At 65.0% G+C, this 56,241-nt stretch carries 51 protein-coding genes and 1 riboswitch (1 of these 52 cut by a window edge); of the genes, 16 read left to right on the top strand and 35 right to left on the bottom strand.

All coding sequences use genetic code 11. From position 1 onward, the window contains the following. The first annotated feature begins 380 nt into the window (after positions 1-380). Positions 381-1,712 carry an MFS transporter gene (locus ACIPZB_RS15790; RefSeq protein ID WP_400641375.1) on the top strand — a complete coding sequence of 444 codons (1,332 nt, stop codon included), beginning with the start codon at positions 381-383 and terminating at the stop codon, positions 1,710-1,712. A 117-nt stretch (positions 1,713-1,829) separates the two neighbouring features. Here the strand turns inward: ACIPZB_RS15790 and ACIPZB_RS15795 are convergent, their stop codons facing one another. From ACIPZB_RS15795 to ACIPZB_RS15805, 3 genes are read right to left on the bottom strand one after another with little or no spacing between them, the layout of a single operon-like run. Beyond that, complete coding sequence (locus tag ACIPZB_RS15795) at positions 1,830-4,967, bottom strand: CusA/CzcA family heavy metal efflux RND transporter (protein ID WP_400641376.1); 3,138 nt, start codon at positions 4,965-4,967, stop codon at positions 1,830-1,832. Between the two features lie 16 nt (positions 4,968-4,983). After that, a complete protein-coding gene (locus ACIPZB_RS15800) occupies positions 4,984-6,186 on the bottom strand; it encodes an efflux RND transporter periplasmic adaptor subunit (RefSeq protein WP_400641378.1) in 1,203 nt (400 codons plus the stop codon). Continuing rightward, the gene (locus ACIPZB_RS15805) at positions 6,179-7,432 is read right to left on the bottom strand and encodes a TolC family protein (protein ID WP_400641380.1); all 1,254 of its coding nucleotides are present in this window, start codon (positions 7,430-7,432) and stop codon (positions 6,179-6,181) included. Before ACIPZB_RS15805 ends, ACIPZB_RS15800 begins: the two co-directional genes overlap by 8 nt. A gap of 201 nt (positions 7,433-7,633) precedes the next feature. On the opposite strand from ACIPZB_RS15805, the gene aroQ reads away from it, so the two are divergent. Both aroQ and ACIPZB_RS15815 read left to right on the top strand, forming a co-directional pair. Then, positions 7,634-8,083: a type II 3-dehydroquinate dehydratase gene (gene aroQ / locus ACIPZB_RS15810; protein WP_400641382.1), complete on the top strand. Its 450-nt coding sequence runs from the start codon at positions 7,634-7,636 to the stop codon at positions 8,081-8,083. After that, positions 8,080-8,928: a shikimate dehydrogenase gene (locus tag ACIPZB_RS15815; protein WP_400641383.1), complete on the top strand. Its 849-nt coding sequence runs from the start codon at positions 8,080-8,082 to the stop codon at positions 8,926-8,928. Before aroQ ends, ACIPZB_RS15815 begins: the two co-directional genes overlap by 4 nt. Before the next feature lie 115 nt (positions 8,929-9,043). Here ACIPZB_RS15815 and ACIPZB_RS15820 read toward each other — a convergent pair whose 3' ends face one another. Both ACIPZB_RS15820 and ACIPZB_RS15825 read right to left on the bottom strand, forming a co-directional pair. Further along, on the bottom strand, positions 9,044-9,577 hold the full coding sequence (locus ACIPZB_RS15820; protein ID WP_400641385.1) for a thioredoxin family protein: 534 nt from the start codon (positions 9,575-9,577) through the stop codon (positions 9,044-9,046). Next, a complete protein-coding gene (locus ACIPZB_RS15825) occupies positions 9,567-9,842 on the bottom strand; it encodes a DUF2790 domain-containing protein (protein ID WP_008092731.1) in 276 nt (91 codons plus the stop codon). The genes ACIPZB_RS15820 and ACIPZB_RS15825 overlap by 11 nt, the downstream gene beginning before the upstream one ends. A 218-nt stretch (positions 9,843-10,060) precedes the next feature. Here ACIPZB_RS15825 and ACIPZB_RS15830 point away from each other — a divergent pair, with 218 nt between their 5' ends. From ACIPZB_RS15830 to ACIPZB_RS15840, 3 genes are all read left to right on the top strand, one after another. Continuing rightward, a complete protein-coding gene (locus ACIPZB_RS15830) occupies positions 10,061-10,801 on the top strand; it encodes a response regulator (RefSeq protein ID WP_008092733.1) in 741 nt (246 codons plus the stop codon). After that, positions 10,798-12,081, top strand: a complete 1,284-nt coding sequence (locus ACIPZB_RS15835) for a sensor histidine kinase (RefSeq protein ID WP_400641388.1) — start codon at positions 10,798-10,800, stop codon at positions 12,079-12,081. The genes ACIPZB_RS15830 and ACIPZB_RS15835 overlap by 4 nt, the downstream gene beginning before the upstream one ends. A 207-nt stretch (positions 12,082-12,288) precedes the next feature. Further along, positions 12,289-12,780, top strand: coding sequence for a DoxX family protein (locus ACIPZB_RS15840; RefSeq protein ID WP_400641390.1), 492 nt, complete (start codon positions 12,289-12,291; stop codon positions 12,778-12,780). A 13-nt stretch (positions 12,781-12,793) separates the two neighbouring features. On the opposite strand, the gene ACIPZB_RS15845 is transcribed toward ACIPZB_RS15840, so the two are convergent. From ACIPZB_RS15845 to cobO, 17 genes are all read right to left on the bottom strand, one after another. Further along, positions 12,794-13,348, bottom strand: a complete 555-nt coding sequence (locus ACIPZB_RS15845) for a DUF4174 domain-containing protein (RefSeq protein WP_400641392.1) — start codon at positions 13,346-13,348, stop codon at positions 12,794-12,796. Between the two features lie 186 nt (positions 13,349-13,534). Next, positions 13,535-17,977, bottom strand: a complete 4,443-nt coding sequence (locus ACIPZB_RS15850; protein ID WP_400641394.1) for an NEL-type E3 ubiquitin ligase domain-containing protein — start codon at positions 17,975-17,977, stop codon at positions 13,535-13,537. A 77-nt stretch (positions 17,978-18,054) separates the two neighbouring features. Beyond that, the gene (locus tag ACIPZB_RS15855; RefSeq protein ID WP_400641396.1) at positions 18,055-20,415 is read right to left on the bottom strand and encodes a DNA polymerase II; all 2,361 of its coding nucleotides are present in this window, start codon (positions 20,413-20,415) and stop codon (positions 18,055-18,057) included. Between the two features lie 847 nt (positions 20,416-21,262). Next, on the bottom strand, positions 21,263-21,814 hold the full coding sequence (locus tag ACIPZB_RS15860) for a glutathione peroxidase (RefSeq protein ID WP_400641398.1): 552 nt from the start codon (positions 21,812-21,814) through the stop codon (positions 21,263-21,265). Between the two features lie 46 nt (positions 21,815-21,860). Beyond that, the gene (locus tag ACIPZB_RS15865) at positions 21,861-21,983 is read right to left on the bottom strand and encodes a hypothetical protein (RefSeq protein WP_400641400.1); all 123 of its coding nucleotides are present in this window, start codon (positions 21,981-21,983) and stop codon (positions 21,861-21,863) included. Next, positions 21,980-23,182, bottom strand: a complete 1,203-nt coding sequence (locus ACIPZB_RS15870) for an MFS transporter (RefSeq protein WP_400641402.1) — start codon at positions 23,180-23,182, stop codon at positions 21,980-21,982. Before ACIPZB_RS15870 ends, ACIPZB_RS15865 begins: the two co-directional genes overlap by 4 nt. Positions 23,183-23,245: 63 nt before the next feature. After that, entirely contained in the window at positions 23,246-23,650 is a 405-nt protein-coding gene (locus ACIPZB_RS15875; protein ID WP_400641404.1) for a MarR family winged helix-turn-helix transcriptional regulator, read from the bottom strand. Between the two features lie 74 nt (positions 23,651-23,724). Continuing rightward, positions 23,725-24,459, bottom strand: a complete 735-nt coding sequence (locus tag ACIPZB_RS15880) for an adenosylcobinamide-GDP ribazoletransferase (RefSeq protein ID WP_400641406.1) — start codon at positions 24,457-24,459, stop codon at positions 23,725-23,727. Between the two features lies 1 nt (position 24,460). Next, the gene (locus tag ACIPZB_RS15885) at positions 24,461-25,024 is read right to left on the bottom strand and encodes a histidine phosphatase family protein (RefSeq protein WP_400641408.1); all 564 of its coding nucleotides are present in this window, start codon (positions 25,022-25,024) and stop codon (positions 24,461-24,463) included. Further along, positions 25,021-26,076, bottom strand: a complete 1,056-nt coding sequence (gene cobT, locus ACIPZB_RS15890) for a nicotinate-nucleotide--dimethylbenzimidazole phosphoribosyltransferase (protein WP_400641410.1) — start codon at positions 26,074-26,076, stop codon at positions 25,021-25,023. The genes ACIPZB_RS15885 and cobT overlap by 4 nt, the downstream gene beginning before the upstream one ends. After that, positions 26,073-26,594 (bottom strand): bifunctional adenosylcobinamide kinase/adenosylcobinamide-phosphate guanylyltransferase, encoded by a 522-nt coding sequence (gene cobU, locus ACIPZB_RS15895; protein WP_400641412.1) that lies wholly within the window; start codon positions 26,592-26,594, stop codon positions 26,073-26,075. The genes cobT and cobU overlap by 4 nt, the downstream gene beginning before the upstream one ends. A 1-nt stretch (position 26,595) precedes the next feature. After that, complete coding sequence (locus ACIPZB_RS15900) at positions 26,596-28,050, bottom strand: cobyric acid synthase (RefSeq protein ID WP_400641414.1); 1,455 nt, start codon at positions 28,048-28,050, stop codon at positions 26,596-26,598. Continuing rightward, positions 28,047-29,039, bottom strand: coding sequence for a threonine-phosphate decarboxylase CobD (gene cobD, locus ACIPZB_RS15905; RefSeq protein ID WP_400641416.1), 993 nt, complete (start codon positions 29,037-29,039; stop codon positions 28,047-28,049). Before cobD ends, ACIPZB_RS15900 begins: the two co-directional genes overlap by 4 nt. Beyond that, on the bottom strand, positions 29,032-29,940 hold the full coding sequence (gene cbiB, locus ACIPZB_RS15910) for an adenosylcobinamide-phosphate synthase CbiB (RefSeq protein WP_400641419.1): 909 nt from the start codon (positions 29,938-29,940) through the stop codon (positions 29,032-29,034). The genes cobD and cbiB overlap by 8 nt, the downstream gene beginning before the upstream one ends. After that, complete coding sequence (gene bluB, locus ACIPZB_RS15915; protein ID WP_400641421.1) at positions 29,937-30,587, bottom strand: 5,6-dimethylbenzimidazole synthase; 651 nt, start codon at positions 30,585-30,587, stop codon at positions 29,937-29,939. Before bluB ends, cbiB begins: the two co-directional genes overlap by 4 nt. Continuing rightward, positions 30,584-31,879 (bottom strand): cobyrinate a,c-diamide synthase, encoded by a 1,296-nt coding sequence (locus tag ACIPZB_RS15920; protein ID WP_400641423.1) that lies wholly within the window; start codon positions 31,877-31,879, stop codon positions 30,584-30,586. Before ACIPZB_RS15920 ends, bluB begins: the two co-directional genes overlap by 4 nt. Beyond that, the gene (gene cobO / locus ACIPZB_RS15925; RefSeq protein WP_008092160.1) at positions 31,876-32,487 is read right to left on the bottom strand and encodes a cob(I)yrinic acid a,c-diamide adenosyltransferase; all 612 of its coding nucleotides are present in this window, start codon (positions 32,485-32,487) and stop codon (positions 31,876-31,878) included. Before cobO ends, ACIPZB_RS15920 begins: the two co-directional genes overlap by 4 nt. Before the next feature lie 118 nt (positions 32,488-32,605). Beyond that, a riboswitch (cobalamin riboswitch) is annotated at positions 32,606-32,827 on the bottom strand. Between the two features lie 133 nt (positions 32,828-32,960). Here cobO and ACIPZB_RS15930 point away from each other — a divergent pair. Further along, complete coding sequence (locus ACIPZB_RS15930; RefSeq protein WP_400641425.1) at positions 32,961-34,277, top strand: PQQ-dependent sugar dehydrogenase; 1,317 nt, start codon at positions 32,961-32,963, stop codon at positions 34,275-34,277. A 13-nt stretch (positions 34,278-34,290) separates the two neighbouring features. Here the strand turns inward: ACIPZB_RS15930 and ACIPZB_RS15935 are convergent, their stop codons facing one another. The 5 genes from ACIPZB_RS15935 to ACIPZB_RS15955 form a co-directional block, all read right to left on the bottom strand. Next, complete coding sequence (locus tag ACIPZB_RS15935) at positions 34,291-34,824, bottom strand: C40 family peptidase (protein WP_400641427.1); 534 nt, start codon at positions 34,822-34,824, stop codon at positions 34,291-34,293. Between the two features lie 135 nt (positions 34,825-34,959). After that, on the bottom strand, positions 34,960-35,595 hold the full coding sequence (locus ACIPZB_RS15940) for a C40 family peptidase (protein ID WP_400641429.1): 636 nt from the start codon (positions 35,593-35,595) through the stop codon (positions 34,960-34,962). Between the two features lie 126 nt (positions 35,596-35,721). Further along, positions 35,722-36,429 (bottom strand): DnaA regulatory inactivator Hda, encoded by a 708-nt coding sequence (hda, locus tag ACIPZB_RS15945; protein WP_008092169.1) that lies wholly within the window; start codon positions 36,427-36,429, stop codon positions 35,722-35,724. Between the two features lie 237 nt (positions 36,430-36,666). Beyond that, a complete protein-coding gene (locus ACIPZB_RS15950; protein ID WP_400641431.1) occupies positions 36,667-37,740 on the bottom strand; it encodes an AI-2E family transporter in 1,074 nt (357 codons plus the stop codon). A gap of 12 nt (positions 37,741-37,752) precedes the next feature. Further along, a complete protein-coding gene (locus ACIPZB_RS15955; protein WP_400641433.1) occupies positions 37,753-38,820 on the bottom strand; it encodes a DUF2066 domain-containing protein in 1,068 nt (355 codons plus the stop codon). Between the two features lie 442 nt (positions 38,821-39,262). Here ACIPZB_RS15955 and purM point away from each other — a divergent pair, with 442 nt between their 5' ends. From purM to ACIPZB_RS15975, 4 genes are all read left to right on the top strand, one after another. Further along, a complete protein-coding gene (gene purM, locus ACIPZB_RS15960) occupies positions 39,263-40,321 on the top strand; it encodes a phosphoribosylformylglycinamidine cyclo-ligase (protein WP_400641435.1) in 1,059 nt (352 codons plus the stop codon). Next, positions 40,321-40,974, top strand: a complete 654-nt coding sequence (gene purN / locus ACIPZB_RS15965; RefSeq protein ID WP_400641437.1) for a phosphoribosylglycinamide formyltransferase — start codon at positions 40,321-40,323, stop codon at positions 40,972-40,974. The genes purM and purN overlap by 1 nt, the downstream gene beginning before the upstream one ends. 8 nt (positions 40,975-40,982) lie before the next feature. Beyond that, positions 40,983-41,693, top strand: coding sequence for a DUF3108 domain-containing protein (locus tag ACIPZB_RS15970; protein WP_400641439.1), 711 nt, complete (start codon positions 40,983-40,985; stop codon positions 41,691-41,693). Between the two features lie 194 nt (positions 41,694-41,887). Further along, positions 41,888-42,070 carry a hypothetical protein gene (locus ACIPZB_RS15975; protein WP_400641441.1) on the top strand — a complete coding sequence of 61 codons (183 nt, stop codon included), beginning with the start codon at positions 41,888-41,890 and terminating at the stop codon, positions 42,068-42,070. A gap of 46 nt (positions 42,071-42,116) precedes the next feature. Here the strand turns inward: ACIPZB_RS15975 and ACIPZB_RS15980 are convergent, their stop codons facing one another. From ACIPZB_RS15980 to ACIPZB_RS16010, 7 genes are all read right to left on the bottom strand, one after another. Next, the gene (locus tag ACIPZB_RS15980) at positions 42,117-42,656 is read right to left on the bottom strand and encodes a DUF2058 domain-containing protein (protein WP_008092178.1); all 540 of its coding nucleotides are present in this window, start codon (positions 42,654-42,656) and stop codon (positions 42,117-42,119) included. Between the two features lie 26 nt (positions 42,657-42,682). Then, positions 42,683-43,516 carry a nucleoside triphosphate pyrophosphohydrolase gene (mazG, locus tag ACIPZB_RS15985; RefSeq protein ID WP_400641444.1) on the bottom strand — a complete coding sequence of 278 codons (834 nt, stop codon included), beginning with the start codon at positions 43,514-43,516 and terminating at the stop codon, positions 42,683-42,685. 145 nt (positions 43,517-43,661) lie between these two features. After that, positions 43,662-45,902, bottom strand: a complete 2,241-nt coding sequence (gene relA, locus ACIPZB_RS15990) for a GTP diphosphokinase (protein WP_008092181.1) — start codon at positions 45,900-45,902, stop codon at positions 43,662-43,664. A gap of 96 nt (positions 45,903-45,998) precedes the next feature. Continuing rightward, on the bottom strand, positions 45,999-47,357 hold the full coding sequence (rlmD, locus tag ACIPZB_RS15995) for a 23S rRNA (uracil(1939)-C(5))-methyltransferase RlmD (RefSeq protein WP_400641446.1): 1,359 nt from the start codon (positions 47,355-47,357) through the stop codon (positions 45,999-46,001). Next, on the bottom strand, positions 47,358-48,257 hold the full coding sequence (gene cysM / locus ACIPZB_RS16000) for a cysteine synthase CysM (protein WP_400641448.1): 900 nt from the start codon (positions 48,255-48,257) through the stop codon (positions 47,358-47,360). A gap of 153 nt (positions 48,258-48,410) precedes the next feature. Further along, positions 48,411-49,805 carry a histidine kinase sensor domain-containing protein gene (locus ACIPZB_RS16005; protein WP_400641450.1) on the bottom strand — a complete coding sequence of 465 codons (1,395 nt, stop codon included), beginning with the start codon at positions 49,803-49,805 and terminating at the stop codon, positions 48,411-48,413. A 3-nt stretch (positions 49,806-49,808) separates the two neighbouring features. Further along, positions 49,809-50,525: a response regulator transcription factor gene (locus ACIPZB_RS16010; RefSeq protein WP_400641452.1), complete on the bottom strand. Its 717-nt coding sequence runs from the start codon at positions 50,523-50,525 to the stop codon at positions 49,809-49,811. Between the two features lie 195 nt (positions 50,526-50,720). On the opposite strand from ACIPZB_RS16010, the gene ACIPZB_RS16015 reads away from it, so the two are divergent. The 4 genes from ACIPZB_RS16015 (at position 50,721) to ACIPZB_RS16030 (ending at position 55,500) form a co-directional block, all read left to right on the top strand. Then, a complete protein-coding gene (locus ACIPZB_RS16015; protein ID WP_400641454.1) occupies positions 50,721-53,480 on the top strand; it encodes a response regulator in 2,760 nt (919 codons plus the stop codon). A gap of 160 nt (positions 53,481-53,640) precedes the next feature. Beyond that, positions 53,641-54,630: a 2-hydroxyacid dehydrogenase gene (locus ACIPZB_RS16020; RefSeq protein WP_400641456.1), complete on the top strand. Its 990-nt coding sequence runs from the start codon at positions 53,641-53,643 to the stop codon at positions 54,628-54,630. Between the two features lie 31 nt (positions 54,631-54,661). Then, positions 54,662-55,099, top strand: coding sequence for a hypothetical protein (locus tag ACIPZB_RS16025; protein WP_008100690.1), 438 nt, complete (start codon positions 54,662-54,664; stop codon positions 55,097-55,099). Then, on the top strand, positions 55,096-55,500 hold the full coding sequence (locus ACIPZB_RS16030) for an META domain-containing protein (RefSeq protein ID WP_400641459.1): 405 nt from the start codon (positions 55,096-55,098) through the stop codon (positions 55,498-55,500). The genes ACIPZB_RS16025 and ACIPZB_RS16030 overlap by 4 nt, the downstream gene beginning before the upstream one ends. 126 nt (positions 55,501-55,626) lie before the next feature. On the opposite strand, the gene ACIPZB_RS16035 is transcribed toward ACIPZB_RS16030, so the two are convergent. Further along, positions 55,627-56,091 carry a TlpA disulfide reductase family protein gene (locus ACIPZB_RS16035; RefSeq protein ID WP_400641461.1) on the bottom strand — a complete coding sequence of 155 codons (465 nt, stop codon included), beginning with the start codon at positions 56,089-56,091 and terminating at the stop codon, positions 55,627-55,629. Positions 56,092-56,176: 85 nt separating this feature from the next. Between ACIPZB_RS16035 and arsC the strand changes: the two genes are divergently transcribed. Beyond that, positions 56,177-56,241, top strand: the 5' portion of a protein-coding gene (gene arsC, locus ACIPZB_RS16040) for an arsenate reductase (glutaredoxin) (protein ID WP_400641463.1). Its footprint extends 289 nt past the window's final position; only the first 65 of its 354 coding nucleotides appear in the window; it begins with the start codon at positions 56,177-56,179; the stop codon falls past the right edge of the window.

Consider the following 56,241-nt stretch of genomic DNA (forward strand, 5'->3'; position numbering starts at 1 on the left):
GGCCCTATCGCTGGCAAGCCAGCTCCCACAGGTGCAACACAGGCTTTGAGAGCTGGGGTGTATCTGTTCTGGCCCTATCGCTGGCAAGCCAGCTCCCACAGGTGCAACACAGGCTTTGAGAGCTGGGGTGTATCTGTTCTGGCCCTATCGCTGGCAAGCCAGCTCCTACAGGTACATCACAGGCTTTGAGAGCTGTGGTGTACCTGTGGGAGCCGGCTTGCCGGCGATAGGGCCAGCACGGTCAAAACAGATATCCTGATGTCGCCCACAAAGAAGCGCAACCCCGCACACCCCGGTCTACTGCCTGAAACAACAACGATGACGCGGCCGTGACCACGTCACGTCCCTTCAGGCTGCCTATGGAACCGGAGCACCTGCACATGTCCGCATCTCATGAGGTATCCCCCACCACGCTACGCCGCGTCATCGCCGCCTCGGCCATCGGCAACTTCGTCGAATGGTTCGACTTCGCCGTGTACGGCTTTCTCGCCACACTCATCGCCAGCCAGTTCTTCCCCAGCGGCGATGCCAACGTGGCGCTGCTCAAGACCTTCGCCGTGTTCGCCGTGGCCTTCGCCCTGCGGCCACTGGGCGGCATCGTGTTCGGTGCCCTGGGCGACCGGCTCGGGCGCAAGCGCATCCTGTCCCTCACCATCCTGCTGATGGCAGGCTCCACCACACTGATCGGCCTGCTGCCCACCTACGCCAGCATCGGCCTCGCCGCCCCGGCGCTGCTGACCCTGGCGCGCTGCCTGCAGGGCTTTTCCGCCGGCGGCGAGTATGCCGGGGCCTGCGCCTACCTGATGGAACATGCGCCGCGCAACCGACGCGCGTTCTATGGCAGCTTCGTGCCGGTCTCGACCTTCTCGGCCTTCGCCTGCGCAGCCGTGATCGCCTATGGCCTGGAAGCCAGCCTGTCGGCCGAAGCGATGAGCGCCTGGGGCTGGCGCATTCCGTTCCTGGTGGCCGCACCGCTGGGGCTGGTGGGCCTGTACCTGCGCTGGCGGATGGAAGAAACCCCGGCCTTCCGCCAAGCCCTGGCCGAAGGCAAGGCCCATGAACACTCGCCACTCAAGGAAACCCTGCGCAGCCATGGCCGCACCATCCGCAACCTGGGGGCGTTCATTTCGTTGACGGCGTTGTCGTTCTACATGTTCACCACCTACTTCGCCACCTACCTGCAACTGGTCGGCAACCTGACCCGCGCCCAGTCGCTGCTGGTGACCACCGTGGCGCTGCTGTTCGCCGCGGTCGGCTGCCCGCTGGCCGGGGCGTTCTCGGACCGCGTCGGGCGGCGCAAGACCATTGGCTTTACCTGCCTGTGGGTGATGGTCTGTGTGTTCCCCGCGTATTGGCTGGCCAGCTCCGGCTCGATGTCGGGGGCGCTGCTGGGGGTGATCCTGCTGGCGGTGGGTGCGCTGTGCAGTGGGGTGGTCACGGCGGCGCTGCTGTCGGAGAGTTTCCCGACCCGCACTCGGTATACCGCTTCGGCCATTACTTACAACGTGGCCTACACGCTGTTTGGCGGTACTGCGCCGCTGGTGGCGACCTGGTTGATCGGGTTGACCGGCAGCAGCCTGGCGCCGGCGTTCTACCTGGTGGTGATTGCTTTGGTGGCGCTGGTGGGGGGGTTGGCGTTGCCGGAGACGGCGCGGATTTCGTTGCATGACGAGCCGGGGGGCGATGGGCACCGGCAGGCTGCTCGGGTTTGAAATGGGGGCTGCTTTGCAGCCCAATCGCCGGCAAGCCGGCTCCCACAGGGACCGCAGCGCTGCAAAATCCTGTGGGAGACGGCTTGCCGGCGATTGGGCCGCAAAGCGGCCCCTGCTTCACACCTCCTCGCGCCGGTACGCCCACTGATACAGCGCCGGCAACACCAGCAAGGTCAGCGCCGTCGACGACAGGATCCCACCAATCACCACCGTCGCCAGCGGCCGCTGGACCTCGGCACCGGTGCCGGTGGCCAGGGCCATCGGGATGAACCCCAGTGACGCCACCAAGGCGGTCATCAGCACCGGCCGCAAGCGCGTCAGCGCCCCCTCCTCGACCGCCACCCTCACGCTGCGGCCCTCCTCACGCAGGCTACGGATGAAGGCAATCATCACCAGGCCATTGAGCACCGCCACCCCGGACAAGGCGATAAAACCCACCCCTGCGGAAATCGACAGTGGAATGTCACGCAGCCACAGCGCCAGCACCCCGCCGGTCAAGGCGAAGGGAATGCCCGTGAACACCAGCAGACCATCCTTGAGGTTGTTGAACATCATCAGCAGCAGCGCCATGACCAGCAGCAACGCCACCGGCACTACCACCTGCAGGCGCTCGGCCGCCGACTGCAACTGCTCGAACTGGCCGCCCCAGCGGGTCCAGTAGCCGGGCGGTATCGCCACTTGCTCGCGCAACGCCAGCTCGGCCTGCTCGACGAACGAGCCCAAGTCACGCCCGCGCACGTTGGCACTGACCACCACCACCCGCTTGCCATCCTCGCGGCTGACCTGGTTCGGCCCCAGTTGCAGGTTCAGCGTGGCGACTTGCGCCAACGGAATGAAACCGATTTGCGCAGCCCCGGCCGAGGCGCTTGCGGGGACGGGAATCAGCAGGCTGGACAAGCCATCGACATCGGTGCGCAACGCCTCGGGCAGGCGCACGACCATGTCGAAGCGGCGATCGCCCTGGTACAGCGTGCCCGCCGTGCGACCGCCAACGGCAATGGCGATGGCGTCCTGCACGTCACCCACATTGAGGCCATGGCGGGCAGCCTTGTCGCGGTCGATATCGATGGTCAGCACCGGCAGACCGGTGGTCTGCTCGACCTTCACTTCCGAAGCGCCCGGCACTTGCTGCAGGCTGCTGGTGATTTGCGCGGCGGTGCGGTTGAGCACGTCCATGTCGTCACCGAACAGCTTGACGGCCACGTCACTGCGCACGCCGGAAATCAGCTCGTTGAAGCGCAGTTGGATTGGTTGCGACAACTCATGGTTGCTGCCCGGCACACTGGCGGCCGCGCGCTGCACTTCGGCGATCAGCGCTTCACGCGACTTGCCAGGGTCCGACCACTGCTCTTGCGGGCGCAACATCACGTAGGCGTCGGAGATGTTCGGCGGCATCGGGTCGGAGGCGATCTCGGCCGTGCCGGTGCGGGCAAACACCCGCTGCACTTCCGGCACCTGGGTGATGATCGCCTGCTCCAGGCGCTGCTGCATGTCCACCGACTGCGACAGGCTGGTGCCCGGCACCCGCAGGGACTGCAGGGCAAAGTCACCCTCGCTGAGGCTGGGGATGAACTCACTGCCCATGCGGCTGGCCATGACCCCGGACATCACTACCAACACGGCCGCCGCGCTGAAGGCCAGCTTGCGCCGGCCCAGCACCCAGGCCAGTACCGGGGCATAGCGCTGGCGCGCGGTGCGCATCACCAGGCCTTCCTCTTCCTTGACCTTGCCGGTGACGAACAGCGCGATGGCCGCGGGCACGAAGGTCACCGACAGGATCATGGCACCCAGCAGCGCAATCACTACGGTGAAGGCCATGGGGTGGAACATCTTGCCCTCGACGCCCGTCAGGGCAAAGATCGGCAGGTAAACCACCATGATGATCAACTGGCCGTAGATCAGCGGTCGGCGAGCCTCGCGGGCCGCAGCGAACACCTCGTGGAAGCGCTCGCTGCGGGTCAGCATGCGGCCATGGCGCTGCTGGGCATGGGCCAGGCGGCGGATGGCGTTCTCGACGATCACCACCGCGCCGTCGACGATGATGCCGAAATCGAGCGCGCCAAGGCTCATCAGGTTGGCGCTGACCTTGTTGCTGAACATGCCGGTGAAGGTGAACAGCATCGACAGCGGAATGACCATGGCGGTAATCAGCGCCGCGCGGATGTTGCCGAGGAACAGGAACAACACGGCAATCACCAGGATCGCGCCTTCGACCAGGTTCTTCTTGACCGTGGCGATGGCCTTTTCGACCAAGTGGGTGCGGTCGTACACCGTCACCGCCACCACCCCTTTGGGCAGGTTGCGGTTGATGTCCACCAGCTTGGCCGCCACCGCCTGGGACACCGTGCGGCTGTTCTCGCCGATCAGCATGAACACCGTACCCAGCACCACCTCGCGACCGTTCTCGGTGGCAGCGCCCGAGCGCAGCTCCTGGCCCAGGCCGACCTGGGCGACATGGCTGACGCGAATCGGCGTGCCATCGGCCGTGGAGATGACGATGTTGGCGATGTCCTCGGCCGTGGCCACCTGCCCCGGCACGCGGATCAGCAATTGCTCGCCGTTGCGCTCGATATAGCCCGCGCCAACGTTGGCGTTGTTGCGTTCAAGGGCGCCGATCAAGTCGTTGAGGGTCAGCTTGTAGGCTGCCAGGCGCTTGGGCTCCGGCGCGATCAGGTACTGCTTGGCATGGCCGCCGATGCTGTTGACCTCGGCCACCCCTGGCACGTTGCGCAGCTGCGGCTTGATGATCCAGTCCTGGATCTCGCGCAGGTCGGTGGCCGTGTACGGTGTACCGTCATCCTTGAGCGCGCCCTCTTCGGCCTCGACCGTCCACAGGAAGATCTCCCCAAGGCCGGTGGAAATGGGCCCCATGCCGGACTCGATGCCTTCGGGCAACTGCGCCCGGGCGACCTGCAGGCGTTCGTTGACCAGTTGGCGGGCGAAGAACAGATCGGTGCCGTCATCGAAGATCACCGTTACCTGGGACAGCCCGGAGCGCGACAGCGAGCGGGTCTGCTTGAGCCCCGGCAGGCCGGCCATGGCGGTCTCGATAGCGTAGGTAATGCGCTGTTCGGTTTCCAGCGGCGAGTAGCCGGGCGCGGCGGTGTTGATCTGCACCTGGACGTTGGTGATGTCGGGCACCGCGTCGATGGGCAGTTTCTGGTAGCTGTGGATACCCACGGCCGCCATCAGCACCACGGCGAGCATCACCACCAGGCGTTGCTCGATGGCGAATTGAATCAGGCGTTCGAACATGCAAGCGTCCCCGCAATCAATGGCTGTGCTCGGCGGAGCCTTTACCAAGCTCCGACTTGAGGACGAAGCTGCCGGCAGCAGCCACCTGGGTGCCGGCGTCCAGGCCGGCGGTGATCTCTACCTGGCCGGCGTCGCGACGGCCGGTCTGCACGGGGCGCGCCTCGAAGCCCTCCTCGGTACGGGCGAACACCACGGTCTGATCCTCCCAGCTCTGCAATGCGCTCTGCGGCACCACCACGGCGGCGTTGACGCGCTCGGTGCTGACCGCGATGGAGACGAACAACCCAGGGCGCCAGGCGCCGTCCGGGTTGGCCAGGGTGGCGCGGGCGGTGGCGGCGCGGTTCTGCTCGCCGAGCAGGCTGCCGACGTAGTTGATCTGGCCCTCGACCTGGGCGCCCAGGTCCGGCGCGCTGACGATCACGCTGCGCCCGGTGGTGACCTTGGCCAGGTCGCGCGGCGCGACGGCGAACGTGGCCCAGACCCGACTCAGGTCGGACAGGGTGAAGGCGTTGCTGGTCTCATCGACCACCTCACCCACGGTCAGGTGCTTTTCCACCACCACCGCATCGAACGGCGCGCGTAACTCGTAGCGGTTGCCGCTGCCGGCCGGGCCCACCGCGGCGACTTTCTGCCGGGCATTGGCCAGGGCGATTTCGGCTTCCTGCAGCGCCTGACGGGCCTGCAGGTAGTCCTGTTCGGCACTGATGCGTTCCTGCCACAGCTGTCGCTCGCGCTCAAAAGTGAGCCGCGCCAGCTCCAGGCGGCGCTGGGCGGCCATTTGCTCGCTGCGCAGGTCGGAGATCTGCTGGCTGGCGATCACCGCCAGCACCTGGCCGCGCTTGACCGCCTGGCCCAGGTTGGCCTGCACCGATTCGACCACGCCAGGCACGCGGGGCACCACGTGGGCGGTGTGGTCTTCATCGAAACGGATCTCGCCGGGGAAGCTGATGGCGCTGCTCATCTCGGCCGGAGCCGCAGCCGCCAGTTGGATGCCGGCCGCTTTGATCTGGGTGCCGGACAGGTGAACCTTGCCCTCTTCTTCCTGGTGCGCCTGGGCGCTCGCTTCGCCATGGGCATGGTTGTCTTCGGCGTGCTCATGGCTGTCTTCGGCGTGGTCATCGTGCTTGCCCTGGCCGAGGTTGCCGGTCCAGGCCAGGCCGCCAAAGCCGAGCACGGCGACGGCAGCCGCCAGGAGGGCGAGCTTGCGTGGGTTATTCATGGTTGCTCCTGCTGATCGTTGTATTGCTCAAAGCCGCTACGTCGCCATAGATGCGCTCGACCTGCGCCCGCGCATCGGTCGCCTGGGCCAGTGCCTCCAGGTACAGCGCGCGCGCCTCGATCAGCGTGCGCTGGGCATCGAGCACATCGAGGAAGGCGAACTTGCCCATTTCGAAACCGCGGGTGGCGATGTCCACGGCCTGCTGCGCCGACGGCAGGATGGTGCGGTCGTAGTCCTCCACGTCCTGCAGCGCCGTGCGCCACTGACTGACGGCGCTGCGGGTTTCGCTGCGCAGGCGCAATTCCACGGCATTGCGCAGGTCACGCGCCTGGTCGGCGCGGCGCGCGGCGGCCAGCACATTGCCCTGGTTGCGGTCGAACAGTGGCAAGGGCATGGACAGCCCGACCACGTTGACCCGCTCGCGGTCTTCGCGGCTGTACTGGCTGCCGAGGCTGACGGTCAGGTCGGGGATACGCTGGGCCTTTTCCGACCCCAGCGACGCGTCGCCACGTTCGATCTGGGCGGCGGCCAGGCGCCATTCGGCGGTCTGTTCGAGCTGAGCGAGCAAGGCCGCTGCGCTGGGGGCCGCGCCAGGGGAAAGGTCAGCGGCCTGCACCTCCCGGAACGCCGCCAGCGGGCTGCCGGTCAGCCGTGCCAGGGCCTGGAAGGCCACCGTGCGCTGGGTTTCGGCGCGGCGCACTTCGGCGTGTGCCTGGGCCAGCTGAACCTGAGCGCGGGTGGCTTCCACCGGGGAGGACTGGCCGGCGGTCACTCGCCCCTGCACCACTTTCAGGCCGCGCGCGGTAAGCGCCTGCGACTGCTGCGCCAGCTCCACCGCAGTCTGCGCGCGCAAGGCGGTATGGAAGGCCTGGACCACGTCGGCGCGCAAGCCGTTGCGTTGGCGTTGCAGGTCGAGCTGGGCGATGGTCTGGCCGCTGCTGGCCACGGCGATGCGCGCACCGCGCTTGCCACCGAGCTCCAGCGCCTGGCTGAGGGTGACCGTGGTGGTGCTGGTGTCGCGGCGGGTGTCTTCGACCTCCCAGGACAGCTCCGGGTTGGGGACCAGCCCGGCCTGGCGCCGCTCGCCTTCGGCGATGCCGATCTCGCGGCCGGCGGCAGCCAGCTCGGGGTTGTTGGCAAAGGCGGCAGACAGCGCTTCGGGCAGGCTCAAGCCCTGCCCGGCCTGGGCGCTGGCGGTGGCCGCGAGCACCAGGCAGAGCACGGCGATCTTGCGGGGGATGGGCACTTCAAAAGTCCTCGTCGGCGAGCGTTGCCGGAGGACTGTAGGGAGGCGTGGTTATCAGGGCGGTGGCTGGGACATTACAATTTTGTCATCTCGCTTTTGCCTGGGTTCGATAATCGCCCACTTACCGGACGGGTCCGATTGACGAAACTAACCGGGTAGTACAAAGATAGGCGCATCCAAAAACAACAAAGCGATGTTGCCATGAAGCCCCTTATTCTCGTGCTCAACGGCCCCAACCTGAACATGCTGGGCACCCGCGAACCCACCCAGTACGGCCATGAAACCCTCGCCGACCTGGCCCAGGGCTGCGCCGACACGGCCCAGGCACAGGGCCTGCAGATCGAGTTCCGCCAGACCAACCACGAAGGCGAACTGATCGACTGGATCCACGCCGCGCGCGGCCGCTGCGCGGGCATCCTGATCAATCCCGGCGCCTGGACCCACACCTCGGTGGCCATCCGCGATGCGCTGGTGGCCAGTGAGCTGCCGGTGATCGAAGTGCACCTGTCCAACGTGCACAAGCGCGAGCCCTTCCGCCACCTGTCGTTCGTCTCGTCGATCGCCATTGGCGTGATCTGCGGCCTCGGCAGCCAGGGCTACCGCATGGCCCTCAGCCACTTCGCCGAGCTGTTGCAGGAGCACGCCGCATGACCCAGCCCACCATCCTTGCCGGTTTGATCGGCCGTGGCATCCAGCTGTCGCGCACCCCTGCCCTGCACGAGCACGAGGGCGATGCACAGGCGCTGCGCTACCTCTACCGCCTGATCGATGCCGACCAGCTGCAGCTCGATGACAGCGCCCTGCCCCAGTTGCTCGACGCCGCGCAGCGCACCGGGTTCACCGGGCTGAATATCACCTACCCGTTCAAGCAGGCGATCCTGCCCCTGCTCGACGAGCTGTCGGACGAGGCACGCGGTATCGGCGCGGTGAACACCGTGGTGCTCAAGGACGGCAAGCGGGTCGGCCACAACACCGACTGCCTGGGTTTTGCCGAAGGCTTGCGCCGTGGCCTGCCGGATGTGGCACGACGCCAAGTGGTGCAACTGGGTGCGGGCGGTGCAGGCTCCGCGGTGGCCCATGCGCTGCTGGGTGAAGGTGTCGAGAAGCTGGTGCTGTTCGAAGTGGACGCGGCACGGGCGCAGGCGCTGGTGGACAACCTGAACCAGCGTTTCGGCGCCGGCCGAGCGGTGGTCGGCAGCGACCTGGCGGGTGAGCTGGCGGCGGCTGACGGGTTGGTGAATACCACGCCGGTGGGCATGGCCAAGCTGCCGGGCACGCCGCTGCCGGTCGAATGGCTGCATGCACGGCTGTGGGTGGCGGAGATCATCTATTTCCCGCTGGAGACCGAATTGCTGCGGGCGGCACGGGCGTTGGGTTGCCGTACCCTGGATGGCAGCAACATGGCGGTGTTTCAGGCGGTGAAGGCGTTTGAGCTGTTCAGTGGGCGGGAGGCGGATGCGCGGCGGATGCAGGCGCATTTTGCCAGTTTCAGTTGAATCCGCAGCGGCCCTATCGCCGGCAAGCCGGCTCCCACAGGTACAGCACAGGACTCGCTAACTGTGGAGTACCTGTGGGAGCCGGCTTGCCGGCGATAGGGCCCGCACTGACGACTCACCCTTTCTCATCCAGCAACGTCTGTATCACCTTCTCCTGCCCTTCATAATCCCCCTCGCCAAAGTGCACATGCCGCACCTGCCCCTGGCGATCGACAAAGTAATGCGCCGGCCAGAACTGGTTACCCCAGGCATTCCACACCTGATGGTCATTGTCCACCGCCACCGGATAGCCGATGCCAAGGCTGGCCACCTTGCGCTTCAATTGCCCGACGTCATGCTCGTAGTCGTACTCCGGCGTATGCACCCCCACCACCACCAGCCCCTGGTCGGCATAGCGCCGGGCCCAGTCATTGACGTGCGGCAGGCTGCGCTGGCAGTTGATGCAGTCCCATGTCCAGAAATCCACCAGCACCACCTTGCCCTTGAGCGCGGGGGCGTCCAGCGGCGGCGAGTTCAGCCACTGGCTGGCACCGGCCAACGACGGCATGGCGCCGTAGCTGTCGCCTGCCAGCAGCTGGCCGGCCAGGCCAAGGCCCACCAGCGCCAAGGCCACGCCGCCCGCCTTCAAGAGCCGACGATCAATTGTCATGGCAACCGCCGGTGGCGTAGGTGCGGTATTCCACACTCTCGTGCTGGCCTTTGGAGTCGAGGTAGTTCAGGCGGGTGTTGACCACGCCACAGGCGTTGCTCTGGTCATCCTTGACCGACAGCACTTTCTTGATGTCCAGGTGATCACCGTAGTGGTACTGCATGACGCCGTCATTGTTCATCGGCGCGGTGGCCGCCTGGGCGGCGATGGCGCCGAAACCGAGTACGGCGATCAGGCTGGCACGGGCGAAGGTCTTTACGTTCATGGCATTTCTCCTGGCATCTTCGAGAGGTGGGGAGTGATGTTCCCCGGTCGAGAGCCATTTCACGCCTGCCAGGTATCTCGTATGTGTCGTTCGTACCGGTGATGTGCTTCCTCCTGTATCTGTGTCAGGGCCAGATACACTGCAATACAAACCCCGGCAGGCAAGCGCGAATGCCCTCGGTACGCTGCGCCCCACTGCCCTTGCACAGGACTCCTGCGATGGAACATGTCGATCACATCCTGATCGTCGACGACGACCGCGAAATCCGCGAGTTGGTCGGCAATTACCTGAAAAAGAACGGCCTGCGCACCAGCATCGTCGCCGACGGGCGGCAGATGCGCGCGTTCCTCGAAGCCAACAGCGTCGACCTGGTGGTGCTCGACATCATGATGCCGGGCGATGATGGCCTGCTGCTGTGCCGCGAGCTGCGCGCCGGCAAGCATCGCAACACGCCGGTGCTGATGCTGACCGCGCGCAACGACGAGACCGACCGCATCATCGGCCTGGAAATGGGCGCCGACGACTACCTGACCAAGCCCTTTTCCGCCCGCGAACTGCTGGCCCGCATCAATGCCGTGCTGCGCCGCACGCGCATGCTGCCGCCCAACCTGACCATCAGCGAAAGCAGCCGCCTGCTGGGCTTTGGCCAGTGGCGCCTGGACACCACCGCGCGCCACCTGCTCGACAGCGAAGGCACCCTGGTGGCCCTGAGCGGTGCCGAGTACCGCCTGCTGCGGGTATTTCTCGACCACCCGCAGCGGGTGCTCAGCCGCGAGCAGCTGCTCAACCTGACCCAGGGCCGCGAGGCGGACATCTTCGACCGCTCCATCGACCTGCTGGTCAGCCGCCTGCGCCAGCGCCTGGGCGACGACGCCCGCGAGCCGAGTTGCATCAAGACCGTGCGCAGCGAGGGCTATGTGTTCTCGCTGCCCGTGCAATTGCTCGAGTCGCCCTCATGAAATGGCCTCGCACCCTGGCTTCGCGCCTGGCACTGATCTTCTTCACCGGGCTGGTGTTGGCCTACGGGCTGTCGTTCAGCCTGCAGGCCTATGAGCGCTATATCAGCAGCCGCTCGATGATGCTCAGCAACCTTGAGCAGGATGTGGCCACCTCGGTGGCCATTCTCGATCGCCTGCCAGCGGCTGAACGGGCCGCCTGGCTGCCGCGCCTGGAACGGCGTACCTACCGCTACCGGCTGGACCAGGGGCTGCCGGGGCAAGCGATGCCGAGCAGCGAACCGCCGATGGCCGCCGAATCGATCGTCAAGGCCATCGGCGACCGCTACCCCCTCACCTTCCAGGATATTCCGGGCCCCAACGCGCACTTCCAGGCGCACTTGCGCCTGGCCGATGGGGCACCGCTGACCATCGATGTCACCCCTTCGCCGGTGCCGGTCGCGCGCTGGCTGCCGCTGGTACTGCTGATCCAGCTGGCCGTGCTGCTGTTCTGTACCTGGCTGGCGGTGCGCCTGGCCATTGGCCCGCTGACGCGCCTGGTGCAGGCGCTGGACACCCTCGACCCGGACAAGCCCGGGGTGCGCCTGGACGAAAGCGGCCCCCGCGAAGTGAAGTATGCCGCCGTCGCCTTCAACGCCCTGCAGGCGCGTATCGCCGCTTACCTCAAGGAGCGCATGCAGCTGCTGGCGGCGATTTCCCACGACTTGCAGACCCCGATCACGCGCATGAAGCTGCGCGTCGAGGTGATGGACGAGGGAGTCGAGAAAGACAAGCTGTGGCATGACCTGAATGCCATGGAGCACCTGGTGCGCGAAGGCGTGGCCTATGCCCGCAGCATGGACATCAACACCGAGCCGCCGTGCCGGATCAACCTCGACGCCTTCCTCGACAGCCTGGTGTTCGACTACCAGGACAGCGGCGCCCAGGTGGAGCGCCAAGGCAGCACCGATAGCCTGCTGGAAACCCGCCCGCATGCCCTGCGCCGGGTGCTGGTCAACCTGGTGGACAATGCCTTGAAGTTTGCCGGCAAGGCTCAGCTGGAGGTGAGCCGCGAACAAGGGCATACCGTGATCCGGGTGCTCGACGACGGCCCGGGGATTCCGGCCGAAGAACTGGGCGAGGTGCTCAAGCCGTTCTATCGGGTAGAGAGTTCGCGTAATCGCAGTACCGGGGGCACAGGGTTGGGGCTGGCGATTGCCCACCAACTGATCCAGGCCATGGGGGGGCGACTGACCTTGAGCAATCGTCAGAGCGGCGGGCTTTGCGCACAGATCGAGTTGTGATGAAAGGCTGATGACGCTATCGCCGGCAAGCCGGCTCCCACAGGAATATCACTCGCTGTAGCTGTGGGAGCCGGCTTGCCGGCGATGGGGCCATTCGGTACACCCAATCATTACAGTCGGATACACAACCCCACCCCCTTCGACACACTGCAGATACCCCTTCCCCGCAAACTCCCGGCCACACACCCTCACACCGGGAGACACGCCATGACCACCCTGACCCGCACCTTCACCACCCTCGACCGCGCCGGCAGCTGGAGCGCCGACCTGCCGCTACGGCTGTTCCTGGCCTGGGAGTTCTTCGAGTCGGGCGTTGAGAAATTCAATGGCAGCAACTGGTTCAGTGACCTGCAGTCCAGCTTCCCATTCCCCTTCAGCGCACTGCCGCCGGAGCTGAACTGGCAGCTGTCGATGTGGGCCGAGCTGGTGCTGCCCCTGCTACTGCTGCTGGGCCTGGGCACGCGGCTGGCCGCCGCGGGGCTGATGGTGGTCACCGTGGTGGCCATCGCCGCCGTGCACTGGCCAGCGCATTGGTCGAGCCTGGCGGAACTGGCGCAGGGCTACGCCATTACCGATCGGGGCTTCGGCAACTTCAAACTGCCGCTGATCTACCTTGTGGCACTGCTGCCCTTACTCCTCAAAGGATCGGGGCGACTGAGCCTGGACCACTGGCTCAGGTCCCGTGTGCTGACCCACTGATACGCCGCTGCGGTCAATCTTCAAGCGGTTTGGGGGGCGCTGCAGGTTTTGCCGGCTTGGCGGGTTTGCTGTCCTTGGCCTTTGGCTCGGGAACAGCAGCCGCCACCGGCTCAGGTGCTGTTACCGCTTTCTCGGTGGCCGGCAGCTCATCGACTGCCTTGAGGATGGCCTGGGGGTCGATCTTCTCGCCCGTGTCGTCATCCTTGAGTACGTGCCGCTCGCCGTCCTTGCCCACCAGGATCACCTTGGTGCCCTTGCTGGCACCCAACTTGAGCTCGCGGATCAAGGCCATGGTGGTCTGCTGTTCGAGGTTCTTGTCCTCGCGCTTGCCCATCATGTTGGCGACGCTGTACACCACCAGCCCACGCTCCTTGAAAGCGGCCTGGGTGGCCGGGTCCTTGAGTGCGTCGTTGAGGCCGCGCAGCGTGGGGTCCGCGCTGCTCGGAGCAATGACGACCAACGGCCTGGCCTTGCCCAGTTCCTTGGCCAGAGGTGCGTCACTGTCGGCGGCAAACAGAGGGCCAGCGACAACAAGCAAGGTGGCGAGGGTCAGTGACCGGACGAGCATGCGTATCTCCTTATTCTCTCGATAAACCAAAGACTACAGATCATGGAGAAAGATCCGACGCGGGAGCCTAAACCAGTTGCCTGGGGGTTGCGCGGCTCAAAAGTAACTTTCGATTACCATGACTGGGCTACGACATCTCCGGAAACATTGCAGCCCAGTTAGAGCATAGTTCAAAGCGGCCAGGGGTCAGCTATCGCCAAGCGTGATAGTGCGTGCCCGGCCCATGGCCTCGCGGGTCAGCTGCACCATCACCTCGTGCTCCCTTTGCTGGTTATGGATATGCAGGAGTTCGATGTCATGTTCCATGTTGCCCAGCTCCATGAGCCTTTCCAGTTCGTCATGGATATCCTGCGGAACCGCCAGGCGAGTCGCGAAGGTGGCTTTCAAGTATTGCTGCCAGAACCGCTGCCGCGCCAGGTACTGTGCCAGCCCGTCCACCGACTGCGCCGCGATGACGGCGCGGCGGGCACGACGGATGTCCTGCGGCGTGAGGTTGGGGATTCCCGCATACAGCATGTCATCCCGCTGAATCGGCAGATCAAGCTCGGTGCGCAATGCAATCCTGTAGGCCAGTGCGAATTCGATCGACTCATTGCCCGCACCCGTCCACAAAGCATGCTCAGCGGCCACCTGATCCAGGACATGCAAACGCCATAACTGGCCTCCAAGGTGCAGCAATGCACGTTCGGGTTGGCGCGCCAGTTCACCGTGTCGTGCACGCCAGACCAGCACACGCAGTTCCAGGTCGGTGAACCGAATGGTTGCGTTGTCCTGGCAATCGGTCACCGCCGCATGCTCGAACAGTTCCTGTTTCAAAACATCGTCCCGAAGCATGTATTCGAACATGTCCAGCAAGCGAACAGCGAAGTTCCTGGCAAGCGGATAGGACTTGAAATTGCCCGATGACGTCAGCGCCGCCAGGGTGCTGAAAAAATCGGCGGCGCCTTGTTCCGACTCCAGACGTGTCCACAACGAAGCCATACTGTCGCGGCTGCTGGTGGGTGCAACGTCGAGCCAGCGCAGGCGGTACGGCACGCGATTTTCTTCCAGCCAATGCCAGGTACTCACCTGTTCTGACGGCGTTGCGAACAAATTGCCGAACAGGCTGACTCGCCCCTGTTGCCACAGTTGCGACTGATGGAAATGTTCAGGCAACTCGTAAAGCGAGTTACCTCTGAGATCAAGCGTGTGCAGCTCTGAGCTGTCCATGACGCCGTAAGGGAAGGTGTCCAGCCGTGTTCTGCGCAGGTACAGCGCGTTAAGCCTGGGCATGCCGAAGATCGAGAAGCTTCTGCCCAACGGGTTGAAGGCGAGGTTGAGGTACACCAGCGAGCTGCAGTTGGCCAGGACCAACGCCTGACCTTCATCCAGCGCGATCTGGTTGCCCGAGAGGTCGAGCACTTCCAGTTGCTGGGTGAGCGCCCCTGGCAGCGGCAAACGCCTGAGGCGGCAATTGGTGACTTCCAGGCTGCGCAAGTTGGGGAAGGCGCGCAGGAAGTCGTCCGGAACCGTCTCCAGGCGCAAAGCGCGCAGGGCAAGGATCGAGACATGGGGAAAACTGATGGGCTCCGGGAGGCTCGGCAGGTGCTGCATACGACCGCCTATATGTCCGAACAGGTAGCGTTGTGCCGCCGACGACTCACCCTGCAGCTCGGGGATCAGCCAGCGCCAGCAGTCGATCAGGCCTTTGCGAAATTCGCGCCGGGCGAACAGCTCCAAGGCGGGGAAGGCACCTCGCACCCATTGGTTCAAACGGCTGCGCAGCAAGCTGTACTGCTGCTCCAGGGCCTCCAGCCGCGACTGCGCATCATGCATCTCCAGCCAGCGACCGATCTGCTCGTCGCTGAATGCCGGATACAGGTCACGCAGCCGGGCTTGCAGGGCCCTGGGACTGCGCCCGCCCAGCGTGGCCCAGAACCTGCCGCCACTGAGCGGGTAACCGATTCTGCCGTCGTCAAACCGTAGCGGGGCGAGGACGGTACGATTCGGCCGATCAAGGCCGAGCCAATGCACGATCATGCCCCGCTGGGCGCTGGCATCCGCAGCCAGTTTTTCCCGCAGCGCAGCGGCAAAGGGTTCACCCAGCCCGAGGGAGTCACGCTGCGCAGCGCCATAGGCCTGGGCCAGCACGTCGAACAGCTCGCCCGGCTCGGCCGCGAGTTCGCTGTTGCCGCTGCGCAGGGTGAACAGCCCTGCCCGATGGACCAGATCCAAAGGCGCTGCACCGCCCTCTGTCGTCAGCACAGGGCCGCTGGCGTCGCCGTCGAACAGTCTCCAACCCGGCCCTGCCGCAGCGCCCGGCAAGCGCGCGAGCAGCTGCAGGGCAACTCGGGCAAGGTCGAGGTTCTGCGGCGTGTCGAATACCAGTGCTTCATGCACACGCGCCACGCGAATACCCGTGACCTGAGCCCTGGCAGCCTGCGCCATGAACAGCGGAACCCGTTGCGTCTGCAGCAAGATTTCACGCTCATCCTCGCTGGCAGCGCGCAGCACTTCGTCTGCGGCCAGGCGGTGCAGGCTGGCGAAACCCCTGCGCAGGATCACGCTGCTGTCGGTGTCGGGAAACTGCGCCTCGTACCGCTGCTGCAACAGCACGCGACGCTGGGCCCATATCGCATCGGCCAGCGTCTGGCCTGTTTTTCCAGCTGCTGCATCCAGGCCCATGGCGTGCGTCAGCAATGAAGGATCGGAAACTTCCAGGCCACCGTTCAGTTCATGGGTCAGGCGCTGGATGCGGCTTGCCAGCAGAAGGCGGCTGACTGTATCGGCAACGCCCGCCTCCTCACGCCGACCATAGACGTGCCAGGCACGTAGGTGTTGGTGGTTCAGGCCATGAATAGCCATGACCTGGTCGATCTGTCGGTCATCCAGTTCAGTGTAGGGTTTGCCCAGGCGCCGGAACATCATCGGCGTGTCGTGCCACGCGGCCGGTTGCTCATGCCACAGCCGCCACGCACCCGCGCCATTGTGACGCAACTGCGGGCCATGGCCGCGATAAGGCAGTAATGACCATTGCTCATCGACAGTGTGATGGGTGACCTGGTACCAATCACCTTGCATCTCGACCCAATGGCTATCGCCAGCGCGATGAATGCCCTGCTCGTCCACCACCGCGTCATCGGGTGGCCCTTCGCTGCGGTAGGGTTGCAGGTCGCCGTTCCACAGCTTTTCGCTGCCATCCTCCAGCCGCGCCGTGATCAAGCTGTCTACTCGGCTCCAGGCGCGGCGGGCCAGGGTGACGGTGGCGGCGGTCGCGCCGACCATCGCCACGCCTTTGCCAACGTGCAACAGGTGCTCCAACGCGGCATCACGCTCGTCGTCAAGCCAGTCGGCGACCGCCTGGAAGCACTCTTCCAGCAGCTCGTAGGCCATCACCACCGCCAGTAGTGCGCCGAACGCCGGCACGAACAGCCCAGCGATGGCCAGCAGGGTCCAGCCTTCGGCGCGCAAGCGTTTGTCGTGCTGTTCCTGCGCCTGGCGGTCAAGCTGTGCCACGGGTGGCGTGATCATCTCGGCATCGTCCTTGAACTGGGCGATCCAGGCCGCGGCCAGGTGGTCGAACAACGGCAGCGGGTAGCCGGTGGTCTGCTCATCGAGGTCGCGCGTGGCCCAGTCGGGGACGTCATCTAGGCGCTCGCTGATCGCGGAAAAGAACCGCTGGGCGTCGCGGCGACGCACGAAGCGGCTGAAGAATTGCCGGTAGCCTTTGTCGCGCAGGCGCATGCCGAGCACCCGGCGTGCATAGTCGTCCAGGTCCTCACGGGCGCTCCACGCACCTTGCGGGTCACCGGGGACATACACCAATATGCGCTTGATGCTGTTGTAGATCACGCCCGTATCGATCACTTCCAGCACCACGATCCGCTGCATCGAGCAACCGAACAGTTTGAGTCGCCGGGCTTGTACCGGTGCACCTTCGACCCAGCCCGGACGGTTGTCGCGGCACAGGCCGACCACCAGTTGCAGCTCGGCCTCGCTCAGCACACCCTGTGCCTTGGCCTGCAAGGCATCGGCCAGCATGCCGTAGCGCTGGAAATCGGCCAGCGACGCCTTGACGCTGTGCTGATCGGTTGGCTGTAGCAAGATGGCGTCCAGATGGTCCTGATACTGTTGGCCCAGATCCAGGTCCCGGCACAGCCCGGCAAAGGCCAGTGCGGACAGTTCCGCCTGCCTGCTCCCCTGAATGTCCACCACTGCGTTGCGCCGGGGCTGCTCGCTGCACTCATCCTCGGTGAAGTTGTAGAGCGCGGCCTCCAGCAAGGGCAATTCGTAACAGTCGCTGTCCTGAACGGGCAAGCGGCCGGCCAGGTAGCTGACCGTAGGGGACGTGTAGGCGTACCACCGGCGAAAGTACAACTGATCGACCTGGAGCCGACCGTGACGGTCGAGCGCCTGTTGCAGCAATGGCCTGGCGAAGTCGTCGATGCGCCGCACCCGTGCAAACGCCGCCGCCAGCGCTTGGCGACAGACCATGAGCTTGCGCAGGGCATCGCCCAGCACGGTGAATTCGGCTTCGCTCAGCAAGGCCATCCAGCTGGGCAGGCGCTTGGCGATCACCTGATCCTGATAGGCCTGCGCAACGGCAAGGGTATCGACTTCAGCCGACGGCTGCGGGGTGTTGTCCTGCATGGCTACCTCCAAAGTGCGTGTCGGCACGAGGCTAGGCAATGCAGGGCAACGACGGCGGCTAGCTATCTAGCACCCACTCAGAACAGCAGCAGCTGGCGATCGGTGAGGCGGCTGAAGTCATCGTTGACGAAGGGCAGGATCGCATCTGCCACGGGCTGCAGCTGGCGGCTCAGGTAATGTTGGTAATCGATCTGCGCGTGCAGGTTCTCCAGCGGCTGCGGGCCGGCGGTGGTGATGACGTAGCTGATCCAGCCGCCGCGTTGGTACTGCAGCGGGCGCCCCAGGCGCTGGTTGAATTCGTCGGCCAGGCGCGCCGCTCGCACATGGGGCGGCACATTGCGCTGGTAGTCGGCCAACGGCCGACGCAGGCGCTTGCGGTACACCAGCAGCTCGTCCTGCTCGCCGGCCAGGGTGCGCCGCACGTACTCGCACAGGTAGTCGCGATAAGGCTCGCCGCGAAAGACCCGACCATAGAGTTCCTGCTGGAACTGGCGGGCCAGGGGCGACCAGTCGGTGCGCACCGACTCGAGGCCTTTGTAGACCATTTCCTCAGTGCCATCGGCGCGCCGCACCAGGCCCGCGTAGCGTTTCTTGCTGCCCTCGTCGGTGCCACGGATGGTCGGCATCAGGAAGCGCCGGTAATGCACTTCGTACTGCAGCTCCAGCGCGCTTTCCAGTTTCATGGTGTCGCGCAGGTGCTGGCGCCACCACTGGTTGACCTCGGCCACCAGCGCGCGCCCGATACGGGTGGCGGCCTCCTCGTCATGGGCGCCCTTGAGCCAGACGAAGGTGGAGTCGGTATCGCCGTAGATCACATCGAAGCCACGCGCTTCGATCAGGGCGCGGGTCTGACGCATGATCTGGTGCCCGCGCATGGTGATCGAGGATGCCAGGCGCGGGTCGAAGAAGCGGCAGCCGCTGGAGCCCAGCACGCCGTAGAAGGCGTTCATGATGATCTTCAGCGCCTGCGACAAGGCCGCGTTGCCGTCGCGCTTGGCCGCCTCCCTGCCCTGCCATACGCGCTCGACGATGGCTGGCAGGCAATGCTGGCTGCGCGAGAAACGCCCGCCCCTGAAGCCTTCGACCGAGTGCTCGTCATCGGGCTGGCGCAAGCCTTCGACCAGGCCCACCGGGTCGATCAGGAAGGTGCGGATGATCGACGGGTACAGGCTCTTGTAGTCCAGCACCAGCACCGAGTCATATAGCCCCGGGCGCGAGTCCATGACAAAACCGCCGGGGCTTGCCTCATCCGGGCGGCTGCCCAGGTTGGGGGCGACGAACCCCATCCGGTGCATGTGTGGGATGTACAGGTGACAGAACGCCGCCACCGAGCCGCCGCTGCGATCCACCGCCAGCCCGGTGACGGCGGCGCGCTCGAGCAGGAAGTCCAGCAGGCGGGTGTGGGCGAAGATGCGGGTGACCAGCTCGCAGTCCTTGAGGTTGTAGCGGGCCAGCGCGGGCTTGTCCTCGGCGAACATGCGGTTGATCTCGTCCATGCGCTGGTACGGCGTGTCGATGGCCTTGCCCTCGCCGAGCAGGGTCTGCGCGACGTTTTCGAGGCTGAACGAGGGGAAGCTCCAGGTGGCCGAGCGCAGCGCTTCGATGCCGTCGATCAGCAGGCGGCCTGGGGCATCGGCGAACACGTGGCCGCCGTTGGCGTGGGCACGCAGGGTCATGGGCGCACCCTCGCGACCGAGGGCCAGCGGCACCTGCAGTTGCTTGGCATGTTCGTGCAGCAGGCGCAGGTCGAACTGCACCAGGTTCCAGCCGATGATCGCGTCCGGATCGTGCTGGGCCAGCCATTGGTTGAGGCACACCAGCAGTGCTGCGCGGTCATGGCAGTAGTGCAGGTCGAAATCGAGGCTTTCGGGGGCGTTGGCGGCTGGGCCGAGCATGTACACCTGGCGTTGGCCGCAGCCTTCGAGGGCGATGCTGTAGAGCTCGCCGCGTTCGCTGGTTTCGATGTCCAGCGACACCAGGCGCAGGGGTGGGCGGTAGTCGCTGGTGGGTTTGAGCTGGGCATCGCAGAGCACGCCGTGGGCATCGGGCGTGCCGGTAAACTGCACCGCGGCGGTGATGAAGCGCTCCATCAGGTAGCGTTCTGGGGGGCGGATGTCGGCCTCGAAGACGTCGATACCGGCGCTGCGCATTCGTTGTTCGAGTTGCATGAGCTGGCGGTGTTGGCGGGTGTAGAGGCCGACCATGGGGCGTTGTTCGAAGTCGCGCAGGCGCAGGGGCTTGAGTTGGGCGCCGGCTTCGTCAGTGAGTAGCAGGCGTGCGTGTTCGGCCTGCGCCTGGGGCAGGAAGGCGACCGACTCCTGGGGTGCCAGGCGCACCCGACGTGGTCCTTGGTCGGTGGCGAGCCAGAACTCCACGCAGGTGCCTTCGGGCGTGTCATACCAGTGCCGGGTCAGGACAAAGCCCTGCTGCAATTCCACGGTTACCTCGAATCATCACTTTGCCATTAGCGACGATTCTACCGCCCAGCCCTACATTTAGCTTTCGCTCTTGCTGTTGCTCTTGCTGTTGCTCTTGCTGTTGCTCTTGCTGTTGCTCTTGCCGTTGCTCTTGCTTCTGGTGCGCGCAAGTTCAGTCACCGCAAATTGCGACGTCAGGAGGCCGAGCGGAGGTCTTGCGGAGGGAGGCGACGGGCATGGATGCCCGTCGAGCGCTGGGCCCCAGGATGGGGCCTGCAGCGCGGTCCTCCCGGGAGCAAGACCGGAGCGAGGGGACCCCGGAGCGAAGCGTAGGGGCCGGATGTAGGAGCGGCGGTTTTTGGTTACTTTTTGCCAAGACAAAAAGTAACCCGCCGTAAGGGCGGAAAGGTGAGTGGGGGTCGCTGCAGCAAACGGATATGCCCGAGAACCTCTGAACCACTACGTGAACCTTTGGCTTTTGGCTTTTGGCTTTTGGCTTTTGGCTTTCAAGACGAGTGAATATCCATTTGCCAAGGCGGCGCAAAGTCACCTTTCCGCCCTTACGGCGGGTTACTTTTTTTCTTGGAAAAAAGTAACCAAAAACCGCCTGCTCCCACATCCGGCCCCTCCGCTTCGCTCCGGGGTCCCCTCACTCCGGTCTTGCTCCCGGGAGGACCGCGCTGCAGGCCCCATCCTGGGGCCCAGCGCTCGACGGGCATCCATGCCCGTCGCCTCCCTCCGCAAGCCCTCCGTTCGGCCTCCTGAAGTCGCACTCTGCGGCGCCTGGACTATCGCGCGCTTAGAAGCAAAAGCCGAAGCAAGAGCAAGAGCAAGAGCAAGAGCTGGAGCTAAAACACTGGTTCAGCAGTCAGGGTTGCGATGCAATCGCCTTTTCGATCGCCGACCGGAACTCCGGATCATCAGGCTTGGTCAGGCTGGAGAAGTTGCCGATTACCTTGCCCTTGCGATCCACCACATACTTGTAGAAATTCCACTTCGGCGCACTGCTTTGCTGCGCCAGCTCCACAAACAGCGGAATCGCATCCTTGCCCCTCACCGCCTGCGTCTTGGTCATGGTGAACGTCACACCATAATTGGCATAACAGACCTTGGCAGTCTTTTCCGCGTCAGCATCTTCCTGCTTGAAGTCATTCGAAGGCACACCGAGCATCTCCAAACCCTGCTCGTGATATTCCTTGTACGTCGCCTCAAGCCCCTCGAACTGCGGCGCAAAACCGCAATAGCTGGCCGTGTTGACCACCACTAAAGGCTTGCCGGCAAAGCGCTGGCACAGGTCGACCTGCTCCTTGCCGCGCAGCTCGGGCAAACTGCCCTGCAACAGCGCCGGGCAATCGGCAGCCCAGCTCGAAGTGGCGGTAAGCAAAGCCAGCAATGGCATCGTCAACCAGTGGGTACGCATCAAAGGTTTCTCCTGCAAGACAGTCCTTGAGCTTGCAGGGTAGCGCTTAACAAACACCCATGCCCAGCTGCATCAACGCCAACCCACCCCGGTGCCAGCCCCACCACACCAGCACCAAGGCCATCACCGCGGCCGCCAGCAGCAGCCCGCGGGCCAGGTAGCGGTTCATGCGGCTTGCGCTTGCAGGCGAGCGATCGGGCGCTCGCGCACCGGCCAGTTGAGGGCAGCAGCCAGCAGACTGAGCAGGATCGAGATCTGCCAGACCAGGTCGTAGTTGCCGGCCTGGTCATACACCACACCGCCCAGCCAGCCGCCCAGGAAGGCGCCCAGCTGGTGGAACAGGAACACGATGCCACCGAGCATGGACAAGTTGCGCACGCCAAATACCGTAGCCACCGTGCCGTTGGTCAAAGGCACGGTCGACAGCCACAGCAGGCCCATGGCAATGCCAAAGAGGTAGGCACTGACTTCACTCACCGGTGCCCACAAGAACATGCCAATCACCACCGCCCGCAGCAAGTACAACGCAGTCAACAGGCGCGGCTTGGACATCCGCCCGCCCAGCCAACCGGCGGTGTAGGTGCCAACGATGTTGAACAGCCCGACCAGCGCCAGCACCGTGGTGCCGGTGGTCGCCGGCAGATGCTGGTCGACCAGGTAGGCCGGCAGGTGTACGCCGATGAACACCACCTGGAAACCACAGACGAAGAAGCCCAGCGCCAGCAGCCAGAAGCCGGAATGCGAACAGGCCTCGCGCAGGGCCTGGCCCAGCGTCTGCTCGGCACCGTGGCTCGGCAGCGGGCGATCACGCAGCAGACCGACAAAAGGTACGATCAACGCCACCAACAGGCCCAGCACCAGCAACGCGGCCGACCAGCCCAGCCATTCGATCAGCCCGAGGGTGCCCGGCAGCATGGCGAACTGGCCAAACGAACCGGCGGCGCTGGCAATGCCCATGGCCATGCTACGCTTTTCTGCCGGTACGGCCCGGCCAACCACACCCAGAATGACCGAGAACGACGTGCCGGACAGGCCAATACCAATCAGCAGGCCTGCACTGAGCGACAGCGACCAGGCCGAATCGGCCGTACTCATCAACAACAAGCCAGCGGCATAGAGGATGCCACCGATGATGACCACCCGCGCCGCGCCAAGGCGATCGGCCAGGGCCCCAGCAAAGGGTTGGGCCAGGCCCCAGATCAGGTTCTGCAGGGCAATGGCGAAGGCGAACACCTCGCGGCCCCAGCCAAAATCGGCGCTCATCGGCGCCAGAAAGAGGCCGAAGCCGTGCCGGACACCCAGTGACAGCGCCAGGATCAATGCCGCCCCTACCAGAATCCACCCGCTGGTTCGCCACACCGAAGTCATTGTCGTTATCTCCAGCACATCGCAAGGTTATGCGGGTATATACCCGCGTTCAATCGAAGCCGATCAGGCCAGCCGCTCCAGCAAGCGCACCAATGCATCACGCTGCCCTTCGCCCAAGTGCTCCACCAACGACGCCTGCGCGTGCTCCCATGCCGGATGGGCGAGCCGCAGGCGCGCCGCCCCCGCCTCGGTCAACAGCACCACGCGGTTACGCTGGTCATCACCGTCAGCCAAGGCCACCAAGCCTTCGGCCTCCAGCACCCGCAGGTTCCGACCCAGGGTGCTGCGCTCCAGGCCCATGGCCTCGGCCAGCGTGGTGATACTGGGGCGATCGAGCCGCTGCAGATGGCGCAGCAAGGAAAACTGGGCAACGTTGATGCCGAAGCCCGCCAGGGCCTCGTCGTAGTGTCGGCTTACCCCGCGGGCGGCACGACGCAAATGGGTGCAGATGCATTCACTGGTCAACATGGTTACGTGTATATACCCGCAACCTGGATGTTGCAAGAAGTTTCATGGCACCCGGCGCTGACGAAAAACCAGGCTCAAAGCGTGAGCGCCAGCCCCAGCAGCACCGTGAGCTCCAGTAATTCCAGCAGAGCCCCGGCAGTGTCCCCGGTCGTCCCGCCCAAGCGCTGGCACATCAGTCGTCGCAACCAGCAAAACACCCCAAGCGCCGCCAGCATCGCCCAGGCCGAGCCCCACCCAGCAAAGACAAGGCACCCCAACACGCTGGCCAGCAGCACCCAAGCGGCTGCATGCCGTGGCAGGTGCTCGGCCAAGGCCTGCCCCAGGCCGCCCGGGCGCACGTAGGGCGTGCAAAGGAACAAGCCAAGCATCGCTGCCCGCCCCACCACCGGCGCCAGCACCAGCAACGCACCCGCGTCGCGCTCGACCAGCACCCACAAGGCGCAGAATTTCAGCAGCAACACCAGCACCAGGGTGACCACGGCCATCGGCCCGCTGCGTGGGTCTTTCATGATCTGCAGCGTGCGCTCCCGGTCGCCGAACCCGCCCAGCCAGGCATCGGCGCTGTCAGCCAGGCCATCCAGGTGCAAGGCCCCACTGAGCAATACCCACAGTGTCAGCAGCAAGGCCGCCTGCAGCGGCGCCGGCGCCCCTTGCAGCAGGTGACTGGCGAACCACAGCAGCAGGCCGAACAGCAGCCCCACCAAGGGGTAATACAGCAACGAACGCCCCATTTGTTGCGGCTCGGGCATACCCGGCAAACGTACCGGCAGGCTGCTGAGGAACTGCAAGGCGATCCAGAAAGGCAGCATCTCAGCGCATCTCCCGCAGCAGGTCGCCCGTCAAATCCAGCTGCACCAACGCCCCATGCCCAACCTCGACCTGCAACAGCTGCTCCTTGGGCAAACCACGGGCCCGCGCCAGCAACAGGCGCATGACGCCGCCATGGGTGACCAGCAACACGCGCTTGCCTGAGTGCTCCCGGCGCAGGCGTTCGATGCCCGCCAGGACACGCTCGGCAAACGCGCTGACCGGCTCGCCAGCAGGCGGCGTATAGGCATAAGGGTCAGCCCAGAAGCGCCCGAGCTCATCTGCCTGGGTTTCCATGATCTGCAGGGCGGTGCGCCCTTCCCACTCGCCGAAATGCAGCTCTTGCAAGTCAGCTTCACGCTGCACCGGCAAGCCCAGGCGCGCGCCCAGCTCGTCGGCAAAGCGTGCACAGCGCTGCAAGGGCGAGCTGACCAGCACTTGCCAAGGCCCACCCGCGACCACGGCCGCGCGCATCTGCGCCCAGCCTTTTTCGGTCAGGGCATCGTCGAGGCTGCCGCGCAGGCCGCCTTGCTCGGTTTCACCGTGGCGCAGCAGGTCGAGGATCATGCCGGGCGGTCCGCCACCGCCGCTTCGGCGAAGGTCGCCATCTGCCCGTGCAGGGCGCAGGCCAGGCGCAGCAGTGGCACGGCCAGCGCCGCACCGCTGCCCTCGCCCAGGCGCAGGCCCAGGGCCAGCAGCGGTTCGGCGTCCAGTGCGGCAAGCAGGGCCTTGTGCCCGGGCTCGGCGCCTTGGTGGGCGAACAGCAGCCAGGCGCGACATTGCGGATTGAGGTGCACCGCCACCAGCGCAGCGACACTGCAGATGAAACCGTCCACCAACACCGCGATGCCCTGCTGCGCGCAGGCCAGGTAAGCACCGGCCAACGCGGCGATCTCGAAGCCACCGACGCAGGCCAGGGCCTCCAGGGGCTGGTCGGCGCGCAGGCCATGCAGCACCAGGGCACGCTCGATCACTTCGGCCTTGTGCCGCACGCCGGCGGTGTCCAGGCCGGTGCCTGGGCCGCTGAGGTCACGGGCCGGGCAGCCCAGCAGGATGCAGGCCAAAGCCGCAGCGGCCGTGGTATTGCCGATGCCCATCTCGCCGCCGATGAACAGTTGCGCGCCGTTTTCAGTCGCGCGCCTGGCGCTGTCACGGCCCGCCTGCAGGGCCGCTTGCAACTGGCCATCGGTCATCGCCGGCTGGCGCGCGAAGTTGGCCGTGCCGGCGCACAAGCGCAGGTGGCGTACTCCCGCCAGCTCCAGGTGCGGGTCGACCGTCCCCAGGTCGATCACTTCAAGGCTGGCTTGCAGCTGGCGCGCCAATACGCTGATCGCCGCGCCACCGCCCACGAAGTTGCGCAGCATCTGCCCGGTCACCGCCTGCGGGTAGGCCGAGATGCCCTCCTCGACCACGCCATGGTCACCGGCAAAGATCGTGATCGCGACCCGCTCCAGGGTCGGCCGTTCACGCCCTTGCAAACCGGCCAGCGCCACCGCGAGGCCTTCCAGCTGGCCGAGCGAACCGGCGGGTTTGGTCAGCTGCTGCTGGCGGGCGCGGGCCTGCTCCATGGCGGCGTTGTCGAGCGGTTGGCAGGCGTCACGCCACCAGGGTTGGTTCATAGTGCAGGTCCTTTGAGCATGAGAGGCAGGCCGGCGACGGTCAGCACCACGCGCTGGCAACGTTCGGCCACGGCCTGATGCAACCAACCGGCCTGATCGACGTAGCGCCGTGTGAGTTCGCCCATGGGCACGACGCCCAGGCCCGTTTCGTTACTGACCAGAATGAGCGTGCCGGGCAACTGTGCCAGGCAGTCGAGCAGCGCATCTCGCTCTTCGGCCAGGCGTTGCGGGTCATCGAACATCAGCAGGTTGGTCAGCCACAGGGTCAGGCAGTCCACCAGCAGGCAGCGCCCTTCGGCGGCTTCGGCACGCAGCACGGCGGCCAGCGCCAGCGGCTCTTCGATCAGCCCCCACTCGGCAGGCCGGCGTTGCCGGTGCAGTTGCACCCGCTCGTTCATTTCGCCGTCCAGCGCCTGGCTGGTGGCGATGTAGGTCACTGGCAGGCCGCTGTCGCTCGCCAGCTGTTCGGCCAGGCGGCTCTTGCCCGAGCGGGCACCGCCAAGGATGAGATTGCGCATGTCAGGCGACTCCACACAATTGGCGCAGCCGGTCGTTATCCAGATGCTGTTCCACCAAGTCGGCCAGGCGCTCGATGTCGCGTTCGCGCAGGGCTTCGTAATCGATGGTCTGCACCGCTTCAAGACCGGCCCAGCGCAGCAGTGCGGCGCACGACTGGCTGCCTTCGAACAGACCATGCAAGTACGTGGCGAGGATTTGCCCGTCGGCACTGACAGCACCGTCACTGCGGCCATCGGCAAGCTGCACGGCGGGGTGCTGCAGCGCTGCGCCCGTGGTGACACCGGCATGAATCTCATAGCCTGCCACCGGCGAGCCTTCGAGGTTCAAGGTGCCAGCCACATTGCGCAGCTGCTTCTCGGCTTCAAGAACCGTGGCGTAGTCGAGCAGCCCCAACCCCGGACTTGAGCCGGCCGGCCCTTCCAGACCGAGCGGGTCGTGCACTTCGCGGCCGAGCATCTGCAGGCCGCCGCAAATCCCGATCAGCTTGCCGCCGTAGCGCAGGTGCCGGGCGATAGCCGTGTCCCAGCCGCGCTCGCGCAGGTGCGCCAGGTCGCTGCGCACGCTCTTGGAGCCGGGCAGGATGATCAGGTCCGCCGGCGGAATCGGTTGGCCGGGGCCGATGAATTGCAGGTCCACCTGCGGGTGCAGGCGCAGCGGGTCGAGATCGGTGTGGTTACTGATGCGCGGCAGCACCGGGACGATCACCTTGAGCACGCGCGCTTGCTTGCTGCCCTGGCGCACGTCGATGCCGTCTTCCGCCTCCAGGTGCAAGTCGGTGACGTAGGGCAGCACGCCCAGCACCGGTTTGCCGGTGCGCGCCTCCAGCCAGTCCAGGCCAGGCTGCAGCAGGGCAATGTCACCGCGGAAGCGGTTGATGACGAAGCCCTTGATTCGCGCCTGCTCGCTGGGCGACAGCAGCTCCAGGGTGCCGACCAGGTGGGCGAAGACGCCGCCGCGATTGATGTCGGCGATCAGGATCACCGGGCAGTCGACCGCTTCGGCAAAGCCCATGTTGGCGATGTCGCCGGCGCGCAGGTTGATCTCGGCTGGCGAACCCGCCCCTTCGACCATCACCACCGGATAGGCAGCCTCCAGGCGCTGGTGCGAGGCCAGCACCGCCTGCATGGCAACGACTTTGTAGTCGTGATAGGCCACCGCATTCATGCTGGTGACCGCGCGGCCATGGATGATTACCTGGGCGCCGGTGTCGCTGTTGGGCTTGAGCAGCACCGGGTTCATGTCGGTGTGAGGCGCCAACCGGCAAGCCTGGGCCTGGACCGCCTGGGCACGGCCGATCTCGCCACCGTCGGCGGTCACCGCGCTGTTGAGCGCCATGTTCTGGGGTTTGAACGGTACCACACCGATGCCCTGGCGCAGCAGCCAGCGGCACAGGGCGGTGACCAGCGTGCTTTTGCCGGCATCGGAGGTGGTGCCTTGCACCATGAGCGTGGTCATGCCGTTTCCTTCTGATAAGCGGCCAGCGCCTGGGCCAGGCGCTGTTCATCGGCTTCGCCGGCAGGCAGGCCGAGGCGCACGGCAGCAGGCTGCTCGAACAGACGGACCAGAATGCCGCGGCGGGCGAGAAAATCGTAAAGGTGCGAAGCACGTTCGCTACGCACGTACTGGAACAGGTCGCAACCGCCACTGGGCGCCAGGCCGCTGTGCTCGAGTAGCGCGGCCAAGCGTTGGCTGGCCTGGGTGCAGCGCTCGATCTGCGCCTGATGTGCGGCTTCATCGGCGAAGCACGCCTGGGCCAGCACGCGGGTCGGACCGCTGACGGTCCACGGCCCAAGGCTGTCGGCCAGTCGCTGCAACAGCGGCAGCTCGGCTGCCACGCAGCCCAGCCGCACACCGGCCAGGCCGAAGAACTTGCCGAACGAGCGCAGCACGATCAGGCCGGGGCGCTCGGCGCAGTCGACCACGCTGTGCGCGGGGGTGTTGTCCATGAACGCTTCGTCGACCAGCAGCCAGCCGCCGCGCGCGGCCAGGCGGGCGTGCCAGTGCAGCAGGCGCTCGCGGGGCACGCGCTGGCCGGTCGGGTTGTTGGGGTTGACCAGCACCAGCACGTCGAGGCTGTCGAGGGTTACCTCGACCTGGTCCTGCTGCAGTTCGATCAGCGTATGCCCGGCGCGTTGCCAGGCGTGCGGATGCTCGGCATAGCACGGCGATAGCACACCGACGCGCCCGCGCGGGCGCAAGTGCGGCAAGGCCTGGATCGCCGCTTGCGAACCGGCCACCGGCAACACCTGGTGTGCTCCGTAATAACGGCATGCCGCGGCCTCAAGGCCGTCGTCCGTTTCCGGCAAACGCGCCCAGGCATCCTGCGGGATCGCCGGGATCGGATAAGCCCAGGGGGCGATGCCACTGGACAAGTCGAGCCAGTCTTCACGCGCAATCCCGTATTGGCGTATCGCCCGCAACAGGCGGCCTCCATGTTCAAGCATCGAGGTACGCTCCCAGGCAAATCAACAGCAGCCACAGCCACACGCCGCGCTGCACCAGGCTCCAGCCGCGCTCGATGGCGTCGGCATCGGCCATTGGACCTTCTCCCAGGCGGGGGCGCTCGTGCAGCTCGCCGTGGTACACCGCCGGGCCACCGAGCTCGACCGCCAGGGCTCCGGCGCCTGCCGCCATGACCGGGCCAGCATTGGGGCTATCCCACAAAGGGGCTTGCTTGCGCCAGCAGGCCAGCGCCAGGCGGGTCTTGCCGAGAAATGCGTAGGTCAAGGCCACCAACCTGGCAGGAATATAGTTGAGCCCGTCGTCGATGCGCGCCGCGCACCAGCCGAAGCGCTCGAAGCGTTCGTTGCGATAGCCCCACATCGCATCCAGGGTATTGCTCAGGCGATACAGCACCACCCCGGGCGCGCCGGCGACGATGAACCAGAACAACGCAGCGAATACCGCATCGCTGCCGTTCTCCAGCACCGACTCAGTGGCCGCCCGGGCCACGGCCGGCTCATCCAGCTCGCGCGTCTCGCGGCTGACCAGGTAGCCGACACGCCGCCGCGCCTCCTCCAGGTCGCCCTGGCGCAAGGCACTGGCCACCGGCAGCACGTGCTCGCCAAGGCTGCGCAGGCCCAGCGCGCAATACAGCGCCAGCACATCCACCAGCCAGCCGATGTAGGGCAGCCAGGACAGAATCAACGCCACCAGGGTCAGTGGCACCACGGCCAGGAACCAGGCACTCACGCCATGGCTGCGCCAGCCGCGGCCCCCCGCATTCAGACGCTTTTCAAGGCTCGACGCCAGGTTACCGAAGGCCACCAGCGGGTGGCGCCGCTGCGGCTCGCCCAGCAAGGCATCCAGGGCCACACCCGCCACGGTCAGCAAGGCCACGCTCATGGGCGCTCTCCCCATTGGTTCTCAAAGAGCATTTCACTCAACGGCTGTTCCTTGGCCCAGTGTTCCAGGGCCAGCATGGGTGCCGGGTAGAACGCGGTCACCGGCCCCAGGCACAGCACCGCCACCGGCTTCGCACCGGCGGGCATGCCCAGCAGCTCGGCCAGCGCCTGCGGGTCGAACAGCGACACCCAACCCATGCCGAGTCCCTCGGCCCGGGCCGCCAGCCACAGGTTCTGGATGGCGCAGGCCAGCGAGGCCAGGTCCATCTCGGGCAGGGTGCGGCGGCCGAAAACATGGGGCTCGCGGTTGTCCATCAAGGCGGCCACCAGCACTTCGGCACAGTCGGCGATACCTTCGACCTTGAGCTTCATGAAATCGTCGGAACGCTCGCCCAGGGCCTCGGCCGTGCGCACCCGCTCCTGCTCGACCAGTGCCTGAATGCGTTGGCGCAGGTCACGCTGGCTGATACGGATGAAGCGCCAGGGCTGCATCAGGCCGACACTGGGCGCCTGATGCGCGGCCGCGAGCAAGCGGCCAAGCAGTTCAGGGGCTACCGTGCCGCCAGCGAAGTGGCGCATGTCACGTCGCTCACCAATCGCCCGGTAGATCGCGGCGCGCTCGGCGGCGCTGTAAGCGTGTTCGCTCATGGTTGCAAGAGCGCCGCCGTCGCATCGGGGTTGGAGGGGAAATAGAAATGTACATAGGAGGCCGTCAGGCGGCCCAGGCGATACACCGCTTCGTTGCCGCGCCCGCCATTGGGGCTCAGACCGCGGGCAATCGGCTCGAGTTCGGTGCTGGTCAGCGAATGATGATAGGTGTGGCCGCGCAAGGTCCCTTCCGGCAATTCCACCGATTGCAGGGCCAGGGCTGCCAGGCGCTTCTGCATGGTCGCTTCGCCCGTCAGCAGGCCGAGCAATTCGGCGCGTTCGCCCGCCACATCGGTCAAGGCATCGAGCAGGTAAAGCATGCCGCCACATTCGGCCAGCAAGGGCTTGCCCGCATCATGGTGGGCACGGATCGCCTTGCACATCGACGTGTTGGCAGCCAGCGCGTGGTGGTGCAGCTCCGGATAACCGCCTGGCAGGTACAGGCTGTCCACCTCCGGCAGCTCACGGTCGTGCAGTGGCGAGAAGAATTCGAGCTGCGCACCGAGCGTGCGCAGCAGATCGAGGTTGGCACGGTAGGTGAAGGCAAACGCTTCATCCTGCGCCACGCCGATGCGCACGCCGGCCAGCGACGCAGCGCACGCTTGCGGCTCGGGCTCGGCGAAGGCCACCGGCGGAGGCAAGGCGGCGTCGCAGCTGGCGCCCAGGGCTTCGGCGGCGGCGTCCAGGCGCGCATCCAGGTCATTCAGTTCGCTGGCCTGCACCAGGCCCAGGTGGCGGCTGGGCAGCTCGATGCCGCGCTCGCGCGAAAGACCGCCATACCAGCGCAGGCCCTCGGTCAAGCTGCCTTCTAGCAGCTGTGCGTGGCGCAGGCTACCGACCCGGTTGGCCAACACGCCGGCGAATGGCAGGTCAGGCTGGTAACGCGCCAGGCCCAGGGCCAGGGCACCAAAGGTCTGGGCCATGGCCGTACCATCGATCACGGCCAGCACCGGCACGCCGAAGTGGCGCGCCAGGTCAGCGCTCGACGGCGTGCCGTCGAACAGGCCCATCACCCCTTCGATGAGGATCAGGTCGGCCTCGCCTGCCGCTTCCCACAGCAGGCGGCGGCTTTCCTGCGCACCGATCATCCACAGGTCGAGCTGGTACACCGGCGCACCGCTGGCCCGCTCGAGGATCATCGGGTCGAGAAAGTCTGGCCCGCACTTGAACACCCGCACCCTGCGCCCGAGGTTGCGGTGCAGGCGTGCCAAGGCGGCGGTGACAGTGGTCTTGCCCTGGCCAGAGGCAGGTGCCGCGATCAATACAGCCGGGCAATGGCGGCTCTGACTCACAGTTCCACGCCCTTCTGGGCGCGGATACCGGCCTGAAACGCGTGCTTGAGCATGCCCATCTCGGTGACGGTATCGGCCAGTTCGATCATTTCGGGCTTGGCCGCGCGGCCGGTGACGATCACGTGCTGCATCGGTGGCCGGGCCTGGATGTCGCCGAGCACCTGGTCAAGGTCGAGGTAGCCATGCTTGAGGGCGATGTTCAGCTCATCGAGCACGACGAACTGCACCGACGGGTCCTGCAGCAACTGGCGGGAAACGGCCCAGGCCGCTTCGGCGGCGGCGATGTCGCGCTGGCGGTCCTGGGTTTCCCAGGTGAAGCCCTCGCCCATCACGTGGTAGCGCACCTGCTCGGGGAAGCGCCGGAAGAACAGCTCCTCGCCGGTGCTGTTGCGGCCCTTGATGAACTGCACCACGCCACACTGCATGCCGTGGCCAAGAGCACGGGCGAGCATGCCGAAGGCCGAGCTGCTCTTGCCCTTGCCATTGCCGGTCAGCACCAGCAACAGGCCGCATTCGTTAGGGGAATTGGCGATGCGCTCGTCGATGATCGCCTTCTTGCGCTGCATGCGCGCGAGGTGGCGTTCGTCGCGGTCGGTGGGTTCGCTCATCAGGGTTCTCCGCAGGCTGACGCCACGAAAGAGCGGCGACAGGTCGATAGACAGGCAGACGGAGAACGCGCAGGGGCCGTGGCCGGACGCCACGGTGCACCGCGCATCACCCTCCGTGATGCCGTTGGCAGTGACAGGCCGGTCTCCGGGCTCGTGAGCGGGCCTTGGCCCAAGCCTGCGCGCCTTCCCGGATGCTGGCATCCAGTGGCCCTGCGCGGCCTGCTACTCACCTACCGTTGCGGGGGCAGCGCCGGAATCGCGCCTTGCTGGCGCCCACCGGCTTCCCAGTTTCACCCTGCCCAGTCGAGGCTGGCAGGGCACCTGAAACACGCCGCGAAGGTTAGAGGGTTGCACCGGGAGCGTCAATCGACCGGGACGATTTGCTCATGGGCGCCTGCAGCCTCGCCCGAATGAACCACCGGCAACGGGGCAAGCTCAGAATAGTCATGGACCAAACTCCGAGGGTGGTGACCATGAAGCGCATGTGCATAGTCTTACCGTGGGCGCTCGGCGCCTGCCTGGCAGCTTGTGGCGACACCGCCCACCTGGAGGTGATCGACGGCACAGGCCCTGCGCCGCAGTTGCCCGCCCCTAACAAGACGCTGATCCCGACCGTCAACATCGCCCCCGCCATCGGCTGGCCAGAGGGGCGCAAACCCATGGCGGCAACAGGCACCCAGGTCACCGCTTTCGCCGAAGGGCTCGATCATCCTCGCTGGCTGTACGTATTGCCCAATGGCGACGTGCTCGTGGCCGAAACCAACGCCCCGCCCAAGCCGGAAGACGGCAAGGGCATCCGTGGCTGGGTCATGGGCAAGGCGATGAAACGTGCAGGCGCGGCGGTGCCCAGCCCCAACCGCATCACCCTGCTGCGCGATGCCGACCATGATGGTGTCGCGGAAATGCGCAGCACCTTCATCGAAGGCCTCAATTCACCCTTTGGCATGGTGTTGGTAGGCAAGGATTTCTACGTCGCCGATACCGATCGTTTGCTGCGTTTCCACTACGAACCCGGCGCCATGCAGATCCGCGAGCAAGGCCAGAAGGTCGTCGATCTTCCGGGTGGTCCGCTCAACCATCACTGGACCAAGAATGTGATCGCCAACCCCACTGGCACCAAGTTGTATGTCACCGTCGGGTCGAACAGCAACGTCGGTGAGAACGGCATGGATCAGGAGCAAGGCCGCGCAGCGATCTGGGAAGTGGACCCGGCCAGCGGCCAGCACCGGATCTATGCCTCAGGGCTGCGCAACCCCAATGGTTTGGCCTGGGAGCCTCGCAGCGGCGCCTTGTGGACGGCCGTCAACGAGCGCGACGAGATCGGCAGCGACCTGGTGCCTGACTACATCACATCGGTCAAGGACGGTGGTTTCTATGGCTGGCCGTACAGCTACTACGGGCAGCATGTGGACGAGCGGGTACAACCGCAGGATCCACAAAAGGTCGCGCAGGCCCTGGCGCCGGACTATGCCGTGGGGCCGCACACCGCGTCACTGGGGCTGATGTTCATCGAGCCGGGAGCCCTGCCATCGCCCTTTGGGCAAGGCGCGATCATTGGCCAGCATGGGTCGTGGAACCGCAAGCCGCACAGTGGCTACAAGGTGATCTTCGTGCCGTTCGACAGCGCCGGGAAGCCGGCAGGCAAACCGCAAGACCTGCTGAGCGGATTCCTCGATGACCAAGGCAAGGCCATGGGGCGGCCGGTCGGGGTGGCCAGCGACCAGCACGGTGGGGTGCTGGTCGCTGATGATGTGGGCAATGTGGTCTGGCGGGTGAGCAAAGTGCGATAGCCACCCGCTGCGCTCAGGGGTTCTGCGCCAGGTGCCCCGGTGGAATCACCCGCTTGGCTTGCAGGTAGGCCTTGGCCCAGTAGCTGTTGGACAGGTAGTCCAGACGTACCGTGCCACCTGCGGAAGGCGCATGCACGAAGCGCCCCTCACCCACGTAGATGCCTGCATGGCTGACCTGCGAACCGCCACCGGTGGCGAAGAACACCAGATCGCCCGATTGCAGCGCATTGGAAGCAACGGTGGGCGCGCGCATGACGATCATCTCGCGGGTCGTACGCGGCAGGCTGATGGCGGCGGCATCGCGGTAGACATAGCCGATCAGGCCACTGCAATCGAAACCGGAATCGGGGGTATTGCCGCCCCAGCGATAAGGGGTGCCCACCAGGCCAATGGCGCGGATGAGCACGTCATCGGCTATCGGCGAGGCGGCGGCAGGGGCGTAGGTGACCTGTGGCTTGGCCACCGGGGCCGGTGCCGGGGCACGGCTGGAGCAGGCAGCGAGCAATGCCACCAGGGAAAAGAATGCGAAGCGCGCCATTATCGCCATGGCCAGAACATCCTGTCTGAGACCGCAGGGCCGCAGCCGAAAAGAGTTGAGAATTTAGATTAGACGCTTTTTGTAAACGCGCACGGCGGCGAGCTTTTAAGCATCGCCGCCGTGGCAGGATATAGCACTTTGATATCAGTTGCGCGCGATATTGCTGGCCGGCGCCATCGCCAAGGCACGCTTGGCTTCGATGAAGGTCTTGCTCCAGTAGCGGTCACCGAGATTGTCGATGCGCACGCCACCGCTACGGCGGCTGCTGGAGTGGATGAACTGATTGTCACCCAGGTAGATGCCGGCGTGGCTGACGCGGCCGCGGCCATTGGTGCTGAAGAACAGCAGGTCGCCTGGCTTGAGCTTGTTGCGGGCAACCTTGGGCGCGTCGACGTTGATCATTTCGCGGGTCGAACGTGGCAGGTTCATGCCAGCTTCTTCGCGGAACAGGTAGCCGATGAAACCGCTGCAATCGAAACCGGCCTCGGTGGTGCCGCCGAAGCGGTAGCGGGTGCCGATCAGCGACATGCCGCGTTCGAGGATGCTGTCGGCCAGGACCGGCAGTTGGTAAGGCTTGCTGCTGGAGAAGGCCTCCAGGTCATCTTCGGTAGCCTGCATCTCTTCACTGAATACCGACGAAGGAGAAGCCTTGGCATCGATCGCCGCTTGGCGGGCGACCGAGGTGTGATCCTGTTGCTGGGAAACCGGGGCTTGGGCCGCGCAGCCAATCAACAGGGTCACGAGTGCGAGTGGCACGAGGGGTGCAAAGCGCTTGAGCATGGGCACGACCGTGTCTGTAATCCTTTAGAAGGGGGAAACTATGCCTTCTATCGGGACCATTTGCAAATTTTATCGAAAAACATGTGACTTTTTTGTTTTTCGCTCGCAGCCCAGCAAAGACGGGGCTTACCAGCCGAGGGTCTCTTTCAGGAATGGGATCGTCAGCTTGCGTTGCGCCTGCAACGAAGCCTGATCGAGGCGTTCGAGCAGGTCGAAAAGCGCACTCATGCTGCGGGTGCCACGGGTGAGGATGAAGTGACCGACCTCATCGGTCAGGTGCAGGCCACGACGCGAAGCACGCAGCTGCAGGGCGCGCAGCTTGTCTTCATCGGAGAGACCGCGCATCTGGAACACCAGGGCCAGGGTCAGGCGTGACTTGAGGTCAGGCAGCTTGATCGGCAGTTCCCGGGGCGAAGCCGATGCGGCCAGCAGCAGGCGCCGACCGCTGTCGCGCAGGCGATTGAACAGATGGAACATCGCCTCTTCCCAGTCCGCCTTGCCAGCGATCACATGCAGGTCATCAATGCACACCAGCTCGTACTGCGCCAGGTAGTCGAGCAGCTCCACGCCACGGTCGAGCAATTGTGCCAGCGGCAAGTACACGGCAGGTTCGCCGCGCTGCTGGAAACGGTGGGTGGCGGCCTGCAACAGGTGACTGCGGCCAACGCCCTGCTTACCCCACAGGTAGATGAGGCTTTCGGTCCAGCCGGCGTCGGCTTCGCATAACCGCTCGACATAGCCCAATGCCGCGGCATTGGCGCCCGGGTAATAGTTGATGAAGGTGGCGTCATCACGCAGACGCACACCCAAGGGCAACTGGATCGGTGGTTTCATGCTGGCGGGCGGTCGGGAGGACCACAGGGGGCCTTAAATGAACGGTGTGCAAAGTCTATACCCGCAACGCGGGGGGCACAATCGCCCAGGCAAATAGCATAAGCAAAATCAACAAGTTGCACTGTCTGGCAGTGCTGTTCAGCCCTTTCGCCGGCAAGCCGGCTCCCACCGTGGGAACGCCACTGCACCCTGTGGGAGCCGGCTTGCCGGCGAAAGGGCCGCAGCGCGGCCCCGCTGTCACAACTCAGGATCGATGTCACCGGCATACATGCCCGACTCTTTGTAGACATCATGCACATGCCGCAGCAGCACCATGATCACCGCAGCCACTGGCAATGCCAGCAACACACCCGTGAACCCGAACAGCTCGCCGCCGGCGAGAATGGCGAAGATTACCGCCACCGGATGCAGGCCGATCCGGTCGCCGACCAGCAGCGGCGTCAGCACCATGCCTTCCAGCGCCTGCCCGACCATGAACACCGCGACGATACCCAGCATCGGGTACAGATCGCCGCCAAACTGGAACAACCCGGCGACCAGCGCCGCACCGATACCGATGATGAAGCCCATGTACGGTACGATGGCTGCCAAGCCTGCCAGCATGCCGATCAGCAGCCCCAGCTCCAACCCCACCAGCATCAGGCCTGCGGAATAGATGACCCCCAGGGCCAGCATCACCATCAATTGGCCGCGCACGAACGCTCCCAGCACTTCATGGCATTCCTCGGCCAGCCCCACCACCTGCGACTCACGCTGACGCGGCAGCAGGCCGCGCAGCTTGGCCATCATCACGTCCCAGTCGCGCAGCAGGTAGAAGCCCACTACCGGGATCAGCACCAGGTTGGCCAGCCAGGCCAGCAGCGCCAGGCTCGACGCGGTGGCCTGGGACAGCAGGACGCCGACGATGTCGGTGGTCTGGCCCATGTGTTCGCCAATCGCCGCCTTGATCTTGTCGAACTTCCAGAAGCCATCGGCCAGCCCCAGGCGGTGCTGTACCCAGGGCAGCGCCACGTGCTGCAACCAGTCGAGCATCTGTGGCGCCAGCTCATAAAGGCGCAACAGCTGCTTGGCCAGCATGGGCACCAAGACCAAGAGCAAGGCCAGCAGGATGAGGGTGAACAGGCTGAACACCACCACCACGCCCCAGGTGCGTGAAAGCCCCAGGCGCTCCAGGCGGTCGACCAGAGGGTCAGCCAGGTAGGCCAGCAGAATGCCCACCAAAAACGGCGAGAGGATGTTGTGCAAGCTATATAGCAGCACGGCGATCAGCAGGGCCGCGCCCAGCCAGATCCAGCGACGGGTATCGAGCATCTTTGCCTCTCCTTACCAGCGGAAGCGCAAGCCGTCGAACGGCTTGGCTACAGGCGGGCTGGCGGCGGGCTGGCCCGTCGGTGAGGTTGTGTCAGGCGCCGGCGTTGGCGGCGTGACGGGTGCCTGCTCGGTCGGCAATTCCTGCAGCTTGGCCAGGCCGAGTTGGGCGCGCAGTTGCTCGCGGTCGGCGGTAACGGCGTAGGTCAGGGTCTTGCCATCGGCCAGCTTCAGGCGTGGGCCGTAAGGTTCGAGCACGCGGCCCAGTTCGGCATAGCGCTGCAGGTTCATGCCCTGCACCTGCAGCTGCATGCGGCTGCTGGCGCCAGGCCGGGTCACGTAGCGTGGTGCCAGGCGACTGCTGACAGCCAGCATCACCGCGTCGGCCAGGGCAGCCTCGTCGGCAGCTTCGACACTGCCTTGCTCGTGCTGCTTGCCCAGCCATAGCTGCCACTTGCCTTGCCATTTACCGTCGGCTTGCTGGGCGTGCACCGCCAGCAGGGCATCGGCGCCGTAGCGCTCGGCGGCCTGGCGCAGCGGCGCGGGGTCGTCGCCTTCCAGTTGCTTGGCATTGGCCACCAGTTGCTCCTGCAGGTCGGCCAGCGGCAAGCGCAGCGGCAGGCCACGGTGCTGGGCGGCTCGGCGCAGGGGCTGGGCGCTGGCCTGGCCATCGCCCACCAGGTTGCTGCCCTCGGCACTGTCGTTGAGCCACCAACCGAGCATCGAAGGCCGGTTGCTGCCCCACAGCGCCAGCCCGGCCTTGCGCAAGGCCCGCTCGGTGCTGCCTGGGTCGAACTCGACCATCACCGACTCGGGCGGGCCCGCCTCGCTGCCGACCTGGTTGATGATTTGTTGCGGGTCCTTGCGCAGCTCGGCCAGCGCCGGGCTCTGCGCCGCCTTGGGGTCGCCGGTCAGGCGCAGCACCAAGGTGTCGAGGGCTTTGACGGTGGCGGCGGCACGGGCCTCGGCGCCCTGCCCGTCGACCGGCTCACGCACCTGGTAAAGGCTGGAGACGGTTTCGGCCTGCGTGGTGAGCGAGACCAGTGCCAGGCAGGTGGCGGCCAGAATGTAGGAAAGACGCATGGGGGATTCCTGTCCAGATAACACGGAGCAACGTGAGCGTAGCGCAGGGTGGGACCATTGCTGAGGGCAAAGTGCTCCCTTTACCTTATAGAGGCTTGGGCGTGGCAGCCAGTGACCCTATAGCGCCGGTGAGACCGCTCGCGCGAATCCCTGTGGGAGCCGGCTTGCCGGCGATGAGGCCGGTACAGGCGCAATACGGTCGCCTTGGGCAGCCTGTTCGGGCCTATCGCCGGCAAGCCGGCTCCCACAGGGCGCTCGGCTTTGCCATGATTTTCACCATTTCCTGCCCTGCCCGTCGGCCTGAGGATGGCCGCTGCCCGGCAACCCTGATAAAATCGCGCGCCTTCACAGACCTCTGACGTTTCAGGCAGCCGTGCCTCCCAGCCGGCCTTGGCCGTCACGGTCGTTTTTACGAATCCCTCCCTCTTAAAGGCCTGGATCAATGAGCAAGCAACCCTCCCTGAGCTACAAGGACGCCGGTGTAGACATCGACGCCGGCGAAGCACTGGTCGAACGCATCAAGGGCGTGGCAAAACGCACCGCACGCCCTGAAGTCATGGGTGGCCTGGGTGGCTTCGGCGCCCTCTGCGAGATCCCGGCCGGCTACAAACAGCCTGTGCTGGTCTCCGGCACCGACGGCGTCGGCACCAAGCTGCGCCTGGCGCTGAACCTGAACAAGCACGACAGCATCGGCCAGGACCTGGTCGCCATGTGCGTCAACGACCTGGTGGTCTGCGGCGCCGAGCCGCTGTTCTTCCTCGACTACTACGCCACCGGCAAGCTCAACGTCGACGTGGCCGCCACCGTGGTCACCGGCATCGGCGCCGGCTGTGAACTGGCTGGCTGCTCCCTGGTCGGCGGCGAAACCGCCGAAATGCCAGGCATGTACGAAGGCGAAGACTACGACCTGGCCGGCTTCTGCGTCGGCGTGGTGGAAAAGGCCGAGATCATCGACGGCTCCAAGGTCACCACTGGCGATGCGCTGATCGCCCTGCCCTCTTCCGGCCCGCACTCCAACGGTTACTCGCTGATCCGCAAGATCCTCGAAGTGTCCGGCACCGACATCGAGAACACCCAGCTCGACGGCAAGCCGTTGACCGACCTGCTGATGGCGCCGACCCGCATCTACGTCAAGCCGCTGCTGCAACTGATCAAGCAGACCGGCGCGGTCAAGGCCATGGCCCACATCACCGGTGGCGGCCTGCTGGACAACATCCCGCGCGTCCTGCCGAAAAACGCCCAGGCCGTGGTTGACGTGGCCAGCTGGCAGCGCCCAGTCGTGTTCGACTTCTTGCAGGAAAAAGGCAACGTCGATGAACACGAAATGCACCGCGTACTGAACTGCGGTGTCGGCATGGTCATCTGCGTGGCTCAGGATCAGGTCGAAGCCGCCCTCAACGTCCTGCGCGCCGAAGGCGAGCAGCCGTGGGTCATCGGCCGTATCGAACAGGCCGCCGAAGGCGCTGCCCAGGTCGAGCTGCAGAACCTCAAGGCACACTGATGCCAAGTTCGCCCTGCAATGTCGTGGTACTGCTGTCGGGTTCCGGCAGCAACCTGCAAGCTTTGATCGACAGCTGCCGCGGTGAAACCAGCCCAGTACGCATCGTCGCGGTGATTTCCAACCGCGCCGATGCCTACGGCCTGCAACGGGCGGCGGCGGCCGGCATCGCCACTGCCGTGCTGGACCACACCGCTTTCGATGGCCGCGAAGCCTTCGATGATGCGCTGATGGCGCGCATCGACGGTTTCGCCCCGGATCTGGTGGTACTGGCCGGTTTCATGCGCATCCTCAGTGGTGGCTTCGCGCGCCATTACCAAGGCCGCCTGCTCAATATCCACCCGTCGCTGCTGCCCAAGTACAAGGGCCTGCATACCCACCGACGGGCGCTGGAAGCGGGCGACACCGAGCATGGCTGCAGCGTACACTTCGTCACAGAGGAACTCGATGGCGGCCCTCTGGTCGTACAGGCAGTGGTACCGGTCGCGCCAGCTGATACAGCTGAAAGCCTGGCGCAACGGGTACACCACCAGGAACACCAGATCTACCCGCTGGCAGTGCACTGGTTTGCCGAGGGGCGCTTGCGCCTGGGCGAACAGGGTGCGTTACTGGATGGCCAGCCCCTGCCGGCCAGTGGTCATTTGATTCGACCCTAGGAGAAATTATGCGTCGTGCCCTGCTCTTGGCTCTTGCCGTGCTAGCCCTGCCACTCCAGGCAGCTGACCTGAAGCCTTTCTCGGCCAGCTACACCGCCGACTGGAAGCAACTGCCCATGAGCGGGACTGCCGAGCGCAGCCTGGTCAAAAATGCCAACGGCACCTGGGACCTTAACTTCAAGGCTTCCATGATGATCGCCAGCCTGACCGAGCAAAGCACCCTGCGCCTGGACAACGACACCCTGCTGCCGCAGAAGTATCACTTCGAACGCGGTGGCCTGGGCAAGGCCAAGAAGGTCGACCTGAACTTTGACTGGAACGCCAAGAAAGTGACCGGCAGCGACCGCGGTGACGCAGTCAGCCTGCCGCTCAACCGCGGCGTGCTGGACAAGTCCTCCTACCAGCTGGCACTGCAGCATGACGTGGCCGCTGGCAAGAAAAGCATGACCTACCAGGTGGTCGACGGTGACGAGATCGACACCTATGACTTCCGCGTCCTGGGCACCGAGAAAGTCACCACCAAGACCGGCCAGGTCGATGCCGTGAAGGTCGAGCGCGTGCGCGACCCGAGCCAGAGCAAGCGCATCACCGAGCTGTGGTTCGCCAAGGAGTGGGACTACCTGCTGGTGCAATTGCGCCAGGTCGAAACCGATGGCAAGGAGTATGTGATCGTGCTGCAGGATGGCACGGTCGACGGCAAGTCGGTGAAAGGTAACTGATCCGCTGCAGTCTGTTTGGCTCGAAACCCCGCCTTGTGCGGGGTTTCTTTTTTATGGGCACCCGCTCCTACAGGCGTTCGCGACCATACATGAAACTTGTTTCATGGCAGTTTTATTTACTTAGCCTGCTAACAAACTCTATAAAAGGGGTGTGCGACACAGTGTCGCAACCAACCAAGAAGTGGAGTTTACCGATGACAGTCCAAGTAACCGAACGCGACGAATCGAGAATGTCCCACGAAGGCCTGGCCGCTGGCGTGCGGATCTGGGATGTGCACCAGCAGGGTCAACTGGTGGGCATGTTCCACCATGAACATGAAGCTCACCAGTACCGTGTAGAGCTCGAAGAGCTGGAAAACCAGCGCGACACGCAGTGACCCCACCTTCCATGAAAAAGCCCCGCCTAGGCGGGGCTTTTCAGTCTTACCACATCAGATCGTCCGGGATCTTGTAGGCCGCATACGGATCATCCTCGTCCGCTTCCTCGACATGGGTGTTGAGCAGCAGGATGCGGTTGGGGTCGCGCTCCTGGATCTTCACCGCCGCTTCGCGCGGAATCACTTCGTAACCACCGCCATGGGCAACGATCGCCAGCGCGCCGTTGCTCAGCTTGCTGCGCATCAAGGCGTTGACGGCAATGCGCTTGACCTTCTTGTCATCGACGAAGTTGTAGTAATCCTCGGTGTTCAGCTTGGGCAGGCGGGTCGCTTCGATCAACTGCTTGACCTGTGCGGCACGGGCTTTCTGCTCGGCCTTCTCCTGCTGCTGGCGGTTCAGTTCCTGGTCACGCTTGGCCTTCTCGGCCATGGCTTCCTTGGCCATGCGCTGCTGGCTGTCGTCGACTTCGACCTGGCCCTTGTGCTCCAGGCGTTTCTGTTTCTTTTCAGCCTTGTTGGCCTGGGAGACCTGTTTCTGGTTGACCAGACCGGCCTTGAGCAATTGATCGCGAAGGGAAATACTCATGGATGTTCACTCACTTATGCAGCCACTCAGCCGCAGCTGGGCAGGTTCTTTTCCTGACGCTTGGCTTCCCCCCAAAGGGCGTCCAGTTCGTCAAGGTTACAATCTTCGATGGGTCGACCGCTGTCGCGCAATGCCTGTTCGATGAAGCGGAAACGCCGCTCGAACTTGCGGTTGGCGCGGCGCAGGGCATTTTCCGGGTCTTGCTTGAGGTGGCGGGCCAGGTTGACGGCGGCAAACAGCAGGTCACCGACTTCGTCTTCCAGGGCCTGGGCATCACCATCGGCCATGGCCTGCAGCACTTCGTCGAGCTCCTCGCGGACCTTGTCGAGCACTGGCAAGGCATCGGGCCAGTCGAAACCGACGGTGGCCGCGCGCTTCTGCAGTTTGGCCGCCCGTGACAGTGCCGGCAAGGCTGCAGGCACGTCATCGAGCAACGACAGTTGTTGCGGGTCACTCTTCTCGGCGCGTTCCTCGGCCTTGATCTCCTCCCAGCGCGACTTGACCTGGGCCTCGCTCAGGCTGGGGGTATCCAGCGGCGCGTAGAGCTCGCCGGTGGGGAAGACATGGGGATGACGACGGATGAGCTTGCGGGTGATGGCATCGACCACGCCGTCGAACTCGAAACGCCCCTCCTCCCGGGCCAGCTGGCTGTAGTAGACCACCTGGAACAGCAGGTCGCCGAGCTCGCCCTGCAAGTGCTCGAAGTCGCCACGCTCGATGGTGTCGGCGACCTCGTAGGCTTCTTCGATCGTGTGCGGGACGATGCTGGCGTAGTTCTGCTTGAGGTCCCATGGGCAACCGTACTGCGGGTCGCGCAGGCGGGCCATGAGGTGCAGCAGGTCTTCGAGGGTGTAGGTCATTGGTATTTGTTCCCAGGCGGGGGCTTTGCCCCCGATCGCCGGCAAGCCGGCTCCCACAGGTAACCCACTGTCCTTGAGCCCAGTGGATTACCTGTGGGAGCCGGCTTGCCGGCGATGGGCCGCACAGCGGCCCCAGTGCACATTTTCAAGGGGTTCGATTACGCCGCGTCTCGATGATGTTCGGCAACTGCGAAATCCTGCCCAGCAGGCGCCCCAGCGCATCCAGGCCAGGAATCTCGATGGTCAGCGACATCAGCGCCGTGTTGTCTTCCTTGTTCGAGCGGGTGTTCACCGCCAGCACGTTGATCTTCTCGTTGAGCAGCACCTGCGACACGTCGCGCAGCAAGCCCGGCCGGTCGTAGGCACGGATGACGATATCGACCGGGTAGGTCTGTACCGGTATCGGCCCCCAGCTCACCTGGATCATCCGCTCCGGCTCACGCCCGGCCAGCTGCAGCACCGAGGCACAGTCCTGGCGGTGAATGCTCACGCCGCGACCCTGGGTGATGTAGCCGACGATGGCATCGCCCGGCAGCGGCTGGCAGCAGCCGGCCATCTGCGTCAGCAGGTTGCCCACGCCCTGGATCTGGATATCGCCACGCTTGCCGGTACGCGGCCCGGTAGGCTTGCGCGGCACCAGCTCGATCTGTTCGATGCGATCGGGTTCGAGCAACTGCTGAGCGGCGTTGACCAGGTGCGCCAAACGCAGGTCGCCGGCACCGAGCGAGGCGAACATGTCCTCGGCGGTCTTGACGTTGGTTTTCTCGGCCAGGCGCTCGAAGTCCACCTGGGGCAGGCCCAGACGGCTGAGTTCGCGTTCGAGCAGGGTCTTGCCGGCGGCGACGTTCTGGTCGCGCGCCTGCAGCTTGAACCAGTGGACGATCTTGGCCCGCGCCCGCGAGGTGGTGACATAGCCGAGGTTGGAGTTCAGCCAGTCGCGGCTCGGGTTGCCGTGCTTGCTGGTGATGATCTCCACCTGCTCGCCGGTCTGCAGGCTGTAGTTGAGCGGCACGATGCGCCCGTTGATCTTGGCGCCTCGGCAGTTGTGGCCGATCTCGGTGTGTACGCGGTAGGCGAAGTCCAGCGGGGTGGCGCCCTTGGGCAGGTCGATGGCATGGCCGTCCGGGGTGAATACATAGACCCGGTCCGGTTCGATATCGACCCGCAACTGCTCGGCCAGGCCACCGATGTCGCCCAGCTCTTCGTGCCATTCGAGCACCTGGCGCAGCCAGGAAATCTTCTCTTCGTAGTGGTTGGAGCTGGGCTTGACGTCGGTGCCCTTGTAACGCCAGTGGGCGCACACGCCGAGCTCGGCTTCCTCGTGCATGCCGTGGGTACGGATCTGCACTTCCAGCACCTTGCCCTCGGGGCCGATCACCGCCGTGTGCAGCGAGCGGTAGCCGTTTTCCTTGGGGTTGGCGATGTAGTCGTCGAATTCCTTGGGGATGTGGCGCCAGAGGGTGTGCACGATACCCAGCGCGGTGTAGCAGTCGCGCACCTCGGGCACCAGCACGCGCACCGCGCGCACGTCGTAGATCTGGCTGAACTCCAGGCCTTTGCGCTGCATCTTGCGCCAGATCGAATAGATGTGTTTCGCCCGGCCGCTGATATCGGCATTGACGCCAGTGGCCAGCAGTTCGTTCTGCAGCTGGTTCATCACATCGCTGATGAAGCGCTCGCGGTCCAGCCGGCGCTCATGCAGCAGCTTGGCGATCTGCTTGTACTGATCGGGTTCGAGGTAGCGGAAGGACAGATCCTCCAGCTCCCACTTGATATGACCGATCCCCAGGCGGTGGGCCAGCGGCGCATAGATGTCGAACACTTCGCGGGCCACACGCAGGCGCTTTTCGTCGTCGGCGGATTTCACCGCACGGATCGCGCAGGTGCGCTCGGCCAGCTTGATCAATGCCACGCGCACGTCGTCGACCATCGCCACGAGCATCTTGCGCAGGTTCTCGACCTGCGCCTGGGAGCCGAGCACCAGCGATTGGCGCGGGCTGAGGCTGGCGCTGATGGCGGCCATGCGCAGCACGCCGTCGATCAGCTTGGACACTACCGGGCCGAAACGCTGGCCGACTTCGGCCAGGGTCACCTTGCCTTCACGCACCGAACGATAGATGACCGCCGCCACCAGGGAGTCCTGGTCGAGCTTGAGGTCGGCGAGGATTTCGGCGATCTCAAGACCTGCCTGGAAACTGGAGGTACCATCGGCCCATGAATGCTTGGCCGGGTTGCCCTTCTTCTCGATTTCCTGGGCGAACTCGCAGGCCTCTTTGAGTGCCACGCGATCCAATGCCGAATCGACGCTCACCACATGATCCAGCCATGCTTCGAGATTGATACTGCCGTCGGTGTTGACCGGCTGGTGCACTCTCACCTGTACCATCTTTCTTTTACCTTTCCATACAGCGCACCCCATGGGTGCACTGGCTATCACCGTGCGACTCCCAGTCCATGGAAGCCGCACCAAGGGGCCAGTTCGCTAGCCCGCTTCGAATAACGCCATGGCTTCGACATGTGCCGTCTGAGGAAACATGTCGAGAATCCCGGCCCTTTTTAACCGGTACCCCTGGCCGACCAGCACCTGGGCGTCTCGCGCCAGCGTGGCCGGGTTGCACGATACGTAGACCAGCCGTCTGGCCTTGAGGCGGGCGATGCCTTGCACCACCTCGAACGCACCGTCGCGCGGTGGATCCAAGAGTACCGCAGAAAAGCCCTCGGCGGCCCATCCGGCGCCTGCCAAAGGCTGCGATAAATCGGCCTGAAAAAACCGTGCGTTATGCACATTGTTGTTTCGGGCATTGGCCGCGGCACGGTCGACCATGGCCTGTACACCTTCCACCGCCACCACTTCACGTGCCTGACGGGCCAGCGGCAAGGCGAAGTTGCCCAGGCCGCAGAACAGGTCCAGCACACGCTCGTCGGCCTGCGGCGCGAGCCAGGCCAGCGCCTGCTCTATCATCGCCGTGTTGACCTGGGCATTGACCTGGACGAAATCGCCCGGGCGCCATGCCAGCTCAAGCTGCCAGGGCTCCAGGGCAAAGCCCAGTTTCGCCTCGGCATCCACCGGCGCCGGCTCACCCTCGCCTTGCAACCACAGCTGCGCGTTGGCTTCGCTGCAGAATGCCTGCAGTCGCGAAAGGTCTTCCGCTGGCAATGGCGCCACATGGCGAACCAGTACAGCTTCGGCGGTGCCGCTGAACAACTCCACATGGCCGATCGACTGGGGCTTGCTCAGCGAGCGCAGCACGGTCGGTAAGTGACGAAGAATAGATTGCAAAGGCTGTACCAGCACTGCGCAGTCATCTATGGAGACAATTTCCTGACTGGCCTCGGCGCGAAAGCCTACATCCAGCTGGCGCGCTTTCACATCCCAGCGTACCGCTACCCGCGCCCGGCGCCGGTAGCCGAACTCCGGGCCGCTCAAGGGGGTAGCCCACTCTTCGGGCTGTACGCCGGCAACCCGCTGCAGCTGTTCGGCCAGGGTGCGCTGCTTGAGCGCCAGTTGGGCGTCGTGCGGCAGGTGCTGCAGGTTGCAGCCACCGCAGCGTTCGTAGTGACGGCACGGTGCCTGGCGGCGTTCGGGGCTGGCTTGCAATACCCGCTCCAGTCGCGCCTCGACCACCTTGCCGCGGGCATTGAGCACGCGTGCCTCGACCGCTTCACCGGCCAGGGCGCCACTGACGAACCAGGTGCGCCCATCAAGGAAGGCGATGCCGCGGCCGTCACCGGCCAGGCGCTCGATTTCCAGGCGCTGCTTCTTGCCCACGGGGACCTGGGGGGCACGGTTGCCGCCGGCCGGCTGGAAGCGCAGGCCGCTGTTGCTTTTCTTTCTGGACATTTAGCTCGGGTCGAACAGGCCGGTGGACAGGTAACGGTCGCCGCGGTCACAGATGATCGCAACCATCACCGCGTTTTCCACTTCTTGGGACAGGCGCAGCATGGCTGCCACCGCACCACCGGAAGACACGCCGCAGAAAATGCCCTCTTCGCGGGCAAGGCGGCGGGTGGTTTCCTCGGCCTCCTGCTGGGACATGTCGATCACGCGGTCGACGCGGGTGGCGTCGAAGATTTTCGGCAGGTACTCCTCGGGCCAGCGGCGGATGCCCGGGATCGCCGAACCTTCCATCGGTTGCAGGCCAACGATCTGCACCGCCGGGTTCTGCTCCTTGAGGTACTGCGAGCAGCCCATGATGGTACCGGTGGTGCCCATGGAGCTGACGAAATGGGTGATGGTGCCCTGGGTCTGCTGCCAGATCTCCGGGCCGGTGCTGGTGTAATGGGCGATCGGGTTGTCGCCGTTGGCGAACTGGTCGAGGACCAGGCCGCGGCCTTCGGCCTGCAGCTTCTCGGCCAGGTCGCGGGCGCCTTCCATGCCCTCTTCCTTGGTCACCAGAATCAGCTCGGCGCCGTAGGCGGTCATGGCAGCCTTGCGCTCGGCGGTGGAGTTGTCGGGCATGATCAGGATCATCTTGTAACCCTTGATCGCCGCCGCCATGGCCAAGGCGATGCCGGTGTTGCCGGAAGTGGCTTCGATCAGGGTATCGCCGGGCTTGATCTGGCCGCGCAATTCGGCGCGGGTGATCATCGACAGTGCCGGGCGGTCCTTCACGGAACCGGCGGGATTGTTACCTTCGAGCTTGAGCAGGAGAGTGTTGCTGGTTTCTCCAGCGATGCGCTGCAGGCGAACCAGGGGCGTATTGCCGACGCAATCGGCGATGGTTGGGTACTGCAAGGTCATGGTGTATTTCACAATCCGGACGGCAGGGGTGCCTATCATACCGGCAAACCCTTCGCCGCCATATCACGCAATCTGTGGTAGGTATAGCTACAAGCTATATGGCCTTGTGTTGTCCATGTGGGCCCTATCGCCGGCAAGCCGGCTCCTACAGGGTTAGTGCTGTACCTGTGGGAGCCGGCTTGCCGGCGATGGGGCCTGTGCAGCCGGCACATGAACCGGCAGGCGCATGCACAAGCGCAGCCCGCGCTTGCCATTCTCGGCCCACAAGGTACCGCCCTGACGCTGGATCGCGCTGCGGGCAATGCTCAACCCCAGACCGAACCCACCATCCCCCGGGCGCGAGCCGTCGAGGCGGGAAAACGGCGCGAAGATCCGCTCCAGGTCGCCCTCGGCCACGCCACCGCCCTCATCTCCCAGCCACAAGCGCCAATAGCTCCCCTCGCGCTGCCCGCCCAAACGCACCAGGCCGTTTTCCGGCGAATGGCGGATGGCATTGCGCAGCATGTTTTCGACGGCCTGGGCCAGGTGGTTGAGGTTGCCCTGCACCCAGCAATGGGCCGGCAGTTCGCAACGCAGGCGCTCAGGCGACCAACCGCTTTCATAACAGGCATCCTCGACCAACAGCTCCCACAACGCCTGCACCTGGATCGGCTCAAGGTTCATCGGTGCCCGTTCGGCGTCCTGCCAGGCCAGCTGCAGCGTGTCCTCGACCAGCTGCTGCATGCAATCCACCTCACGACCCAGCCGCTCGCGCAGGCGCTCAAGGTCGGTTTCACCGTCACAGGCCACGCGCAACCGGCTCAGTGGCGTGCGCATCTCGTGGGACAAATCGCGCAGCAGCTGCTGCTGCATGACCACCGTACCCTGCAGCCGCTCGGCCATCTGGTCGAAGGCACGGGCCAGTTCACCCAGCTCGTCATGCCGGGCGATGGTGCGTGAGTCCAGACGTGCCGAGAGCTGGTCGGCGCGCCAGGCGTTGGCCTGCTCGCGCAGCTGGTTGAGCGGCACGATCAGCATGCGGTACAGGCCGACGCACAGCAGCAAGGTGAACAGGCCAGGAATGATGCCGTTGGTGACGACACGCCAGGCCATCTGGTACTGACCGGGGGTGAAACGTGTCGGCAACTCGATCACCAGCATGCCTTGCGCCGGCGCCCCAGGGAACGGAATGCGCAGCCAGGGCTGGTCGGTGCTGCGCCGGCTCATGGGCCAGTCGACGCCGCGCAGGCGAGTCAGGCGTTGCATGATCTCCGGACCCAGGGTGGTACTGTTCAAGGGCCGCAGTTGGCTGTCGAGCACGCCGAGCCAGCCCTGCTCGCGCTGCTGCATCGCCGCGACCCATTGGTCCAGAGCGGCCTGTCCGCCACTGCGCCAGGCCTGCTCGGCCTCGCTGGCATAGCCGCGCAGCACCTGGCGGGCGGGCTCGTCGAGAAAGGCGTTCTGGGTTTCCATGTGGCGGCCCCAGGTGTAGCTCAGGCCGATCATAAGGAGGCAGAAGCCCACCAGCAGGATAGCCAGCTTCCAGAACAGCGAATGACGGTCGAGCATCGCTCACTCCGCCTCGCCGACACTGAGCACGTAGCCCTTGCCCCAGACGGTACGGATCTGCCGCTCGTGGTAGCCGATACCCTTGAGTTTGCGGCGAATCTGGCTGACATGCATGTCCAGACTGCGGTCATGCCGCGAATAGCCGCGCTGCAGCACCTGCTGATAAAGGAAGGGTTTGCTCAGCACCTCGTCGAAGTTGCGATTGAGGATGTCGAACAGACGGTACTCGCTGGGGGTGAGGCCCGCATGCTGGCCGCCCAGGCTGACATCGCACAGGCCATCGTCGAAGCGAAGCTCGCCCGTGGCGAGTTCCTGCGCTGGCTGGTGGCGACGTTCGAGGGCGACGCGGCGCAGGATCGCCTCGATGCGCACCTTCAACTCGGCCATGCTGAAAGGCTTGGGGAGATAGTCGTCGGCCCCTCGCTGGAAGCCACAGATACGATCGGCTTCAGCGCCCAGCGCCGACATCAGGATCACCGGCGTGGCGCTGCGCCGACGCAACTGAGCCAAGGCGTCCAGGCCGTTCAGCCCCGGCAGGAGGATATCCAGCAGTACCACGTCGAAGGCCTGCCGACTGGCCGTTTCCAAACCTTCGAGCCCGTTACGGCACCAGGTCACCTGAAAACCACCACGCTGCAATTCCTCATGCAGGTAGGCGCCCAGGACCGGGTCGTCCTCGATGGCCAGGATGCTGGAGGAGTGAATAGCTACGGGATTCATTGGCAACTGCCATGCATTCTCAATTGCGTGCAATTATTGAGCATGCTACCGATCTAGGCAACCGCCCCGCGACCAATGCGGTGACAGGCCAGCGAAAACATCGCAAAGAGGTGCATTCATGCGGCAGGCAGAGTAACTTTCCGCTTTGGCTCGCGGCTCCGGCCGCGGCGTACAGGCAGATGACAGGAGGCTGGTGTGCTCGATCGTTTGGGAATCCGCAGCCGGGTTCTGCTACTGGCACTGTTACCGGCCAGCCTGATGGCCTTGGTGCTGGGCTGCTACTTCACCTGGTTGCAGCAAAATGAGTTGCGCACCCAACTGCTGCAGCGCGGCAAGATGATCGCCGAGCAACTGGCTCCGCTGGCCGCCCCTGCCCTGGCCCGACAGACGCCCGCGCAGCTTGAGCGCATCGCTGCGCAAACCCTGGAACAGACCGATGTGCGCGCCGTGGCGTTCCTTGCCCCGGACCGTAGCCGCCTGGCCCATGCCGGCCCCAGCATGATCAACCAGGCGCCCAGCGGCGGCACCGGCACTCAGCTGTTGCGGCGCAGCGGCAACGACGCCACCCGCTACTTGATGCCGGTGTTCGGTCATCACCGTGACCTGGCTACCGATGCTGTCCCAGCCGAAGCCGAGCGTCTGCTGGGCTGGGTCGAAATTGAACTGTCCCACGACGGCACACTGCTGCGTGGCTACCGCAATCTGTTCACTACCGTGCTGCTGATCCTGGCCTGCCTTGGCCTCAGTGGCCTGCTGGCGATGCGCATGAGCCGCACCATCAATGACCCGATCGCGCGCATCAAGCATGCGGTCAACCAGCTCAAGGACGGCCATCTCGAAGAGCGCCTGCCTGCCATGGGCAGCCACGAGCTGGACGAACTGGCACGCGGTATCAACCGCATGGCCGAGACCCTGCACAGCGCCCACGAAGAACTGCAGCACAGCATCGACCAGGCCACCGAGGACGTGCGCCAGAACCTGGAAACCATCGAAATCCAGAACATCGAGCTGGACATGGCGCGCAAGGAGGCCCTGGAGGCCAGCCGTATCAAGTCGGAGTTCCTGGCCAACATGAGCCACGAGATCCGCACGCCGCTCAACGGCATTCTCGGGTTCACCCACTTGCTGCAGAAAAGCGAGCTGACCCCGCGCCAGCTGGATTACCTGAGCACCATCGAAAAGTCCGCCGACAACCTGCTGGGGATCATCAACGAGATCCTCGACTTCTCCAAGATCGAGGCCGGCAAACTGGTGCTCGACAGCATTCCGTTCAACCTGCGCGACCTGATCCAGGACACCCTGACCATCCTCGCCCCCGCCGCCCACGCCAAGCAGCTCGAACTGCTCAGCCTGATCTACCGCGACACGCCGTCGTCGCTGGTCGGTGACCCGTTGCGGCTCAAGCAGATCCTCACCAACCTGGTGAGCAACGCGATCAAGTTCACCCGCGAAGGCACCATCGTCGTACGGGCCATGCTCGAAGACGAACACGAAGACAGCGCGCAACTGCGCATCAGCGTGCAGGACACCGGTATCGGCCTGTCGCCGCAGGACGTGCGCACGCTGTTCCAGGCATTCAGCCAGGCGGACAACTCGCTGGCCCGGCAACCGGGCGGCACCGGCCTGGGCCTGGTGATCTCCAAGCGCCTGATCGAACAGATGGGTGGCGAGATCGGGGTCGACAGCACGCCGGGCGAAGGCTCGCAGTTCTGGATCAGCCTGAGCCTGCCCAAGGCCCACGACGACATGGAGGAACAACCGCTGCAACCGCTGCTGGGCCGTCGCGCGGCAATCGTCGATGGCCATGAGCTGGCCCGCCAGGCCCTCGAACACCAGTTGGAGGACTGTGGCCTTAGCGTAAGCCTGTTCGCCTCCTACGATCATCTGCTGCAGGGTGTGCAGGCTGCGCACCAGGCCGGCCTGCCGTTCGAGTTCGCCGTGCTGGGCGCCAACCTGGGCAGTTTGTCGCCTGAGCAACTGGGCCACTACCACCAGCAATTGGAACGCTTCCAATGCCTGTGCGTGGTGCTGTGCCCGACCACTGAACAGGCGCTTTACCACCCGTTCCTGCCCAATGGCCACGGTCAATTGCTGTCCAAGCCGACCTGCACGCGCAAGCTGCGCCGCCTGCTACTGGAGCTGCTGCAGCCGCGTCGCCCGTTCGCCGAAGCGAACGCGGGCAACCGCGGCCAGCGCCGGGCAAAGATCCTCTGCGTCGACGACAATCCCGCCAACCTGCTGCTGGTGCAGACCCTGCTCGAAGACCTGGGGGCCGATGTGCTGGCGGTCGACAACGGTCAGGCCGCACTGCAGGCGGTGCAGAGCGAAACCTTCGACCTGGTGCTGATGGACGTACAGATGCCCGGCATGGATGGGCGTGCCTGCACCGAGCAGATCCGCCTGTGGGAAAACACCCAGAGTGGCAGCCCGCTGCCGGTCGTCGCCCTCACCGCCCACGCCATGGCCAACGAAAAGCGCGCCTTGCTGCACAGCGGCATGGACGACTACCTGACCAAACCGATCAGCGAACGCCAGCTGGTCCAGGTCGTGATGAAGTGGACCGGGTTGAGCCTGGGCGCCGCGCCCTTGGAGCGCCTGGATGAGCCGCAGGCCGATAGCCGTGACCTGCGCGTGCTCGACCCTGACGAAGGCCTGCGCCTGGCAGCCGGCAAGCCGGACCTGGCCGCCGACATGCTGGCCATGCTGCTGGCATCGCTGGACAGTGACCGCGAAGCGATCCGCGCCGCGCGCGAGGCCGAGGACCACACCGCGCTGATCGAGCAGGTGCATCGACTCAACGGGGCGTCGCGTTATTGCGGCGTGCCGCAGCTGCGCGCGGCGTGCCAACGCAGTGAGACTTTGCTCAAGCAGAATCATCCGCAGGCGCAGCAAGCACTGGATGAGCTGGACGGGGCGATCTGCCGGCTGGCGGCGCAGGCGCGGCTCAGCGCCTGAACTCAGGGGCCCTATCGCCGGCAAGCCGGCTCCCACCCTGTCCGCGTTGCCACCGACGCCTGTGGGAGCCGGCTTGCCGGCGATAGGGTCGGTGCAGATCAACACTTCTGCCCTGGCAGCTGGCTACAATCCCCACTACCTCGAAATAGGAAGCCCGACCATGCGCGCCCTGTTGTTCAGCAGCCAGCACTACGACCAGGAAAGCTTCACCCAGGCCAGCCAAAACCTGCCCCTGGAGCTGCACTTCCAGCCCGCCCGCCTGACCCTCGACACCGCCGCCCTGGCCCAGGGCTTCGAAGTGGTGTGCGCCTTCATCAACGACGAACTCGACGCCCAGGTCCTGCAGCGTCTGGCCGCCGGCGGCACGCGCCTGATCGCCCTGCGCTCGGCCGGCTACAACCATGTCGACCTGGCCGCCGCCCAGCGCCTGGGCCTGGCGGTGGTGCGTGTGCCGGCCTACTCGCCGCATGCGGTGGCCGAACACGCCGTCGCGCTGATCCTGGCACTGAATCGCCGCCTGCACCGTGCCTACAACCGCACCCGCGAAGGCGATTTCACCCTGCATGGCCTGACCGGCTTCGACCTGCACGGCAAGACCGTCGGCGTGGTCGGCACCGGCCAGATCGGCGTTGCTTTCGCCCGCATCATGGCCGGTTTTGGCTGCCAACTGCTGGCCTACGACCCCTACCCCAACCCCGAGCTGCTGGCGCTGGGGGCCCGCTACCTGGAGCTGCCCGAACTGCTGCGCGAGGCGCGAATCATCAGCCTGCACTGCCCGTTGACCGAGCACACCAAACACCTGATCAACACCCAGAGCCTGGCCCAGCTGCAGCCCGGCGCCATGCTGATCAACACCGGCCGTGGCGCGCTGGTGGACACGCCGGCACTGATCGATGCACTGAAAAGCGGCCAGCTCGGCTACCTGGGCCTGGACGTCTATGAAGAGGAAGCACAGCTGTTCTTCGAGGACCGCTCGGACCTGCCGCTGCAGGACGATGTGCTGGCGCGCCTACTGACCTTCCCCAACGTGATCGTCACCGCACACCAGGCCTTCCTGACCCGCGAAGCCCTGGACGCCATTGCCGCGACCACGCTGGACAACATCATCCGCTGGGCGGCTGGCAAACCGCAGAATCAGGTCACAGGTTAATGCTAGGATACGCGGCATTTCTGGAGGACCCATGGTCGAGCACGATTTCCGCTACACCCTTTTCAACCCGCAACACACCCTGATCGAATGCCGCGCCCTGGTACCTGGCCGTTACCAGGTGACCGGCAACGGTGGTTCGATGCACAAAGGCGACACCCTGCTGGTCACCCTCAAGGGCAGCAAGGACCTGGCCATGCGCCTGACCGTGGAAAGCGTGCGTCACCTGATCAACCCGCGCGGCCAGTGGGTTGCCGTGGCCAGCGGCCCGGTATTCAACGAGCTGGAGATCCTCACCTGGCAGGTCGAGTGCGACAGCTGCGACGCGGTGCTGGACTTCGAGTTCGCCGTGGACGCCAAGCTGGGCAAGAAAGCCCGTCAGCCGGCCGCCACCGCGCGCGTCACCGAGCTGGGCTGGGCCAGCCGTGGCGACAAGCACCTGTGCCCGAAATGCCAGGAGAGCGCCGCGTGAAGAATGTGCTGACCGGCGTGCTGGTTGCCAGCGGCCTGCTTGGCTGCGCCGCCGAACCGTCGAAGCTGCAGCAGGAACGCAGCTATGTGCTGGAGTGGATCGGTGAACGTCCGCTGATCGACTACAGCCACCTGACCCTGACCCTGGCCAGCGATGGCCGCGCCTATGGCAATGCCGGCTGCAACCATTGGTTCGCGCCGTATACCCTGGACGGCGAGCACCTGAGCTTTGGCAAGGTCGGCAAGACCCGCAAGCTTTGCGCACCGGCGTTGATGGAGCAGGAAAAGCGCTTTTTGCAGGCGCTGGAGACGGTGCAGCGTTGGGATGTGTCGCCGGTCGAGCAGATGCGGTTCTGGCCGGCTGCGGGGAAGCCTTTGCGCTTCTGGCCTGAGGAAGGCTGATTCTCTGTTGGCTGTACCGGCCCTATCGCCGGCAAGCCGGCTCCCACAGGAGCCCCACAGGGCTGAAGAACTGCGGGGTACCTGTGGGAGCCGGCTTGCCGGCGATGAGGCCGGTACAGACCTGCATCAAGCGCCTTTCAACGCCTTGATCTTGGCCTGCAGCCCTTCCAGGGTCTGTTCGCCCAGCAACTGCTCGCGCACCTTGCCCTTGTCATCGATGATGTAGGTCACCGGCAGCGCCTCGCTACGCGGCAGGTCATAACGCTCGGCCGGATCCTGGGCCAGCACGGTGAAGCCAATGCCCAGGGTATCGGTCGCCTGTTTCAATTCCTGCCCCTGCAAGCCGTCGAAGTTCACCCCGACCACCTTGATACCGTCGGCCGCCCACAGCTTGGCCGCCGTGTTCAGTTCTGGAATCTCGGTACGGCACGGGCCGCACCATTCGGCCCAGTAGTTGAGCACCAGCCAGTGCCCGTCGAGCTGCTCGGCCTTTACCGTATTACCGTGTTGGTCCACGCCGTAGTCGGCACCGCAACCACCGAGCAACAGGCTCGCGGTGATGGCCAGTACTGCTGCCAAACGCCTTGCCATGGGTCAATCCTTCTCAAGTTTTCGAGCAAATGGGTCAGTCGCTGCGGTTAGAATAGCCGCCACACCCAGCTGGATGCGACCCGACATGACTGACCTGACGCTCTATCATAACCCGCGCTGCTCGAAATCCCGCGGCGCGCTGGAACTGCT

The sequence above is a fragment of the Pseudomonas sp. NPDC089396 genome (assembly GCF_044749545.1).
In the GTDB taxonomy this organism is placed as follows: domain Bacteria; phylum Pseudomonadota; class Gammaproteobacteria; order Pseudomonadales; family Pseudomonadaceae; genus Aquipseudomonas.

Bases quoted from the DNA above. Each gene is read 5' to 3' on its own strand.
- ACIPZB_RS15790 (WP_400641375.1), top strand. From the start codon at position 381: ATGTCCGCATCTCATGAGGTATCCCCCACCACGCTACGCCGCGTCATC.
- ACIPZB_RS15795 (WP_400641376.1), bottom strand. From the start codon at position 4,967: ATGTTCGAACGCCTGATTCAATTCGCCATCGAGCAACGCCTGGTGGTG.
- ACIPZB_RS15800 (WP_400641378.1), bottom strand. From the start codon at position 6,186: ATGAATAACCCACGCAAGCTCGCCCTCCTGGCGGCTGCCGTCGCCGTG.
- aroQ (WP_400641382.1), top strand. From the start codon at position 7,634: ATGAAGCCCCTTATTCTCGTGCTCAACGGCCCCAACCTGAACATGCTG.
- ACIPZB_RS15815 (WP_400641383.1), top strand. From the start codon at position 8,080: ATGACCCAGCCCACCATCCTTGCCGGTTTGATCGGCCGTGGCATCCAG.
- ACIPZB_RS15820 (WP_400641385.1), bottom strand. From the start codon at position 9,577: ATGACAATTGATCGTCGGCTCTTGAAGGCGGGCGGCGTGGCCTTGGCG.
- ACIPZB_RS15825 (WP_008092731.1), bottom strand. From the start codon at position 9,842: ATGAACGTAAAGACCTTCGCCCGTGCCAGCCTGATCGCCGTACTCGGT.
- ACIPZB_RS15830 (WP_008092733.1), top strand. From the start codon at position 10,061: ATGGAACATGTCGATCACATCCTGATCGTCGACGACGACCGCGAAATC.
- ACIPZB_RS15835 (WP_400641388.1), top strand. From the start codon at position 10,798: ATGAAATGGCCTCGCACCCTGGCTTCGCGCCTGGCACTGATCTTCTTC.
- ACIPZB_RS15840 (WP_400641390.1), top strand. From the start codon at position 12,289: ATGACCACCCTGACCCGCACCTTCACCACCCTCGACCGCGCCGGCAGC.
- ACIPZB_RS15845 (WP_400641392.1), bottom strand. From the start codon at position 13,348: ATGCTCGTCCGGTCACTGACCCTCGCCACCTTGCTTGTTGTCGCTGGC.
- ACIPZB_RS15850 (WP_400641394.1), bottom strand. From the start codon at position 17,977: ATGCAGGACAACACCCCGCAGCCGTCGGCTGAAGTCGATACCCTTGCC.
- ACIPZB_RS15860 (WP_400641398.1), bottom strand. From the start codon at position 21,814: ATGCGTACCCACTGGTTGACGATGCCATTGCTGGCTTTGCTTACCGCC.
- ACIPZB_RS15865 (WP_400641400.1), bottom strand. From the start codon at position 21,983: ATGAACCGCTACCTGGCCCGCGGGCTGCTGCTGGCGGCCGCGGTGATG.
- ACIPZB_RS15870 (WP_400641402.1), bottom strand. From the start codon at position 23,182: ATGACTTCGGTGTGGCGAACCAGCGGGTGGATTCTGGTAGGGGCGGCA.
- ACIPZB_RS15875 (WP_400641404.1), bottom strand. From the start codon at position 23,650: ATGTTGACCAGTGAATGCATCTGCACCCATTTGCGTCGTGCCGCCCGC.
- ACIPZB_RS15880 (WP_400641406.1), bottom strand. From the start codon at position 24,459: ATGCTGCCTTTCTGGATCGCCTTGCAGTTCCTCAGCAGCCTGCCGGTA.
- ACIPZB_RS15885 (WP_400641408.1), bottom strand. From the start codon at position 25,024: ATGATCCTCGACCTGCTGCGCCACGGTGAAACCGAGCAAGGCGGCCTG.
- cobT (WP_400641410.1), bottom strand. From the start codon at position 26,076: ATGAACCAACCCTGGTGGCGTGACGCCTGCCAACCGCTCGACAACGCC.
- cobU (WP_400641412.1), bottom strand. From the start codon at position 26,594: ATGCGCAATCTCATCCTTGGCGGTGCCCGCTCGGGCAAGAGCCGCCTG.
- ACIPZB_RS15900 (WP_400641414.1), bottom strand. From the start codon at position 28,050: ATGACCACGCTCATGGTGCAAGGCACCACCTCCGATGCCGGCAAAAGC.
- cobD (WP_400641416.1), bottom strand. From the start codon at position 29,039: ATGCTTGAACATGGAGGCCGCCTGTTGCGGGCGATACGCCAATACGGG.
- cbiB (WP_400641419.1), bottom strand. From the start codon at position 29,940: ATGAGCGTGGCCTTGCTGACCGTGGCGGGTGTGGCCCTGGATGCCTTG.
- bluB (WP_400641421.1), bottom strand. From the start codon at position 30,587: ATGAGCGAACACGCTTACAGCGCCGCCGAGCGCGCCGCGATCTACCGG.
- cobO (WP_008092160.1), bottom strand. From the start codon at position 32,487: ATGAGCGAACCCACCGACCGCGACGAACGCCACCTCGCGCGCATGCAG.
- ACIPZB_RS15930 (WP_400641425.1), top strand. From the start codon at position 32,961: ATGAAGCGCATGTGCATAGTCTTACCGTGGGCGCTCGGCGCCTGCCTG.
- ACIPZB_RS15935 (WP_400641427.1), bottom strand. From the start codon at position 34,824: ATGGCGATAATGGCGCGCTTCGCATTCTTTTCCCTGGTGGCATTGCTC.
- ACIPZB_RS15940 (WP_400641429.1), bottom strand. From the start codon at position 35,595: ATGCTCAAGCGCTTTGCACCCCTCGTGCCACTCGCACTCGTGACCCTG.
- hda (WP_008092169.1), bottom strand. From the start codon at position 36,429: ATGAAACCACCGATCCAGTTGCCCTTGGGTGTGCGTCTGCGTGATGAC.
- ACIPZB_RS15950 (WP_400641431.1), bottom strand. From the start codon at position 37,740: ATGCTCGATACCCGTCGCTGGATCTGGCTGGGCGCGGCCCTGCTGATC.
- ACIPZB_RS15955 (WP_400641433.1), bottom strand. From the start codon at position 38,820: ATGCGTCTTTCCTACATTCTGGCCGCCACCTGCCTGGCACTGGTCTCG.
- purM (WP_400641435.1), top strand. From the start codon at position 39,263: ATGAGCAAGCAACCCTCCCTGAGCTACAAGGACGCCGGTGTAGACATC.
- purN (WP_400641437.1), top strand. From the start codon at position 40,321: ATGCCAAGTTCGCCCTGCAATGTCGTGGTACTGCTGTCGGGTTCCGGC.
- ACIPZB_RS15970 (WP_400641439.1), top strand. From the start codon at position 40,983: ATGCGTCGTGCCCTGCTCTTGGCTCTTGCCGTGCTAGCCCTGCCACTC.
- ACIPZB_RS15975 (WP_400641441.1), top strand. From the start codon at position 41,888: ATGACAGTCCAAGTAACCGAACGCGACGAATCGAGAATGTCCCACGAA.
- ACIPZB_RS15980 (WP_008092178.1), bottom strand. From the start codon at position 42,656: ATGAGTATTTCCCTTCGCGATCAATTGCTCAAGGCCGGTCTGGTCAAC.
- mazG (WP_400641444.1), bottom strand. From the start codon at position 43,516: ATGACCTACACCCTCGAAGACCTGCTGCACCTCATGGCCCGCCTGCGC.
- relA (WP_008092181.1), bottom strand. From the start codon at position 45,902: ATGGTACAGGTGAGAGTGCACCAGCCGGTCAACACCGACGGCAGTATC.
- rlmD (WP_400641446.1), bottom strand. From the start codon at position 47,357: ATGTCCAGAAAGAAAAGCAACAGCGGCCTGCGCTTCCAGCCGGCCGGC.
- cysM (WP_400641448.1), bottom strand. From the start codon at position 48,257: ATGACCTTGCAGTACCCAACCATCGCCGATTGCGTCGGCAATACGCCC.
- ACIPZB_RS16005 (WP_400641450.1), bottom strand. From the start codon at position 49,805: ATGCTCGACCGTCATTCGCTGTTCTGGAAGCTGGCTATCCTGCTGGTG.
- ACIPZB_RS16010 (WP_400641452.1), bottom strand. From the start codon at position 50,525: ATGAATCCCGTAGCTATTCACTCCTCCAGCATCCTGGCCATCGAGGAC.
- ACIPZB_RS16020 (WP_400641456.1), top strand. From the start codon at position 53,641: ATGCGCGCCCTGTTGTTCAGCAGCCAGCACTACGACCAGGAAAGCTTC.
- ACIPZB_RS16025 (WP_008100690.1), top strand. From the start codon at position 54,662: ATGGTCGAGCACGATTTCCGCTACACCCTTTTCAACCCGCAACACACC.
- ACIPZB_RS16035 (WP_400641461.1), bottom strand. From the start codon at position 56,091: ATGGCAAGGCGTTTGGCAGCAGTACTGGCCATCACCGCGAGCCTGTTG.